The sequence below is a fragment of the Lactovum miscens genome, from assembly GCF_014202895.1.
Classification (GTDB): Bacteria; Bacillota; Bacilli; order Lactobacillales; family Streptococcaceae; genus Lactovum; species Lactovum miscens.
In genome coordinates, this window is record NZ_JACHHV010000004.1 from 1 (window position 1) to 57,671 (window position 57,671).

Below are 57,671 nucleotides of genomic sequence, written 5' to 3' on the forward strand. Positions count from 1 at the left end.
CAAGCTACTTTCGCGTTCTAAAATGCCCGCTTTATTTGTCAAAATCTCCGTTATCTGTGTTAAAATCGAGTCCATAAGAACCTTTCTAAGTTGTTGTCGCAAACTCAATTTTAAAGGTTCTTTTTCTTTTTGTCTTTTTTCTGAAATCAAAAAGCGATCACTCTTTCGAGCTACCGCCAATTATTTTACACTTATAGATTCAAGTCTTCAAATTTTTTGTTTATATGCGACTAATTTACAATTACAATTATTTGTTAGACTTTTATTTTTAGTTACCAGTCTAATTCATTGGATTCAGCTTTTCCACGCCCGGTCATTGAATCAAGAATGATTCTTTGCTCTAATTGTGCAACCATCCTCTTTGTGTTCTTCACAGCGTCAGGATTCACAGAAATGCTATCAACACCGCTTCGTACTAAGAATTCGCAGAAATCTGGGTAGACACTTGGTGCTTGACCACAGATTGAGACAGTCTTACCATCCCGATGAGCAACATCAATCAGATGACGAATAGAACGACGAACAGCTAGATTTCGTTCGTCATAAATATTTTGAACTGTATCATTATCGCGGTCACAGCCTAGGACGAGCATAGTCAAATCATTTGAACCGATTGAGTAACCATCAATAAATTGATTAAATTGGTCAGCCAAAATGATGTTAGAAGGAATCTCAGCCATTAACCAAATCTTGAAATCATTTCCTCTCTCAAGTCCCGCATTTTTCATAATGTGAGTAACTTTCTTTGCCTCGTCGACTGTACGACAGAATGGGATCATAATTTGAAGATTCTTAAAACCAAGGCCATTACGAACTTTTTTAACTGCTTCAAGTTCAAGCTTAAAGGCAGGTAGATATTTTGGATCATAATATCTTGAGGCGCCACGCCATCCAAGTAACGCTGATGGTTCAACTGGTTCATATTTTGAACCGCCAATTAAGTCACGATACTCGCTTGACTTGAAATCTGACAGACGAAGCACAACTTGGCGAGGGGCAAGGGCTTGACAGACTTTTCGGATTCCTTCCGCTAATTGGTCGACAACCATATCCGACCGCCCATCCTCAATCAAATGCAATGGATGCTCATGGATAAAGGTGGTCCAAATAAATTCTTCACGCATCAAACCAATTCCGTCTGCAGGTAGTGAGCTATATTTGTCTGCTAAATCTGGGTCTCCTAGATTCATGTAAATTTTAGTTGCAGTAGTAGGAAATACTTCAGGAACTTTTCCGAGAGTTGACTCTTCATTCTCTTTTTCTTTTATCAGGTCTTCAATAATACCGTCATAAACAATGCCATTTGTGGCATCTATCGTGATAATTTGACCATTTTTAATAGCCTTTGTTGCTTCATTATCAGAACGAGCCTCTGTACCAACAATACAAGGAATTCCCAATTCACGACTGACAATAGCTGCATGGCAAGTCATACCACCTGCGTTAGTAACAATGGCACGAGCCTTCTTCATTGCAGGTACCCAGTCAGGAGTAGTCATCAGAGTTACGAGAATCTCGCCCTCCTTGAACTGATCAATGTCTTTTGGATCAAAGATAATATGAGCTTTACCAGCAGCACGTCCAGGGCTGGCAGGGAGACCACGAACCACAACTTCACGTCTTGTAGTAGTAGCAGTGGCCATTTTTTCACGTTCCTCAGAGCCGGGCTTTGGTTGTTTTTTAATCTTGCGTGACCAGACCGTTTCAGGTCGGGCTTGTAGCATCCAAAGCTTGTTAGTTCTTTCATCTAGGGCGAATTCCGTGTCCATATAACAACCGTAATGCTGTTCGAGTTTCTTACAATAGTCAGCTAATTCAATAATTTGTTCATCCGTCAAAACTTTGGCTTTTGCCTCATCTTCTGGAATAGCTTCTTCAATACAATCTCCTCCTGGAAGACGGACCAAACGAACTTTTTTTCGGTTAACAGTTATATCAGCAATTGTCAAGGTATCTTTATTAACCAAATAATTATCCGGTGTAACCGTACCTTGCACCACATATTCACCTAATCCCCAAGCAGCTTCAATGTCAATTACTTTGTCATTTCCAGTAGATACGTTTATTGAGAACATTACACCAGAGGCTTTTGAAAAAACCATCATTTGGACAGTTGCTGATAAAGCCACCTTCATATGGTCATAGCCTTGCTTTGTACGATAGTAAGTTGCCCGATCAGTGAATAAGGAAGCATAACATTCTTTGACCTTCTGAACAACAATGTCTGCTCCTTTAACATTCAGATAAGTATCTTGTTGGCCTGCAAAAGATGCGTCAGGTAAATCTTCAGCAGTTGCAGATGACCTTACTGCTACGAAAGGTTCAGTTTCACCCACTTTTTCTGCTAAATTATTATAAGATTCCCTAATAATATTTGCCAAGTCTTCGGGCATCTCCTCGCTGACAATCATTTCACGAATTTTTGTTGCAATCCGATGAAGTTGTTCAGAATTTTCAACATCCGTTAAATCTTTGAGCTCCTTTGCAATTTTATCAACAAGACCAGTTTCCTCCATGAAATGTTGGTAGCCAGCAGCAGTGGTTGCAAAACCATAGGGAACGGGGATTCCCTCAATTGAAGTCATCTCCCCCAATGAAGATGACTTACCACCAACCAATGCAACATCTTCGCGCTTTAGTTCATCAAACCAAAGTACATATTTGTCTTCTCGAGCCATTTATATGACCCTCCTTTTATAATAAATTCTCCTTTAAAATAATATTGGAACCGTTTACATTTAACATATTCTAATCTTTTTTGAAAAAAATGTCAAAGTCACTTTTATCAAGAAAAAATATAAATATTACCTAAATATACATTGATCAATCACAAATAAACCTATAACAACGAGTTAGACTGAACCACGGTTAACACGCTACGATCATTGACAGTCATTAAATTTTAGAGTAAAATTAATGCAAAGCGACTTGGGATGGTGGAAGCCAAGAACAAATGGTATAAAAATTGTGAATAATCTTTTAAAGTGAAAAATAAGGTGGAACCGTGCTTTGCACCCTTTGTGTATGAGGGGAAAGTGTGGCTTTTTATTTTGATAAAAAACATTGACTTTCCCAAAAATTTTGAATGATTAAGGAGAACTAAATGATAAATCAGAAACTATCTTTTCAAGACATTATCTTAGCATTACAAGGCTTCTGGTCAAAGCAGGGAGCTAATCTCATGCAGGCCTATGACAATGAGGTTGGTGCGGGGACCATGTCTCCTTACACTTTCTTACGTTCAAATGGTCCTGAGCCATGGGGAGCAGCTTATGTGCAACCTTCGCGACGTCCTGCTGATGGCCGGTATGGCGATAACCCAAACCGCCTTTTCCAACATCACCAATTCCAAGTTGTATTGAAACCATCTCCTAAAAACATACAAGAACTTTATCTTCAAAGTTTGGCTGCACTTGGTATTTCTGCTTTGGAACACGATGTTCGCTTCGTTGAGGACAACTGGGAAAACCCATCCATGGGTTGCGCTGGTATTGGCTGGGAAGTTTGGATTGATGGGCAGGAATGCACACAGTTTACGTATTTCCAGCAAGTTGGTGGTATTGATGTTGATTCAGTAACTAGTGAAATCACTTATGGCTTGGAACGTATTGCGACTGTTGTTCAAGATGTAAATGATGTCTATGATCTTGAGTGGGGAAATGGAGTAGGTTATGGTGATATATTCAAAGAGCCAGAATTTGAACATTCAAAATTTGCATTTGAAGAATCTAATCAAGAATTATTGTTGCAACTCTTTGGAGAGTACGAAACTGAGGCTCTACGATTATTAGATAATGGTTTAGTTCATCCAGCCTACGATTATATTCTGAAATGCTCACACACTTTCAACTTGCTTGATGCACGCGGAGCTATTTCAGTGACAGATAGAGCTGGTTATATGCATCGTGTACGTACAATGGCTCGTAAGGTTGCTAGAACTTTTATTGAAGTACGTGCGAAACTAGGCTTCCCATTACTTAAAGATGAAGCTCTGCGTGAAAAATATCTTGGTGAGCAAGGAAAATATACAATTAAATCAGAAAAATAATTTTAAACCAAAAATGATCTGAATAAATAATCAATAATAGTATCTCATAAATTGTAAAGAGAAATTGTGTGTATTTAGGATAAAAATAGAGTAAATGAAAATGTACATATCTCTTGAATAATATATTTTTATTAGGTTTGAAAAGTGAGTTTTTTGGTTTATGAGACTTTGATTTCGCTATTTTAAAAATAGGAGTCCATTAATATCGTGTTGATGCTGATATGATTTTGTTATTGTCTTTTTGGAATTACCACTCTTTTAGTGAAATAGGACATGTGGCAGGTTGTAGTAGAAAATTAAGCTTTTGACGAGAACTGAGTATTAATTCATGATTACAAATGTGGCTGAACATTTGAATAGTGGGTGATAAAAATTTTTTAGATATTAAAAGAAAGTGGTATTGGATAAATGAGCAATTACTTATTGGAAATAGGACTGGAAGAAATGCCAGCTCACTTGGTAACACCAGCTGTTGAACAGCTGGCAGAGCGGGTGTCAAATTTTCTTACAGAAAATCAAGTGAATTTCAAAAGAATTTTAAAATTTTCGACACCTCGTCGTTTGGCTATTCTAGTTGAAGGTATCGCGGATAAATCTGAATCCAAAGATGAAGAAGTTAAAGGACCATCGGCGAAAATAGCTAAAGATGTTGAAGGAAGTTGGACTAAAGCTATCCAAGGTTTTTCTCATGGACAAGGAATGATACCTGAGGATCTTATATTAAAGGGAGATTATTATTTTGCTGAAAGACATATTGAAGGAATAGCCACCTCAGAAATTCTGACTCGAATCGGCGATGAAGTAATTAAAAAGATGACGTTCTCGACTTATATGAAATGGGGGAATAATGATTTCCTATTTGTACGTCCAATTCAATGGTTGGTATCGTTATTGGATGCAGCAGTTGTGCCTTTTGAAATTTTGGATGTTAGAGCCAGTCGAGTGTCTCATGGTCACCGATTCTTGGCAAATCATTCAATAGAGCTAGTAGATGCCAAATTCTATGAAAAGGCTTTGCAAGATAATTTTGTCATTGTATATGCACCAGCTCGTAAGCTGGTTGTTGTGCAACAAATTATGAATTTAGTGGAGAAACACAATTGGACAGTTGAACTTCATAGTGACTTACTTGAAGAAGTAAATAACTTGGTTGAGTGGCCAACTGCCTTTGTTGGTAGCTTTGATGAAAAATATCTTGAAGTTCCTGCAGAAGTTCTGGTAACATCAATGCGAGATAATCAGCGCTACTTTGAAGTTTATGACTCAGATAATCATTTAGTAGCAAACTTCATATCAATTCGTAATGGTAACAGCGAGTTTATCGAAAATGTAATTGCTGGGAATGAAAAAGTCCTTGTGGCTCGTTTAGAAGATGCCAAGTTTTTCTGGGAAGAAGACAAAAAGCTCAAGTTAGATGACCTAGTTGCTAAATTATCAGCTATTACCTTCCATGCAAAGATTGGTTCATTGTCAGAGCACATGGCTCGAACTAAATTATTGACAGAAAAATTGGGAGAGATTGCTAATTTGACTGCTGCTGAGAAGAAGGATGTGGCTCGTGCTGCTGATATCTATAAGTTTGACTTAACTACAGGTATGGTCAATGAATTTGATGAATTGCAAGGTGTGATGGGCGAGAAATATGCCTTACTGGCGGGTGAGACAGCTAATGTAGCAGCCGCTGTGCGTGAACATTATTTGCCAACATCCTCTGACGGTTTGTTACCAGCTACTAAAGTAGGTGCTGTCCTTGCGGTTGCAGACAAATTAGATTCACTTATTAGCTTCTTTGCTGTAGGATTAATTCCATCAGGATCAAATGATCCATACGCTCTACGTCGAGCAACTGCTGGTGTGATTCGCATTATTGAATCACAAGGTTGGGATTTCGATTTAACGGACTTTATAAAAGATACAAAGCTTATTGGCTTTGTTAAAGGCCGTATTGCTAAGCAATTGGAAAATGAAGTTAGAACAGATATTATTGATGCGGTACTCGCTGTTGAAAAACTTAATGTTCTACAAATCATGGTTAATGCTCGTATAATTGACAAACATAAGACGTATGATCTATTCAAACCGGCAATGGAAGCTGTCACACGTGTAATCAATATAGTAAAAAAAGAAAATTTTGCAGCTGAAATTAATACTAATCTCTTCGATAGCGCTGCAGAAAAGCAACTTTATGATTTCTTAGAAACGACCAATGATGAATGGGATAATTTATCAGCAGAGATCCGTTTCCGTACTATTATTCATGCCTTTACTCCGATGATCACAGCGTTCTTTGATGAAGTCATGGTAATGGTAGAGGATGCAACTGTAAAAAATAACCGTTTAGCCTTACTTAATGGCTTGACAAGATTAACAAGCACAATGGCCGATTTTAGCCTAATTTTGACAAAATAAGGAGATCATCATAATGGTAACCTCAGAACAAGTTGCTCGAATCAATGAATTAGCTCGCAAGAAAAAAGATGAAAGCCTGACAAAAGAAGAACTGACTGAACAACAGAATCTTCATAAAATTTATATTGATAGTATCAGAAGAAACATCCAGACACAATTTGGAGATCCGAAGAATAACCATTTATAAGCAAAAGTTGGTTAAAATCCATATAGAAATGAATATTAGAATGTTATAATTAGCTAATAAATAGAAAAACGGAGAAAGTTAATGTTTGATTATACTGATCAACTCGCTGTCAACACAATTCGTACCCTTTCAATGGATGCTATTCAAAAAGCCAATTCTGGTCACCCTGGACTTCCAATGGGTGCTGCTCCTATGGCTTATACTCTCTGGAGTAAGTTTTTAAATGTAAACCCTTTATCTGGTCGCAAATGGTCTGATCGTGACCGATTTGTTTTGTCTGCTGGACATGGGTCGGCCATGCTTTATAGCCTTTTACATCTTGCAGGTTATCAAGTTTCAATTGAGGACCTGAAGAACTTCCGCCAATGGGGTTCAAAGACACCTGGGCACCCAGAAGTTGGCCATACGGATGGGGTTGAAGCTACGACCGGGCCACTTGGTCAAGGTATTGCTAATGCTGTAGGTTTTGCCATGGCAGAAGCTCACTTAGCTGCTCAGTACAATCGCCCTGGCTTTGATATCGTAGATCACTATACTTATGCGATTAACGGTGATGGTGACTTAATGGAGGGTGTTTCTCAAGAAGCTGCATCTCTCGCTGGCAAATTGAAGCTTGAGAAGTTAATCTTGCTTTATGATTCTAATAACATCTCTCTTGATGGCAAGCTTGAACAATCCTTTATTGATGATGTGAAATTACGTTTTGAGTCCTATGGGTGGAACTATATCCTTGTTAAGGATGGCAATGATATGGATGAAATTTCAACCGCAATTGATCGTGCGAAGAAGTCGAAGGGTAAACCTACAATCATTGAGGTTAAGACAACCATTGGTTATGGTGCTGAAAAGGAAGGTACTAATGCTGTTCACGGTGCCCCATTAGGTGTTGAAGGTGTGAAATTTGCGAAAGCAAGTTATGGATGGAATTTTCCAGAGTTTACAGTTCCTGAAGAAGTGGCGCAACGTTTCCGTCAAACCCTAGTGGCACGTGGTGAATCAATGGAACAAGTTTGGCGTCATACTTTTGAAAACTACACTGAAAAATATCCAGAGCTCGCAGAGCAATACAAGCTCGCTTTTGCTAATGATACACCTGAACTTGAATTGACAAAACATGAACTTGGTTCGTCTAAAGCCTCTCGTGTGTCTTCACAAGAAGCCATCCAGGAACTTTCAGCGCAGATGCCTAATTTCTGGGGAGGATCAGCAGATTTGTCAGCTTCAAATAATACCATGGTAAAAACTGAATCCGATTTTATGCCGGAAAACTACGGAGGTCGCAACATTTGGTTTGGTGTCCGTGAGCATGCCATGGGTGCAATCATGAATGGTATTGCTCTCCACGGTGGAACACGCGTCTATGGTGGAACTTTCTTCGTCTTCAGCAACTATATGTTGCCTGCTGTTCGTATGGCAGCCTTGCAGAAGCTTCCAGTAACTTATGTTTGGACACATGACTCTATTGCTGTCGGTGAAGATGGTCCAACTCATGAACCAGTTGAACAGTTGGCAAGTGTCCGTTCAATACCAAACATTGATGTGATTCGCCCAGCCGATGGTAATGAGGTAGTTGCCGCTTGGCGACATGCAATAAAATCGACAGATCGTCCAACCGCCCTTGTTTTAACTCGTCAAAACTTGCCAGTACTTGAAGGAACAGCTCAATTAGCTGAGGAAGGGATAGATCGTGGGGCTTACATTCTTTCACCTGAAAAGGGCCAGTTGACGGGCATTATTATTGCGACTGGATCAGAAGTGGCCTTAGCAATTGAAGCTCAGAAGAAAATTGGTACTGGCGTTCGCGTTGTGTCTATGCCTTCAATGAATCGCTTTGATGAACAAGACTCGGCTTACCGCGAAAAAGTCCTTCCAATGCGTATTCGTCGTCGCTTAGCAGTTGAGGCTGGCACTAGTTTTGGCTGGGGTAAGTATGTTGGCCTAGATGGTTCTACCGTAACTGTTAATAAGTGGGGAGCTTCAGCACCAGTAAGTAAAATTTTTCCAGAATATGGTTTTACTGTGGATAACGTCGTGACCCAATATAAAAAGTTAAACTGATAATTATAAAACTAATTATAAAACGGTCGATCGGCCGTTTTTCTTCTATACTAATCTCAAATCTCAATAACTCTTAACAAAGAAATGGCAACACAATAAAGGCTAGAACATATAGCATAATAATTTATCTATGTGTAAAAGTACAAAATAGAATATACAAAATGAACTTTGGGTCCATATTTTTTAGTGTTAACCAATTCAGAAAGGAAAGATAGAATTCAAGTTAATCTTGATAAGATTATATCTAGGCTAGCAGGCGGCGGGAAGCCTTCAAAGTTAAATGGACCATACGGATATTTTGTATCAATAATAAGAAATAATCCAGATGCATCTGGAATCAATGGTAGAATTTGTAGTGTTTTGTAGTATGTTGAGGAAATCAGTTACTTAACTAATAAAATATGTCATCAGTCAAAATGGTTGATGAATTGGATTTTATTCAAAATTATGGTATAATTCATCTACGAGCCGATATTGTGTTCTAGTCTTGCCAATTAGCTTTTAGCTAAATGACTAGTTCTTTGGTGGGACTTCTGGGCTGTTGAGTCAGCCGCGAAGGATTCGTGAGAAGTTGCTAGATTGTTGTGAACCTCTCTAGCACAACGAAAGTTGCCCAATCTTAAAAGCTGCGAAAGCAGTTTTTTTTCATCCTCTCTAATGAAAATTGAAATTTCAAAAAAATTTAGTTATTTTTGGTTTACGAAAGTTATATGTTGAAAAAAACATCTTGAAAATGAAAAATTATATAAATATCTACCATTTTGACAGCCAAGAACTTCTTAAAAAGAGGTTAGATGTTTCAAACAGATATTAATGAAACGTTTCATAAAATATCAAAAATTTATTGAAATATGGTTATGATTTTTGGATGAATGGAATGTATTAAAATTATTATTATCATTGTTTATTCCCTGCTATTTATTAGTGTATTTTTGTTTAAAGTTTTTTTACCGTCAAGTACGTTGTGGAACTTCAATCTAAATGAACTAAAAAATATGCTACAAATGTTAAATTCACGCAGCCACCTTGGTCTGTGTGTTTATAGTTGGGGGAAAAAGCTGAAACGGTTGGAGTTAAAAGCTTTAATGACTTCAATTATTGGCTTTTTTGGAAATCTGTCTTTGAAAATTTTCTTGAAACATGGTAGAATCTAAATAGTATTTTGCGGGTTATGATTAAATTTAAGCGGGCCGTGATTTGCCCAGCTTTATTGTCTAAAGAATTAAAGGAAGAATAGGAAAAATATGTCTAAAATTAAAATTATCCCAATTGGCGGTGTACGCGAGTTTGGGAAAAATATGTATCTGGTCGAAGTGGATCAGACAATTTTTGTGCTAGATTGTGGGTTAAAGTATCCAGAAAGTGAAATGCTTGGTGTAGACTGTGTAATTCCTGATTTGAGCTACTTGGTTGAGAATGCAAAACGCATTGCGGGAGTCTTCCTGACACATGGTCATGCAGATTCAATTGGTGCTTTACCTTATTTATTGTCAGAAATTGATGTCCCAGTTTTTGGTTCTGAATTAACAGTAGAATTGGCCAAAATCAATACAAAGAACTATGAAGGCTCAAAAAAGTTTGACGACTTCCATATAGTCAGTGAATCAACTGAAATTGATTTCGGTGAGGCTATTATTTCATTCTTCTCCACTACTCATACCATTCCAGAGAGTCTTGGTGTGGTAGTAAGCGCGAAAGAGGGAGGAAATGTTGTTTATACGGGGGACTTCCGCTTTGATCCTGCTGTTTCTGAAGGCTACAGGACCAATATGAGCCGTTTGGCTGAAATTGGACAAAAGGGTGTGTTAGCATTATTATCAGCATCAGCAAACTCAATGTCTACTGTTCAAAATGCTAGTGAGGCTGAGATTTACGACAAGATTTTTGATGTGATTGATGATTGGGAAGGTCGAGTCATTATAGCTTGTAATTCAGGTAATATTGGTCGGGTTCAACAAGTTGTTGATGCATCAATTGCTCTTGGCCGCCATGTTGCCTTTACAGGTAAAGATATGGAGCAAATTGTTGATACAGCTACACGTTTGAAAAAACTCCGAATTGACAATCGTAAAATGATGATTCAAGCAGGAGAAATTAAGAAGTATCCAGATAATGAACTTGTCATCATTGAAACTGGGCGTATGGGGGAGCCCCTTAATGCACTTGAATTGATGGCAACAAATAAGCACCGTTTTGTAAAAATACACGAAGGGGATATGATCTATTCAGTCACAAGTCCATCGGTTGCTTTTGAGACACAAGTTGCCCGCACTGAAGATTCAATATATCGGGCCGGCGGTATTTTTAAGGCACTTAGTTCAGATTTACGCGTGTCTGGTCATGCCAATGCACGTGATTTGCAATTTATGCTGGATCTATTGAGACCAAAGAATTTAATTCCTGTTCAGGGAGAGTATCGTGAACTTAAAGCTCACGCTAATCTTGCTATGGAAATGGGAATTCCAGCAAATCGTATTTTCGTTGCAAAGCGTGGCGAAGTTGTCAGCTTCAAAGGTGAAAAGATGGAGCCAGATGGGACTGTGCCAGCTGAGAACGTTATGATTGATGGGGCAGGTATTGGGGATATTGGATCTGTTGTCTTGCGTGATCGCAAAGTATTGTCTGAAGAAGGTATTTTCATAGCTGTCTTGACAATTGATCGTCAAAAGAAGGTAATTGTAAGTAAAGCCATGGTTCACACTCGTGGGTTCGTCTTTGTCAAAACCTCTAGAGACTTGATGAAAGAAGCAGCAAATCTAGCAAATGAAGCAACTGATAAATATTTGGCGGGCAATGATTTTGATTGGGCTGACTTGAAAGGATCTGTCCGCGATGCACTTGGAAAGTTCCTTTATGATCAGACAAAGCGCAAGCCTTCTGTTCTTCCAATTATTATGGAAGCTCGCTCAAATAAAAAATAAGATTTTATAGGCATTTTCCAACAGGAAGTGCTTTTTTTATTTAGAGTGAATTATACTATTCTCAAAAGATAAACTGTCTTACCTATTAACAAGTTGTATTTTAATTTGATTTGAAGGCCCATTGTAAAACGGATAAATAGTTTCAGAATATCATAAAAGTTATAGTCAGCACTTAAAAAATTGACCATAGTGGAAGTTGATTTTTTACTAGAAAAGAATTTATTGAGGAATTTATCCAAAATAACTTTGATCTAATATGAAGATTAACACCCTTTTAAATGGAAACAAAGGGAAATTAATTTTGAAAATCTTATGAAGTTACAACTTTTCAAACCTGCCAATTCTTTAGAATGTGCTATACAAACTCGTTATTAATTAAAAATGAAAGAAAATGAAAATACCTCAAAACGCTTTCATTTATTGTCTGAAAATGTACGATATGTTTTGACTTTACGAGTAAAATGGAGTAATATGAAAAAGTAAAAATATAACAACATTGTGTTGTAAAGAAAGAGGAACTATTAATGACTGGAAATATTGCCATTATTGCCATTGCCATTGCAGCAGCAGCTGCTGCGCTTGGTGATGGTATCATCGTCCAAAGCTTTTTGAGTGCGTCTGCACGCCAACCTGAAATGGAAGCACGCCTTTTCTCCCGTATGATCATTGGTATCGCTTTTGTTGAAGCGACATTCTTCATCGCCCTTGCTATGTCCTTTGTTATCAAATAATAAGTCTTTAACACATAGAAAGGAGGAGTGAGCATGGAATCAACTTGGACATTCAACTTAGGTCCAATTGCTTTTGACGGTACAATCACTACGATGACTCTTCTCGCCGTGCTAATCATCTTTCTTTTGGTATTCTGGGCAAGTCGCAAGATGACGATTGTTCCTAAAGGTAAGCAAAATGTACTTGAATTTGTTGTAGATTTCGTCAATGGAATTATTAAGGATCAATTAGGAGCGTCTGAAAGTCAGAGGTATTCATTATTTGCCTTTAGCCTTTTTTCATTTATTTTAATTTCAAATGAAATTGGCTTGTTGACCAAAATAGATGTCCACGATGTTGCTTTATGGAAATCTCCAACAGCAAATCCAATTGTGACATTAACGCTCGCAGGAACTGTTATTGTCTTATCAAATTTGTTAGGTGCAAAGAAATTTGGTGTAATCAAATACTTCAAGAATTCTTTCTTGAAGCCGCCTGCTTTCATCTTACCTTTGAATTTACTAGAAGAATTCACAAATACACTTTCACTTGGTCTCCGGCTTTACGGAAACATATTTGCTGGTGAGATCATGCTAGGATTAATTGCCTCATTGGTAAGTAACAGTCCGGCACTTTATCCACTGTCAATTCTTTTGGAAGTTATTTGGATTGGGTTCTCATTTTTCATAGGTGCTGTGCAGGCTTACGTCTTTACATTGTTGTCCAGCATATACCTCAGCCATAAAGTAGTGGCTGAACATTGAGAAAGGAGTAGAAATTATGATATTAGCTGAAACTGCTCCAAACACTATTCTTGGAAATATAATTGTAGTTTCTGGTGCGTTTATATTACTCATTGTTTTATTGAGATTATTTGCCTGGAAACAAATTACTGGTGTTTTTGAAGCTCGTGCCAAAAAGATAACAGACGATATTAGTGCTGCAGAAGATGCCCAAAAAGAAGCCAGTGAATTGGTCAATCAAAGACAAGAAGAACTCTCTCACACCCGTGAAGAAGCATCTGAAATCGTTGAGACTGCCCGAATTACAGCTGCTCAGACACGTCAAAGTTTGCTTGAGCAGGCCATGACAGATGTTACAAAGCAAAAACAGCGTGCTACAGATGATATTGCTAATCAACGTATTGCAGCAATGAATACAGTTCGTGGTGAAGTCGCAGCAATTTCTGTACAAATAGCTGAGACTTTGATTGGAAAATCACTTGATACTAAAGGTCAATCAGAATTAATTGATAGCTATTTGAATAAGTTTGGAGAATGATATGGCAGAGTCATTGATTACCAAAAAATATGCAAAAGCTTTGCTTGATGTTGCCCGTATACATCAACAAATTGAGGAACTTTCAATGGAAGTACTTGAACTTGAGAAATCCCTTGAACAAAGTCATGCAGTACCATTTTTAACTGATCCTATAGTACCTGAGAAAGAAAAATCTGAATTGATAAATAAAGTTGCAGAAAAAGCGTCAATTTATTTATCAAATTTTCTTAAGACAATTGCTGAAAATGGGCGTTATGCTATATTGTATGACAGCCTGTTTTCCTTCAGAAAACTTGCCAACAAAGAATTAGGGCATGATGAAGTTGAAGTTATTACAACCGTGACTATATCAGAAACCCAAAAGCAAAGAATGATTAAACTCGTCAAAGCTGAATTTAACTTGAATGCAGTGACTTTGATTAATCATGTGAATGAAAAAATTCTTGGTGGATTTATCATTCAAAATAAAACTAAAGTACTTGATGCTTCAGTAAAGTCACAATTGGCGAAAATTGCCAATGAATTATAAAAAAAGCAAAGCCTTCGGGCAAAAGCTATTCGAAAGGAGCTAATTAAATTGGCAATTACTGCAAATGAAATCAGCTCGCTGATTAAACAACAAATTGAAAATTTCACACCAAATTTCGAAGTTGCTGAAACAGGTATTGTAACTTATGTCGGTGATGGTATTGCCCGTGCCTATGGCCTTGAGAATGTAATGAGTGGTGAACTTGTAGAATTCTCAAATGGTGCATTCGGTATGGCGCAAAACCTTGACTCTACAGACGTAGGTATCATTATCTTGGGTGACTTTTTGTCAATACGTGAAGGTGACATTGTAAAGCGTACCGGTAAAATCATGGAAGTGCCAGTTGGTGAAGCTATGATTGGTCGTGTCGTCAATCCACTAGGCATACCTGTTGATGGTTTGGGTGATATAAAGACTGATAAAACACGTCCAGTTGAGTTTAAAGCACCTGGAGTAATGCAACGTAAATCAGTCACAGAACCATTGCAAACTGGTATTAAAGCCATTGATGCCTTGGTTCCAATTGGTCGTGGTCAGCGTGAATTGATCATCGGTGACCGTCAAACCGGTAAAACATCTATTGCAATTGATACAATCTTGAATCAAAAAGGTCAAGATATGATTTGTATTTATGTTGCAATTGGTCAAAAGGAATCAACAGTTCGCACACAGGTTGAAACACTTCGTGCTTTTGGAGCACTTGATTATACGATCGTTGTAACAGCTTCTGCTTCACAACCTTCACCACTCTTGTACATTGCACCTTATTCTGGCGCAGCGATGGGAGAAGAGTTCATGTACAATGGCAAACATGTCTTGGTCGTTTACGATGATTTGTCAAAACAGGCTGTAGCTTATCGTGAACTTTCTCTGTTGCTCCGTCGTCCACCAGGTCGTGAAGCCTTCCCTGGTGATGTTTTTTACTTACATTCACGTCTTCTTGAGCGTGCAGCTAAATTGTCTGATGAATTAGGTGGTGGTTCAATGACTGCACTTCCATTCATTGAAACACAAGCTGGAGATATTTCTGCATATATAGCGACGAATGTTATCTCAATCACTGATGGGCAGATTTTCCTTGAAAACGATCTATTCTACTCTGGTGTTCGTCCTGCCATTGATGCGGGGCTCTCAGTCTCACGTGTAGGTGGTGCCGCACAAATTAAAGCTATGAAGAAAGTTGCGGGGACCTTGCGTCTTGACCTTGCGTCATTTCGTGAGCTTGAAGCCTTTACTCAGTTTGGTTCAGATTTGGATGCAGCCACTCGAGCAAAATTGGAACGTGGAAAACGTACTGTTGAAGTCTTGAAACAACCTCTTCACAAACCCTTGGGTGTTGAAAAGCAAGTTGTCATTCTTTATGCATTGACACATGGGTTTCTTGATGATGTTCCAGTAGCTGAAATTCTTGATTTTGAAAGCCAACTCTTCGATTTCATCAGTATTCATCATAACGTCTTGTTTGATACGATTATTCAAACTAAAGATTTGCCAGATACTGATGCACTAGAAGCAGCCATTACTGACTTTAAGAAATCTACAAATTATTCGAATAAAGAGGATTAAGCTATGGCTGGATCTCTGAACGAAATAAAAACTAAGATTGCTTCAACTAAGAAAACAAGTCAAATCACAGGTGCCATGCAATTGGTTTCAGCAGCAAAACTACAGAAGTCTGAAAAGATTGCTAAAAGTTATCAGGTTTATGCTGAAAAGATCCACCAAGTAACTCTCGATTTAGTGACAAATGGTGAAAATTCTTCAACCAATCCATTGCTTATGGTGCGCCCTGTCAAAAAGATAGGTTATCTGGTGATTACATCAGATCGAGGCTTAGTTGGTGGATATAATACAAATATTTTGAAATCTGTGATTGCTGAGCTTAAGGCACACAGCGCAAAGAATGAAGAATATGCTGTTCTTGCTTTGGGTGGAATGGGTGCGGATTTCTTCAAATCCCGCGGAATTAAATTGTCTTATGAAATGCGAGGCATTTCTGAAGATTTGTCATTCTCACAAGTCAATGAAATAGTGACTGAGGCAATTCGTCTCTTTTCTGAAGAAGAATTTGATGAACTCTATGTTTGCTATAATCACCATATTAATTCAATGACAAGTTCTGTTAGGATGGAAAAGATGCTACCAATGACTATTGATGCGGAAAAAACAAATCCTAACGAGACAAGACTTAATATTGACTTTGATCTTGAGCCTAGCCGAGAGGAGATTCTTGAAGGACTCTTGCCTCAATATGCTGAGTCAATGATTTATGGCGCAATTGTTGATGCCAAAACAGCTGAACATGCCGCAGGCATGTCTGCAATGAGTACAGCAACTGATAATGCTCATAATGTCATTAATGACTTGACTATTGCCTATAATCGTGCACGTCAGGCTTCAATTACTCAGGAAATTACAGAAATAGTTGCTGGGGCAGCTGCACTCTAATGAAGGAAAAGCTGCATGATCCTAGAACTTTTCATGCAAAACATTTTTTAATTCTTAATCAGCCTTGATTTGAAATAAAATATGTTTGAAAAATTTATTGAAATTCTGTATTTGCAGAAAATAAGAACAGGAGGAAAACATTGAGTTCTGGTAAAATTACTCAGGTTATTGGTCCCGTCGTTGACGTGGAGTTTGGTATAGATGCTATATTGCCTGAGATTAACAATGCCTTGATTGTCTATAAAGATGTCAATGGTGTTAAGACAAAAATTACTCTTGAAGTCGCTCTGGAACTTGGTGATGGTGCCGTTCGTACTATTGCCATGGAATCAACTGACGGCTTGGTGCGTGGACTCGAAGTCCTCGATACAGGTAAAGCAATTAGCGTTCCAGTTGGTCGCGAAACGCTTGGTCGTGTATTTAATGTCCTTGGAGATACAATTGATGGTGGTGAAGATTTTCCAGTTGATGCTGATCGTAGCCCTATCCATAAACTTGCTCCAACTTTTGATGAGCTATCAACGGCCAACGAAGTCCTTGTAACTGGCATTAAAGTTGTGGATCTACTTGCTCCTTATATAAAAGGAGGAAAGGTTGGACTTTTCGGTGGTGCCGGTGTTGGTAAAACTGTTTTGATTCAAGAATTGATTCACAACATTGCTCAGGAACATGGGGGTATCTCAGTATTTACTGGTGTTGGTGAACGTACTCGGGAAGGAAATGACCTTTACTTCGAAATGAAGGAATCTGGCGTTTTGGAAAAAACTGCTATGGTCTTTGGTCAGATGAATGAGCCACCTGGTGCACGTATGCGTGTTGCCTTGACAGGATTGACAATTGCTGAATACTTCCGTGATCAGGAAGGACAAGATGTTTTACTCTTCATTGATAATATTTTCCGATTTACTCAAGCTGGTTCAGAAGTTTCTGCTCTTTTGGGACGTATGCCATCAGCCGTTGGTTATCAACCTACCTTGGCAACAGAAATGGGTCAATTGCAAGAACGTATAACTTCTACCAAGAAGGGGTCCGTTACATCTATCCAGGCCATTTATGTTCCAGCAGATGACTACACGGATCCAGCTCCTGCAACAGCCTTTGCTCATTTGGATTCAACAACCAACCTTGAACGACGCTTGACACAAATGGGTATTTACCCTGCAGTTGACCCTCTAGCTTCATCTTCACGTGCTTTGACTCCTGAAATTGTTGGTAAAACGCATTATGAGGTCGCAGTGGAAGTTCAACGTGTTCTTCAACGTTATAAGGAATTGCAAGATATTATTGCGATTCTTGGTATGGATGAATTATCAGATGATGAGAAACAATTGGTAGGACGTGCCCGTCGTATCCAATTCTTCCTCTCGCAAAATTTCCATGTGGCTGAGCAGTTTACTGGTCTACCAGGGTCTTATGTGCCTATTGAAAAGACTGTACAGGATTTTAAGGACATTCTTGAAGGTAAGTATGATGATATTCCAGAGGGTGCCTTCTTAAGCTGTGGTCCGATTGAAGACGTACTTAAGAAAGCAAAGAATATGGGTTATTAAGATGGCAGAAGCAAATGAAATGGCAGTTCAGGTTATAACACCTGATGGCATTGCTTATGATCACCGTGGAACTTATGTGAGTGTTCGTACAGTTTATGGCGATCTAGGTGTTTTGCCAAATATGATTTCAACCATTGCTCGCCTAGCGGTTGACGAAGTAAAAGTTCGCCGACGTGGAGATAAAAATAATCATGTTGATTATGTTGCAGTGAATGGTGGAATTATTGAAGTCAACAATAATATTGTGACAATCATTGCCGATTCTGCCGAACGCGATCGAAATATTGATGTGTCTCGTGCAGAACGTGCTAAGATCATTGCTGAACGTGAAATTCAAGAAGCAGAAGAAAAGCATCAAGTAGATGCACATCGTCGTGCTGAGGTTGCCCTTCGTCGAGCAATCAATCGTTTGAATGTTTCAAAACATATCTAAAATAAATAATCAAAAAAGGAGAGCCTTAAGACCTCTCCTTTTTTGATTTGAATAAACTTAGAAATTAGGCACTTAAAACAAGTTCTGTGTTTCTAAAGTCAAAGATTTGAACATTCTGCGCGATAACACTGTTATCAGAGATAAATTCAACAAGACCATTCGACAGAGGACGTAACTTCATGTTTTCATCAAGATACATTTTCCCCCAATCCTTGAAATAAATTGTCCCAATATTTGATTCAATTTGACCATCAAATATTTCAGGCACCTCATCTACTAAGACAAGACGAAAACGAGTGATTCCGCAACAATCAGTGCTGACAGCTTCACGTGATAGTGTGTGATCAAAATCTAAAATATATTTTGCCGTTTCAAAGTTGTTAAACCTCTTTAAGAGGCCTTCTTCAATTTTTATTTTCATACGCTAATATTAACACTTCAGTAGACCTATGATAAAAGATGTGCTCCAATGTGAATTTGTTTACAATTTAAATTTATTAGGCTATAATTGTTGAGTAATTATTAATAAATTAGGAGTAAACATGACAAATAAGATAATTGTCGTTGGAGCTGGTTTTGCCGGTTTCAAAGCGATAAAAATATTGTCGAAAACGTTGAAGACAGAAGCTGAAATCACGTTGATTGATCGCCATAGCTATCATACTATGATGACTCAATTACATGAAGTTGCAGCTGGTCGTGTACCATTTACAAATGCACAATATGATCTTGGTCGTTTGATTGGCAAGAAGAAAAATGTTCATATCGTCACTGCTGAAGTAACGAGTGTGGATAAGAAAGCTAAAATCGTAAAGACTTCAAATGGCGATTTCGAATATGATTATATTATTGTAGCTATGGGTGCTGAGCCTGCTGACTTTGGTGTACCAGGCGTCAAAGAACATTCTTTTACACTTTGGTCAATTGAAGACGCAATGAAGATCAAGCGCCACCTTGAAGAAATAGTTCAGCGGGCTTCAACAGAACTTGATGATGAGAAACGTAAAGCTATGCTTACCTTCTCGGTAGCTGGCTCTGGATTCACAGGTATCGAAATGGCCGGTGAGTTGATTGAATGGCGTGATGTAACAGCTAAAGCTTGGAAAATTGATCCTAAAGAGTTCACATTAAATGTCATCGAAATGATGCCAACAATTATGAATGTTCTTGATCGTAAGCAAGCTGACAAAGGTAAAGCTTACATGGAGAAGCATGGTGTAAACTTTTTATTGAACCATGGTATCACAGAAGTTGGACCTGATTTTGTACGCGTTAATGTAGGTGGGCGCGACGATGAGAAAGTTTCGAAGATTATTCCAACTTACACACTTATTTGGACAACAGGCGTTCAAGGAAACACCCAAGCTTCAATGTTTGAACTCAAAGAAACTCAACGCGGCCACCGCCTTCAGGCCAATGAGTATATGGAAGCAGTTGGCTTTGAAGGTCAAGGTATCTATGTTGCTGGTGATGTTTCGGGCTTCATTGGAGCAGATGGTCGTCCTCAACCCCAAATCGTTGAAGGAGCAGAGCAAACAGCTGCAACAGCAGCAGCAAACGTAATTGCTGAAATCAGAGGTACTGAGAAGAAGAAGTTTGAATTCAGCATGTCTGGTACAATGGTATCAATCGGTGGACGATATGGTGTTGCCTTCCTTTTCGGTAAAGTCCGTTTATCAGGCTTCTTCGCAATGTTTATGAAGAATTTTATTTACATTCTTTATGCTCTTCAGGCTGGTTCACTTTGGTATTTCTTTACTTATTTGAAGAATGAATTCTTCCACACGCCTGATGGACGTAATCTTGGTCGTGGACATTTCTCACGTCTTGGAAATGTACTTTGGAGCTTCCCGCTTCGTCTTTTCTATGGTCTACTTTGGTTACTTGATGCGTTTCCAAAATTATTTGGAAATGCTGACCAATCATGGATGGGTGACACTGTTAAGATTTCTACTTTTGTTAAAGGACAATCAGCAACAGGCTGGCTTGTAAAACCAGTTGCGAAAGTAGCTAAAGTTGCTTCAGATGCAGCAGCAGGAGCTTCGACAACTGCCTCATCTGCTGCTTACTCTTCATCAAGTGCTGCAGATGCAGCAGCTGGTGCTTCAACTACAACTTCATCAAGTACAGCAGAAGCAGTTGTTCATCATACAAATGCCCTAGTTTCTTGGTGGAACAGCATCTTCAGTACAAATATTGATGCGAGTGGTGTCAAGCATGTTTGGAGTCTGAATTATGAATATGGGACTATACCTAAACCTACAACGTCGGGTGTCCCAAGCTGGATGGTTCCTATAATGAAGCTCTTTGTTCCTAATTATGAAACGGCTTTACTCTTGCAAAAGGTGATGTCAATCGTCGAATTGATACTTGCTTTGGGTATTATCTTTGGTGCCTTCACTTGGATTGCTTCTGCAGCAACTGCGGTCTTAACACTCATGTTTGCAACAACTGGTATGTTGACTTGGGTTTCTATCTGGTATGTTTTCGTTGCACTGGCGTTGATGAATGGCTCAGGTCGTGCACTTGGTCTTGATAAGTGGATTCAACCATGGTTCCAGAAACATTTCTTCCATTGGTGGTACCGTAAACCTCAATCAATGTATAAATAATAAAATGAATAACGTTCTCAATGTGGACGTTATTTTTTGTATAAGATTAAGTTCTTCAAGGTATGTGGTAAAATTATTAAATTAGAGTTGTAGAATGAACTCTAATTTTTGAACTTTTGAATTACATCTACTTTTTTTAGTTAGAAAGAAGAGCCTTTTTGAATAATTTTATCTCTCGTCGTATTTTTCTTGGACTTCATTTAATCATTGGCTTACTCGCTGATTTGATTTTTATTCCAGTATTAAATATGAACCCAATCAGTTCATCTTTTAAGTCAAACTATAGCTCAGCTTTACTAAACTCAGCTCTAATTTTGTTGACTTTCTTTAGCTTGTCAATTTATTTGTTTATTGTTCTCTTTTTCCACTATCAGCTTAAATACCTAATGTTGCTGTTAGTACCCTTTGTAGGAGGGATAGTATTCTCAGCTCTAGCTTTTGTTAATGCGAATAAAGCAGAAGCTGCTGATTTTAAGATGAATGCTAAATTATGGGCGTTCTTTTCACTACTAGGGCTCTTTGCTCTTGACCAAAGTTCGGCTTCAATTTTTACCCTCTGGGCTTTCAAAGAGAAGTTAACAATTTGGCAGATAATGATAGACTTGGCTTTCTTGTCAGCAACTATTTTCTATTTTATTTACTGGGGAAGGAATCGTGGGATTACCAAATGGTCTATAAAAAATCTATTGGCTTCAAAATGGATGATTCTACTTGGCCTAATTTTGATGATTGTTTGGTCCCTTGTTTATCCAGCTATTTTAAGTATTTTCAATCTAAACATTCCAATAGGTGATAATCAAGCGTTAATCAATAGTGCAGCAGCAAATACGCCTAGTTGGCTAATGTGGCTTCATCTGGCTATTGGTGCTCCGGTCATGGAAGAGACAATTTTTCGGGCTGGAATTTACGAATTGCTCTTTGATAAACAGCCAATAATTGCATTTTTCACTTCAGCTATTAGCTTTGCAGCCCTTCACATGTTAAATGGGTCTTTGCTTGATTGGAGAGTTTGGGGCATTTATTTAGGCATGGGTTTCATTCTGTCAGGGGTTTATTATAAAACGCGTAAGATAGAATCAACTGTAAGCCTTCACTTTCTATGGAATGGAGTCTGGTCCTATTTATCGTTCTTTATAGGATAACTTTTAAAAATTGTATGGTAAAAATAATGTGGCTAAGTTTAATACTTATAAAGTAGTTTCAAAACTGGTCATAAATGTTTTTCTTTCCTTTTTGTCTGTGCTGGAACTTTAATATTTTTTTTCATGGATTGATTTTGAAATTATGTACATTTTTTAGCATTTTCGCAATGGATTTTGGATTATTATTGACTGGATCTACGTTAAAAAAGTTTGAAAGCAGATGCTTCATTTTCAAAAACATTTTTGGCTCAAAAACAAACATAAAGGTAATATCTTTTGATCTCATTTGGACTTTTATTTCTGATTTTCTTTGTGTAATCTTATTTAGTATTGCTAAAGCATTCATTTTCTGGTACTTTTCAATTGCCAAAGATTACCCTGAAAGTTTCGTTTTTTTATCATTCAGACCATATTTCTTGGTTGACAATTTTTAACTGTAAAGGGTAAGTCACTGTAATCTTGAAGTTAAATGCTGTGTTTAAACTGCTGAAAACTGATCAAATAATGGAGAGAGCTTAAAAACTTCTTAAAATAGGTATTTAGCCCGAGAGTGTGATCTGTTTTTTTGTGTTAAAATTAACAAAATGAAAGGTTAAAGGAATAGAGCATCGATGACAGAAGTAAATAATTTCCAGACTGAAAGTCAAGAAGGGAAAGACCAAGTTCCAATTCTTGAACTCAAGAAAATTGAAAAGTCTTATTTTCTTGGTAAAGAGGAATTCCCAGTCCTCAAAGGAATTGACTTAGAGGTCAAGCGAGGAGAATTTGTAAGCTTACTTGGTGAATCAGGTGGTGGTAAGTCCACACTGATGAATATTATTGGTGGACTTGATCGTGAATATCAAGGCCAAGTAATCATAGAAGGAAACGCACAAAAATCTAAAAAAGAGAAAGATATGGATGCTTATCGTCGTGATACGATTGGGTTCATTTTTCAATCTTTTAACCTCGTAAGTTATCTATCAGTTCTTGATAATGTTCTGGTTTCACTTAAAATGACTAACCTCTCTGATAAAGAACAGACTAGCCGGGCACTTGATCTGATTAAACAGGTTGGTCTTTATGAGCACCGCAAGAAAAAACCTTCTCAACTTTCAGGCGGTCAAAAACAAAGGGTTGCGATTGCTCGTGCACTCGCTTCAGATCCGGATATTATTTTAGCTGACGAACCGACAGGCGCTCTTGACTCAGTCAATACTGAGGAAGTTTTAGAAATTCTCGAAAGTATTGCACGCTCTGGTAAGACAGTTTTTGTCGTTACTCACTCACAAGAAGTGGCTGAACACGGAACACGTATTATCCATCTTGAAGATGGTCGAATTCTTAATGATACTCGCTTGAAAGATGCTTATCCTATACCTAACCTTGATAAGGAATTTAAGCCAAAAGCTTTGACTTTTCTTGATACTTTTAAGACTTCATTTAAGCATTTTATTAATGCTTGGAAAATTAATTTGTTGATTGCTATTGGTTCCGCTATTGGCTTGGCTTCTGTAATGTTTTTCTTGGGATTGGGAGCTGGTGCAACAAATTATATGAACAACATGGTAAAGAGTTTGGCTAATCCAAATGTCTTCTTAGCCGTGCGCCGTAGTCCTGACAATCAGATGAAAAACAATAACCCCGCCTTTTCACAAGCTTTGCAGGATGTAGGGAGAGACTCATCAAGTTATTACATGACAAGTGACTATACGAGTAAGCTCAATGCAGTAGGTAATGTTAAGTCAGTGACTCCGATCTACGTAGTAATGACACCTACCTCTTTAAAATTTGAAAATCAATCTGCTAAAACTAATTCTTTGATGAGCTGGTCTTCTTTGCTTCAAGAATCTTCTTTGGATATCGGGAAAAAGCCTGGTAAAAATGAAATTGTTCTTTTGGAGTCAGATGTACAAAAGATTAACCCAACGGCCTATAATAATAAAGATTGGAAGTCTATGCTTGGTAAATCTATTGATGTGACCCTCACATTGATATCAAGTAATGGTCCAATTCAAGTAACAGTTCCAATGAAAGTCTCTGGCGTTATGGGAGGTGCTGCTTCTATTGCAGGTACAATGACCTCTTTTGATACTTTGAAGAGTATTTATAAGGCAAATGGTGTCTCCACTCAAACTGCATTTTCTATCGTAACGATTAATGAAATCAAAAATGTTAAGAAGGCGACGACTGATATTCAGACGATGAAAGTGAATGGCAAGCTTGTTTTTGCTACAGAAGGAGCAGGCTCTGTCCTAGATTCAATTAGCCAGATCACATCAATTGTCTCGTATGTCTTGGCAGCTATTGCGGGCATCTCATTGATTGTAAGTATCTTCATGATTATCGTCACGACTTATATGTCTGTTGCAGCTCGTACCAAGGAAATTGGTATCTTACGTGCTATGGGTGGGCGTCGAAAAGATGTTTCTCGCTTGTTCACAGCTGAAAGCTTTATTTTAGGAATTTTCTCAGCTATTATTGCGATTGTGGTCGCAGTGGCAGGACAAATTATTATTAATTCTGCCTTGCATAGCTTAGTTGGTGGAAACATTGTAGCTATCTCACCAGCTATGATTCTTCTTGCAGTTGTAATAGCCCTAATTATTGCATACTTAGCAAGTCTAGCACCAGCTGCCCGAGCAGCTCGTTTGAACACGATTGAGTCATTAGCTTCAGAATAATTTTTAAACAAAATTGAGTAATCAAAAATCCCGAATTTTAATTTATTCGGGATTTTATCTTTTTTAGATATAATATTAACACCCATAATTATAGTTATGGGTGTTAATTATTTAAAGTGATAAAATTATTTAAATTTTTTCTCTGGTAAGATAGCAACTTTTGAAAGAATATAAATAAAAACTGCAAATCCAGCTGAAGCTATAGCTGCATAAAATACGCTATCATTTACACTTAAAAGCTTAGCACCAATGAATGCAACGACTTGCCCAATGGTCAACGCCCAGAATAATGTTACTATAAATTTCATACAATACCTTTTTCTTTTCTCTAAAATCAAGTATAATACTTCTAAAGGAAAAATTCAAGCAGACACATGACCTTCGCACAGTTAAATACTAAGACTGAATACAGTTTTTTTGAATCAGTTCTGAAATTGGAAGAATATCTTGATCGAGCTCTCGAGCTGGGCTATAAGACGCTTGGTATTTGTGACCAAGATAATCTTTTTGCTGCGTTCCGATTTGTAAAGTTGGCTCAGAGCAAAGGTATACAGCCAGTAGTATCATTTCGTAGCAATTTAATTATTGAAGAACAAACGGTAGAAACTATCTTTGTTGCCCTTAATACAGAGGGGTATCATAATCTTCTTCGAATTTCTACTCGTTTGAATTATAATAGTTATGATATTTTTGATTTGCTAGACGGTGTAGCTATTATTCTTAACAGTTTTGATTTTGATAGCTCAAAAAAATTTACTTGTCCAGTTTACTTTTATTCGGAAATATTAACCGAGCTTAGGTCAGACCAGGTTAATCAATTTATTGCTTTTCCGAGTGTAAAGTATCTGGCTTCAGAGGATGCAGAAGTTTTACAAGTTTTACAATCCATCAAGGCTGGAGAAAGGATTGATGGCACTGCAAAGACGGACTTTTTGCATCGACCCGAAGTCTATGAAAAATTTTACCAAGAAAAATTTCCGATAGCTTTGGATAATCTGAATCAGTTAGTTGAGAATATCCATTACGATCTAGCAGAAAAGCTTGAGCTGCCAAGGTTTGATCAAAGTCGTTTAGCTGTAGAAAATCTTCAAGAAGAAGCGATATCCGGTTTAAAGAAACGGGTGAATCTGACTTCAGAATATGAAGAACGTCTAAAAGATGAGTTATCAATTATTCATCAAATGGGTTTTGATGATTATTTTCTGATTGTAGCTGACTTACTTCGTTATGCGGCTAAAAACAATATTTATTGTGGGATGGGGCGTGGTTCTTCGGCTGGTTCATTAGTTGCTTACTCACTCGGAATCACTCACCTTGATCCAATAGAAAACAACTTTCTCTTTGAGCGATTTTTGAATCCGGAGCGCATTGCCATGCCCGATATTGATATTGATATTCCGGATGAAAAGCGTCAAGAACTTTTAACCTATATGCAACGCCGTTATGGAACTGAACATGTTGCTCAGGTTCTGACTTTCTCGACTTTTGGCAAACGTCAAGCTCTTCGCGATGTTGGAAAAGCTTTTGGAATGAATGAGATGGAGCTAAGTCAGATGACAAGTTCAATCTACAATCCAAGAGGAAATCTGACTGAAGAGTTTAAAAATAATCAACGATTTAAGGCTGAAATTCTTCGATCAGAATTACTTCAACAAGTCTTCAATTTTGCTCAGAAAATTGAAGGTTTACCTCGTCAGACTTCTTTGCATGCTTCTGCCATTGTGCTGTCAGAAGAGCCACTGTATCGTTATGTAGCCCTAAAGCCGTCAGACGGGCTTGCAGTAGCTCAATATGAAGCTGTCGACATTGAGTCGATTGGTCTACTCAAAATAGATTTTTTGGGACTGAATTACCTTTCATTGATTGATAAGGTACGCGAACGGGTAAAGCAGCAACACAGTGTAGATATTGATCCCTTAAGTATCAATTTGCAGGACGATGAAACCCTTGCTTTATTTAGAGCAGGTAATACGGAGGGAATTTTCCAATTCTGGAGGAGTTCTGCACGTCGATTGCTTAAACAACTAGAACCAACAAAATTTGAAGATGTGGCTAATGCACGTGCTATCAGAAATCCAGGGGCGTCTGATTTCATTCCACAGTTTATAGCACGGCGCCAAAGCAAAGAAAAAGTCCAAGCAGTTGACCCAGTTCTGACTGAAATCCTTGCTCCAACATTTGGAATTATGATTTATCAAGAACAAGTTATGCAGGTGACTCAAAAGTATGCTGGTTTTAGCCTAGGTCAAGCTGATATTCTTCGACGAAATATTTCAAAACGTAAATCAGCTGAAGAATTTGAAAAAATGCGAGAGCTCTTTGTATCTGGAGCTACATCACTTGGTCATAAAGCTGAAAAAGCTTCCGAAATATATGATCTGATTGTTAAGTTTGCAGGTTTTGGTTTTAATCGTTCCCACGCCTATGTTTATGCGGCTTTAGCATTCCAACTAGCTTATTTTAAGGCACATTTTCCTGATGAATTTTACGAAGTTTACCTAGAAAATTATGATCGTAAACGCGTTTTGGTTGATCTGAAAGAGAATCATTATCAGTTTGCAAAAATTGATATTAATAAATCACCTTACCATGATAAAGTGAGTCAAGGAGTTGTTTATTTAGGATTGACACATGTAAAGGGTCTACCTCGCGATTTGGCCTATTGGCTGATTGAAAATCGTCCCTTTGAAGACTTGTCGGAGCTTATTCGCCATCTTCCTAGTCAGTGGCAACAAGCTACTTTAATTCGGCCCTTAATTGAAGTTGGAGCTTTTGACTCCAAAGATCCCAACCGTGGAAAACTTTTGGCTAACCTTACAAATCTTATCAATTACAGCTCAATCTTTCAACTTGACTTGTTTGCAACGGATCAATTGAGTTTTTCATATCGAGAAGCTGAAGATCTCAGTCTTGTTGATAAGTATGAAATTGAGCGAGAAAGGCTAGATGTAGCTCTTTCTTCTCATCCAATTACAGAGTGGTTGGAGAGACTAGAAGGTCTAGTTACACCACTAAATCAACTTAACAATAATAAAGTTGCAACAATTTTGGTTGAGATTACAAGCGTAAGAACTTCAAATGATCGTAACGGCAAACAAATGGCTTTTGTTGAGACAACGGATACTGTTTCAAATATTACAACTGTATTTTTTGCTGATAATTATTTGACAAATCGTCGTTTTATTGAGAGAGGGAAAATTGTCTTAATAAAGGGTAGAGCCGAATTGAGGAATGATGAAATGCAAGTTAAAGCTTCCATTGTCATTCCTGTTGAAGAAACAAATCGGAAATTATGGATTTCAAATGCTGATAATAATAAGAATTCAAATATTGCGGATATTCTTCGCAATAATCCGGGTCCATGTCAAGTTGTTTTCCATAATGAAGAGACTAAAACAACTCTTCAAACAAGATTTTACGTTGAAGACTCAGAACGTCTATTGAATAAATTATCTTCTCTGGATATTAAGGTTATTTATCGTTAGGTTTATAATATAATTGCTTTACAGTTCATATTTCAGGTGTGAAATTTCAAAATTATTATTAGCTAATTCTCTCTATGAAACGACTTATTATGTCTATAATTTGCTATAATATCTCATAAGAAAATATCTTTCGTAATCCTGATAAAAGAAACGAGAAAAGAATGTCAATAAAAGTAGTTACAGATTCTACAATTTCAATTTCACCAAACTTAATTAAAGAACTGGAAATTACAATTGTGCCATTAAGTTTTATGATTGATGGTGTTATATATACAGATGGTGAAATGTCTTTATTAGAGTATCTGGATCGCTCAGAGAACTCTTCCAAACTTCCTAAAACAAGCCAACCACCTGTAGGTGTTTTCGATGCACTCTATAATGAATTATCAGAAGATGGAAGCTCAATCATTTCTATTCATCTTTCTCAGACTTTATCAGGAACTGTCGAGGCGGCTAGACAAGGAGCAATGATCTCTGGGAAAGATGTGACCGTAATTGATTCAACTTTTACGGATCAGGGACTTGCTTTTCAAGTTGTTGAAGCAGCGCGTTTGGCTAAATTAGGTGCTACAAAAGAAGAAGTGCTTGAGGCAATTAATCATATTCAAGAAAACACTGAATTGTACTGTGGTGTTGCAACTTTGGACAATTTAATCAAAGGAGGTCGAATTGGTCGAGTGACCGGCTTAATTGGTGGGCTTCTTGATATGCATTTGGTTTTGCAGATGAAAGATTCTAATCTTTTACCTTTTAAAAAGGGACGTGGCAGTAAGACATTTAAGAAATTTATAGAAGAACTTTCGAACAATTTGGCAGAGTCAACTCGTAAAATTAAGGAAATTGGAATCTCTCATGCTGAAGCTCTCCCTTTGGCTCAGAGTATCTGTGCTGCTCTTCAAAAATTTGTTGAGAAGCCAATTACTATTTTAGAAACAAATACGGTAATAGCTACACATACAGGGCGTGGGGCTTTTGCGGTAATGATAAACTATGAATGAAAAATAAGAATTGCAAGTACTAGCTTGCAATTCTTATTTTTCATTCATGTTTACACGATCAAAGTTTGTTTATATAAGGTTGTTGAAATTGAGCAGGGAAGATTTAAAATTGCCCAGGTGCTCAACATCTCCTCAGAAAAAAATAAGCTACTCATCAATACTAAAATTACTGACCTATAGATTTGATCTTATTCAAGTTCAAAATCTTGTGGAAACTATGGCGAAGGTTATTACAACTTAATATTAAATAAAGGAGCGCGAGTGAACTTGGGAGTATCGTGCGATTCATCAGGACCGAGGCCATAATTCAAGTCAAAACATTCTCAATGAAGCACAACAATAACTTCCAAAAATATTTATATCCCCTAAAGAACTGACCGAGAATCAAAGGGATCTCGCTCGCTAAAGATAAGAAATCTCTGGTATTCGAGAATAAATTTGATGTCAAGTCTGCTTAGTTGGTGAGGATTTCGTTATATTAGTGCCAAGAGTGTTTAAAAAAACTTAAAATACAGACATCTCATCAGGAAGTTATGCCCTTGAAATAATGTAGAAATAAAGCCAAAATTTTAGCTGAACAAAAGTGAAATATAAAATACGTTTTAAGGCTTGTCCTGACAGTATTTAGAGAATATTTTTAAAAAAGTAAAGATTTTCCTTATATTTTGGATTTTTTTATTCTAAAAGGTTCAAATATGGCTTAAAATCAAGGAATAAGAAAGTTTTAGCTTGACCCGAAATTCTAAATGTGCTATTCTATTAATGCCTAAAGGTAACAAAAACATATTGGAGGATTTATCAATGGCAAACAAACAAGATATCGTCGCAGCAGTTGCAAAATCAGCTGGTCTTACTAAAAAAGATGCTGAAAAGGCAGTTAACGCATTTACAGATGCTGTTAAAGCTGAACTTAAAAAAGGTGGAAAAGTTCAATTGATCGGCTTCGGTACTTTTGAAACTCGCCAACGTGCAGCTCGTGAAGGCCGTAACCCACAAACTGGTAAAGCTCTTAAGATTCCTGCAACAACTGTACCTGCCTTCAAAGCTGGTAAAGCCCTCAAGGATGTTGTTAAATAATTATTAATCAATCTTTGAAGTAAAAAGATCGCCGTGGGTGATCTTTTTACTTTTGGAGAAGAAACAAAACCGAAGCTTTTGGTTATATTTTGATTCAAAGCATGTTATAATTAAGGATACGGAACTATTATTGAAATATCAAGTGCTGTGTTTATCAAAATTCAGAAAAGAGTAATATGCCACAAGATAAGATTGTTGTGAGAGGGGCGAGAGTCCACAATTTAAAAAATATTGATGTTACAATTCCTCGTGATAAATTAGTGGTTGTAACAGGCCTTTCTGGCTCAGGAAAGTCTTCACTAGCTTTTGATACCTTATATGCGGAAGGACAGCGTCGTTATGTAGAATCTTTGTCAGCCTATGCACGTCAATTTCTAGGAAATGTTGATAAGCCAGATGTAGATAGTATTGATGGACTTTCTCCTGCAATTTCAATTGACCAAAAGACTACTTCAAAAAATCCCCGCTCAACAGTTGGCACCGTCACAGAAATTAATGACTATATCCGACTGCTGTATGCTCGTATTGGTGTGCCCTTTTGTATTAATGGTCATGGACCCATTTCAGCCCAATCGGTAGAAGAAATAGTAAATCGAATTTTAGAGTTACCATTTGGTCAGCGCTTACAAATTCTAGCACCAGTAATTCGAGGAAAGAAAGGTCGTCACGAAAGAACACTTGAACAAATTCAGCGGGAAGGTTATGTACGTGTAAGGATTGATGGAGAAATAGTTGATGTTTCTGAAGTTGATTCACTTGATAAAAATAAAAAGCATGACATTGATATTGTAATTGACCGAATCGTTGTCAAACAAGATGTTCGAAGTAGGCTCTTTGATTCTGTTGAAGCTGCTTTACATCAATCAGAAGGTTATGTCAAAATAGATACCATGGATGGAAAAGAATTACTCTTTAGTGAATTTTATGCCTGTCCAGTTTGTGGCTTTACTGTACCTGAGTTAGAGCCTCGTCTTTTCTCTTTCAATGCTCCTTTTGGTGCGTGCGCTGACTGTGACGGACTTGGAGTCAAGATGGAAGTGGATATTGATTTGGTAGTCCCTGATGAGACAAAAACTTTACGTCAAGGGGCTCTTGCACCATGGAACCCGATTTCAAGTAATTATTATCCAACAATGTTGGAGCAAGCCATGACTCAATTTGAGGTCGATATGGATACCCCTTGGAATGAGTTACCGGAAAAGGACCAGAAATTAGCACTTTATGGAACAGTAGATGAAAAAAAATTCCATTTCCACTATATCAATGACTTTGGCGGAATACGCGATATTGATATTCCTTTTGAAGGGGTGATTAGTAACATTAATCGCCGTTTTCATGAGTCAACTTCAGACTTTACACGTGAAGTAATGAAAGGTTACATGACTGAATTACCTTGTAACACTTGTCATGGGTATCGCTTGAATGATCAGGCCCTTTCAGTTCTGGTTAATAATACACATATTGGAAAACTTTCAGAGTTAGCGATCGGGAATGCTCTTGAATGGCTAAGCAAACTTAAACTATCAGATAAGGATGAAACCATTGCACGGCCAATTGTTAAAGAAGTACGTGATCGCCTGACTTTTTTGAAAAATGTTGGTCTAGATTACTTAACTCTCTCTCGTGCCTCTGCGACGTTATCAGGAGGGGAGTCACAACGCATTCGCCTAGCTACTCAAATTGGTTCAAATCTCTCGGGTGTGCTCTATATTTTAGATGAACCTTCTATTGGTCTTCACCAGAGAGACAATGACCGCTTAATTGAATCTCTTCAAAAGATGAGAGACCTTGGAAATACTCTGATTGTTGTTGAACATGATGAAGATACTATGATGGCTGCTGACTGGTTAATAGATGTGGGACCAGGAGCAGGCGATTTGGGAGGAGAAATCGTTGCATCTGGTACACCAGGGGAGGTAGCAGAGAATATAAATTCTATTACGGGACAATATTTGTCTGGTAAGAAGTCAATACCAGTTCCAAAGATACGTCGTAAGATAGATCCTAAACATGAGGTCAAGATTATAGGGGCAAATGAAAACAATCTTCAAAATATTGATGCTGAATTTCCTCTGGGTCTGATGACTGTCGTCACAGGTGTATCTGGATCTGGAAAATCAACTTTGGTCAACTCAATTCTTAAACGTGCTCTTGCTCAGAAGTTAAATCACAACTCAGAAAAACCTGGTAAGTATAAATCAATTACAGGTTACAAAGATATAGAACGTTTAATTGATATTGACCAATCACCAATTGGACGGACCCCTCGTTCCAATCCAGCTACTTATACTTCCACTTTTGATGATATTCGAGATGTTTTTGCCAATACAAATGAAGCAAAAGTGCGTGGATACAAGAAAGGACGGTTCTCTTTTAATGTAAAGGGGGGACGCTGTGAGGCATGTTCAGGGGATGGTATTATCCGAATTGAGATGAATTTTCTTCCAGATGTTTATGTACCTTGTGAAGTTTGTCATGGGAGACGCTATAACTCTGAGACTCTAGAAGTTCATTACAAGGGAAAAAATATTTCTGAAGTTCTCGACATGCGTGTATCTGAAGCTTTGGAATTCTTCCAAAATATACCTAAGATTGCTCGTAAACTTCAAACTATTGTAGATGTTGGCCTTGGTTATGTCACTTTAGGTCAACCAGCAACAACACTTTCTGGTGGTGAAGCTCAGCGCATGAAACTTGCCTCAGAGTTGCAGAAGCGTTCTACAGGCAAATCTTTCTATATTCTTGATGAGCCGACGACAGGTTTACACACTGATGATATCGCGACTCTTTTGACAGTTCTTAATCGTCTGGTTGAACAAGGCAATACAATCGTCGTTATTGAACATAATCTTGATGTCATTAAAACAGCTGATTATCTTATCGATCTTGGTCCTGAAGGAGGGGCTGGTGGTGGAACTATTCTTGCTACTGGAACACCTGAAGAAGTTGCTCAAATTGAAAAGTCATACACAGGACAGTACCTGAAATACAAATTAAAATAGAAATTGAGGAATCTCGCATCGCGAGATTTTTTGATAAAATTAACGTATGAGACTTCAAAAGATAAAAGAAAAAATGAAACAAAGTAACCTTGAAGGTTTAGTTATCACGGATATGAAAAATATTTTTTATTTAACGGGATTTTCAGGAACGGCAGGAACAGTTTTCTTGACAAAGGATGAAGACTATTTCATGACAGACGACCGTTATATTGACTTTGCGAAATCTGTAGTTGGCAACATGAATGTGTTTTCCACTCGAAGTGCTTTTTCAGAGATTGCCAAGCTAGCCAAAAATATTGATCGGATTGGGTTCGAAGATAATTTGGATTTTGCAACTTATCAGAATTTTTCAAGTTTGATAAGTCAGAAATTGATACCGACTCATGAATTTTTCATGGAATTTCGGCAGATTAAAGATTTGTCTGAAATTAAAGTAATCAGAAAAGCTTGTGAAATCACTGATCTGGCCTTTGAAGCGGTCCTAAAATTTATTGAGCCGGGAAAGTCAGAAATTGAAGTGGCAAATTTTTTAGATTTTAAGATGCGTGAATTAGGTGCATCAGGGACATCCTTCGAAACAATAGTTGCTTCAGGTGTACGTTCTAGCCTCCCTCACGGCGTTGCAAGTCACAAGTTAATTGAAAATGGAGAGGCTATTACCATGGACTTTGGTTGCTACTACAATTTTTATGCTAGTGACATGACACGGACAGTTTTCTTAGGTAAGCCTAATTCTGAGATGAAAGAAATTTACGAGGTAGTTAGGTTGGCTAATCAAGCTCTCATTGATCAATCTAAAGCAACCCTATCTTTTGCCGATTTTGATAGAATTCCTCGAAATATTATTGAATTAGCAGGTTTTGGCGATAATTTCAACCATGGCATTGGTCACGGATTTGGCTTAGATATCCACGAGGTACCCTATTTTAGTCAAAAAATGACAGATCAATATTTACAAAAAAATATGATTGTTACTGATGAACCAGGTATTTACCTTTCGGGCTTTGGAGGTGTTCGTATTGAGGATGATGTTTTAATATTGGAAAATGGTTGTGAAGTTCTTACAAAATCTCCTAAAGAGCTGATTGTCATATAATTAAAGCATTAAGCAAAATTGAAATACAATCTGATTTGTGATAAAATGAGTCGTTAGATACACAACTCGCTTCGTTGTAACTCCTTAGCAGGATTTGCAAGCGTCATAACTAATAGAATAATATAATTTGGAGACAATAATTAAATGGTAGCAGCACACGAACTCAAAGCTGGAATGACATTCTTGAATGGTGATAAACTTCTTCGCGTAGTAGAGGCATCTCATCACAAACCTGGTAAAGGTAATACAATCATGCGAATGAAGTTACGCGATGTGCGCACGGGTTCAGTTTTTGATGATACTTATCGTCCAGATGATAAATATGATCAAGCAGTAATTGATACTGTTGGTGTTCAATACCTCTACCAAATGGATGGTACAGCCTTCTTCATGAATAATGAAACTTTTGACCAATACGAAATTCCTGTTGAAGTTGTTAAAGATGAATTACTCTATGTGCTTGAAAACACAGATGTTAAGATCCAATTTTTTGGCGAAGAAGTGATTGGTATTCAACTACCAACAACAGTTGTCTTGACAGTAACAGATACTCAGCCTTCAATAAAAGGGGCAACAGTTACTGGCTCAGGAAAACCTGCAACTATGGAAACTGGACTTGTTGTTAATGTGCCAGACTTTGTTGAAATTGGTACAAAACTTGAAATCAATACACAAACAGGTGACTACCTAAAGCGTGCACAATAAGAATATAGCCTTACGCTAATCTTATTGATTAACTGAATAAAATTTAGATCAAAGGAATTAACATGGCTGAATTAGAAAATCTTGGTGAGGTTGTCATTGCACCAGAAGTACTTGAAGTGATAATTGGTGTTTCTGCCTCGAAGGTAGATGGTGTTTATTCATTACGTAATAAACGAACTTTTGAAACACTTGGAAAAAAAGCTGAGGGCAAAGGTGTTTACATCAAAGCTGAGGATGAATCAATCTCAGTTGATATTTACATTTTTGTAACTGAAGGTGATCGTGTTCCTGAAGTTGCCCAAAATATTCAAAGAGAAGTAAAGGAACGTGTTCTTGGGTTGACTGAAGTTGTAATTGATAATGTGAACGTTCATATTATGGGCATAATTCCAGCGGATACTAAGAAGCCAGATTTTGCAGATTTGTTTAAGGAAGGATTTTTCGATGCCAACTAAGTTGACTCAACACGAGTTAAGAAAAATTGCCATCCAGTTTCTTTATTCATATTCTGTTCGCCCAGATCAGGCAGAAGATGAACTATCTAAATTTATTTTGGAAGATAAATTTCTTTCGGAGAATAATAAAAAGTATTTAGATGCTATGATTGATGGAGTGCGCACCAACCAGAATGAGTTGGATGCTGAAATTTCAAAATATTTGATAAGCACGTGGTCTATGGATCGATTGACATCAATTGATCGGGCCATACTTGAATTGGCAAGCTATGAAATAATTTATAGTGACTTGCCACCTGTGATTGCTGTTAATGAGGCCGTTAATTTGACGAAAGATTTTTCAGATGAAGCTGCTTCCAAATTAGTTAATGGAATTTTGACACACCTTATACCAAAAGACGAAAAATGAAACAATTTTCGTCTTTTTTCATTTTTCTTCCACACATTCAATCATAGAAATTGTTATAATATGATTATGAAATCGTTTACAAAATAGAATCAGGAAGAAATCTTATGGCAAAAAAATTTGTGCTTAAGGCGAATGGAATAAAACCTTACCATACAGGTTTGGCCATTCCAATATTTTCTTTACGAAGTAAAAAGTCTTTTGGTATCGGGCAATTTAGCGATCTAAAAATACTAGCAGACTTCGTTTACAGTTCAGGAATGGATGTTATACAAATCCTTCCGATTAACGATACAACAATTTTTATGGACTGGAGGGATTCATCTCCGTATCGTGCGAATTCAGTTTTTGCTCTGCATCCTATCTATCTTGACTTTACAGACTACCTTGATAAGTTTAAAAAATCTGAATTGAAAAAAATTCTTGATGAAGCTAAAGAGTTGAATCAGCTTCCACAAGTTGACTATGAGAGAGTCTCTAATTTCAAATGGAGACTCGCCAAGAAAGTCTATTCAAATTACTCTAAAACAATTTTTGAAAATTTGTCTTTCAAGAATTTCTATCAATCTAGAAAATTCTGGATCGAGCCTTATGCGTGCTTCTGCTATTTCCGAGATAATTACCACACAGCAGACTTTAGACTTTGGAAACAAAACAAATATCACGAGGGCCTTTTTGAAGAACTTTCATCGGATCCTGAAATCTTTGAAGACCTTAAGCTTCATATCATGATTCAATATTTACTCCATAAACAATTGAAAGAAGCTGTTGACTATTGCCATAAGTTAGGGATTGCTGTAAAGGGTGATGTCTCAGTTGGAATTGATCGGAAGTCAGTTGATGCGTGGACATTGCCAGAACTCTTCAAGTTGGATAAACAAGCAGGAGCTCCGCCTGATATTTTCTCGTCTTCTGGACAAAATTGGGAGTATCCAACTTATAACTGGAAAGAGATGTCAAAAGATGGTTATTCGTGGTGGAAAGCTCGTATGAGGAGTATGGCAGACTATTTTGACATCTATCGGCTTGATCACATTCTTGGCTTTTTTAGGATTTGGGAAAATCCAGAAAATTCAGTTCGAGCCTTATTAGGGCATTTTTCACCAGCCTTAGCAATGACCGCTGAAGAGATAGAATCATATGGAATTCCTCTACGTTATTGGGGAGTAGAACGTTTTATTCGTCCTTTTATTAAAGATTGGGTGATTGATGAAATCTTTGGTCGAGATCAACGCGATGAAGTCATTCAGCGGTTCTTAAAATACACGGGTTTCGGTAATTATGAGTTCAAAGAAGAATTTGGCGATGAACGAAAAGTAAAAATGGCCAAAGGGTTAGAAGATTACGAACGTGAAGGACTCTATCGACTTCATGAAAATGTTATATTTATTCCTGATCATGAAAATCCTAAACTTTATCACCCCAGAATTAATTTGATGGATACAATCTCTTACCGTGAGTTTGGTGATGCTTTTAAGCAACAATTGGAAATTATCCACAACAATTATTTCTATGGTAGAAATTATGCTTATTGGCAAGAAAAAGCTGAAGAAATTTTACCTGTTATCAAAGATGCATCAGAAATGCTGGCTTGTGGTGAAGATTTGGGAATGGTACCAGATAATGTTCCAAGTGTCATGTGGCAGTTGAAAATCCTTCGCCTGATTATTGAACGAATGCCAACTGATAGTAACTTCATCACAGATTTGAAATGGACACCTTACTTATCTGTTGTGACGACCTCAAGTCATGACATAACTCCACTCAGCCTTTGGTGGCAAGAAGATAAAAACCTCATACAACGCTATTACAATGAGGTAATGGGATTGGAAGGGATGGCACCTAAAGAGGCTAACCCAAGTATCATACGAGAGATTCTCAAAAGAAACTTAAATACTAAGGCTATGTTGGCAATATTCCCAATTCAAGATTGGCTGGATACACAAGATGATCTAAGAAATCCTAATGCCAGTCTAACCCGAATTAATAATCCAGCATATAGCTATTATTATTGGAGATACAGATTGCATCTTGACCTTGAGGATTTAGTGGATAATCAGGGCTTTGAAAATTTCTTGTCTGATTTTATCAAAAATTCAAAACGCTCAACGGTTGGGCTAACCGAGTGATTCTTGACTAGTTTTATTAAAAATTGTGGTAATAAAGGAGAATATTATGGCAAATGACGAAATGCTTGCTTTAATCCTGGCAGGCGGTCAAGGCACTCGCCTTGGAAAACTTACAAAAGATATTGCAAAACCTGCAGTGCCATTCGGTGGGCGTTATAGAATTATTGACTTTGCCTTATCAAACTGTGCAAATTCAAATATTCATAATGTAGGTGTTATCACTCAATACCAACCCCTTGAGTTAAATACTCATATCGGTAATGGTGCACCATGGGGACTTGATGGAATTAATTCAGGGGTCACTATTCTACAACCTTATGGTTCACAAGAGGGATCAAAATGGTTTGAGGGTACTTCACACGCCATTTATCAGAACATTGATTACATTGACAAGATGAATCCAGAATATGTTTTGATTCTTTCGGGTGATCATATTTATAAAATGGATTATGAAGCAATGCTAGAAGAACATAAAGCAAAAGAAGCTTCATTGACAGTGTCCGTTATGGAAGTTCCAATCAAAGAGGCTTCACGCTTTGGTATCATGAATACTGATGACAATGGCCGTATCATTGAATTTGAAGAAAAACCAATGGAGCCAAAATCAAATTTGGCATCAATGGGTATTTATATTTTTACTTGGAAACGTCTTCGCGAAGTTTTGACAACGAATCGATCAAAAGGAGTCTCCGTTGAAGACTTTGGGCAAAATATCATCCCACAATACATTGAGTCGGGTGAAAATGTATTTGTTTATCGTTTCAAAGGATATTGGAAAGATGTTGGTACTATTGACAGCCTTCATGAAGCCAATATGGAATTCTTAACACCCGGTAACGAACTGAATATCTACGATCGTAACTGGCGTATCTTTAGCCGGAACAACATTTCAACCCCTCACTTTGTTACCAGTAAGGCACATGTGCATAATGCAATGATTGGTGACGGTTGTTATGTTGATGGAACGGTTATTCATTCTATAATTTCTCAGAATGTCGAAATTCATGAAGATTCGATTGTGGAAGATAGTTTTGTCATGTCTCACGCTTCAATTGGAAAAAATGTAATGATCAAATATGCTATTGTTGGTGAGGGAGCAAAGATTGCCAATAATGTATCCATCATAGGTACCCCAGATGAGATTGCGGTCATTGGGCACGGTGAAATTGTTGGAGAGGAGAATGACCTATAATGAAAAATTTTAATAAAATGTGTGCTATCTTATCAAATGTGACAACTTATGACAGATTATCACCTTTGACAGATGAACGTCCTATTGCTACTTTACCTTTTGACTGTAAATATCGTCTAATTGACTTTCCTCTCTCGTCTCTTTCAAATGCAAATGTTAGGGATGTCTTAATGTTTTTCAATGAAGGTGAGACACGATCTGTATTTGACCATATTGGATCCGGTAAAGAGTGGGGGCTTGACTCACTGGCTTCACACATGTTTGTCTATATTCAACAGGACTTTGAAAGAAAAAAGGATAAGGGTCTTCCTTATTTCAATGAACAGATTGATTTCTTGAAGAAATCAGGCGCACCTTATACAGTTTTGATTGGGTCTAAAATCATTGCTAATGTAGATTTACAGGCTGTATTAAAGATTCATCAAAGTTCAGATAAGCATATCACAACCGTTTATAAGAAGATGCCTGCTACGGAGTTTGAGCCATATGATACCGTCGTTCACTTTGATGAAAATAACCGTGCTTACGGGGTACATATGCAACAGATTAAAAAGGAGGGCGCCGTTCAAGAGTTTGAAAATTTAGCACTCAATACTTTCATAGTTGATACAGATTGGCTAATTACCTTTATTGAAGAAATGCAAAAAAACGGTGAGTATTCATCAATTTCTCGTCTTCTTCGCAACCACTTATGGGATGCTGACACCAATACTTACGAATATACTGGATATGTTAGCAATATCTTAAGTGTGAAGTCTTATTATGAGGCAAACATGGCAATGCTTGATTCGACAAATTTCACCAGTTTACTTTATGGTGCTAATCCAATCTATACGAAAATCAAGAATGAAGTGCCAACTTTCTTTGCTGAAAATTCATGGGCGCATCGCTCTCAATTTGGTTCAGGGTGCGTAATTGAAGGCGTTGTGATTGATTCTTTAGTTAGTCGTGGCTCTTTCATTGAAACAGATGCCACTGTTGACAAGTCACTGATTTTTACTAATGCGCGTGTGAAATCGGGTGCGCAAATCAAGTATGCTATTCTTGATAAAGGAGTAGTAGTAGAGGCAATAAAGATTGAAGGAACTCCGGATAACCCTATTGTTATTAAAAAAGGTACTCATGTTACCGAAGATATTATTCAGAATTAAATACTTTCTCTGCCAGCTATTGTTATTTTTGTTTGGTAGAAAACTATAAATTCTGTCAGTTATGTTTATTATTTCTGACAGAATTTTACTTATAAATAAAGGTATCTAAAAAATCATTCACATATTATTAGTAATTAAGATGATATAATCAAATTGTGTAAATCTTGCTAGGTAGCTTTTGTTTGACTAACTTTACTATGAGGAGGATGTTTATGAAAATCCTATTTGCTTCAAGTGAGTGTGCTCCCTTCTTTAAGACAGGTGGTCTTGGAGATGTTACGGGTGCACTGCCAAAAGAACTAGCCAAAAAAGGAGAAGAAGTCCAAGTTGTCCTTCCACTCTTTTCTGGTATTAAAAATGAATATCGTCAGCAGCTTAAATTTGAATTTTTTGACTTTGTAGATGTTGGATGGCGTCGTCAGTTTGTTGGAGTTAACACCCTAGTCAAAGATGGCGTGAAATATATTTTCTTAGAAAATGAACAATACTTTGGTCGTGATAATTTATATGGCTACATTGATGATGGAGAGCGTTTTGCGTGGTTCCAATTGGCAATTTGCCAACTTCTTGAACGTTTTGATTGGATTCCAGACTTGGTTCATGTAAATGACTTTCACACAGCGATGATTCCTTTTCTATTGAAAGAAAAATATAACTGGATTGAAGCTTATCGTAAAATCAAAACAGTTTTGACGATTCACAACATTGAATTTCAGGGTGCCATGGATCCCAGTGCATTAGCTCTCTTTAATGTTAGTAAAAACCGCTTTGACGAAGGAGTACTTGAGCACAATAATGCATTAAATTTTTTAAAAACAGGTATCCTTTATGCAGATCGCATAACCACAGTGTCGCCAAGCTATGCAGAGGAAATTAAAACTTCAGAGTTTGGCTGTGGCCTTGATTCAATTCTTCGGTACGTTACAGATAAGGTGTCAGGTATTCTTAATGGTATTGATTATGATGTCTTTGACCCAGCCAAAGATCCGGCTTTAACGACACACTTTACAGCGAAAGATTTAAAGGGTAAGCAAGCGGCTAAGATTCATTTGCAAAGACGAATGAATCTGCCAGTGGATCCAGGTGTACCAATGATTGGTATGGTTTCTCGTTTAACAAATCAAAAAGGTTTTAACTTGGTTCTCTCTGAGATGGAGGAGATTCTCTCACAAGATGTCCAAATTGTATTAATTGGTACTGGAAACAGTGAATTGGAAAATGGCTTCCGTTATTATGCAGAAAAGTATCCAAATAACTTCCGAGCAAATATAGTCTTTGATTTGAATTTGGCTCAAGAGATCTATGCTGGATCGGATTTCTTCTTAATGCCTTCAGCCTTTGAGCCATGTGGACTCAGCCAAATGATTTCGATGCGTTATGGTACGTTACCAATCGTTCACGAAATTGGGGGATTGAAGGATACTGTAATACCTTATAATCCGATTACAAAAGATGGTACAGGCTTTGGCTTCATTGATTTCAATGGTAGGGTTTTGCTAGATTTAGTGTATCGTGCGATTGATCTTTATTGGAAAGATCCAGCAACTATTGAAAAGATGCGTCGGCATGCTATGTTAATCGATTTTTCTTGGAAAACAAAGGCAGATAACTACTTAGAACTTTATAAGTCAATTTGATTATAGAGTAGCTTGAGTTTTATTACTAATTGAATTAAATAATAGGAAAAGAAATTATGGAATTGACAAAGCAACAATTTACTGAGGATTTGAGAAAATCTCTCACTCAAAACTTTGCTAAAACAACAAAAAATGCCAATGACCAGGAAATTTATATGTCTCTTGCTCGTGTGATTAAGGGATATTATTCTAAAATTTGGCTTGAAGACAATGAGTACAAAGATAAGACAGCAGCCAAACAGACTTATTATTTCTCTATTGAATTTATGCCAGGAAGAATGTTGAAATCCAATCTTTTGAATCTTGGACTTTTGCAAACAGTACGCGATGCATTAGCTGATATAGGGTCAGATTTAGATAAAATTTCTGAAAACGAGCAAGACATGGCGATTGGCAATGGTGGGTTGGGCCGTTTGGCGAGTTGCTTTATGGATTCACTTGCCTCAACTGGACTTCCTGGTAACGGAAATGGTATTCGCTATAAATATGGGCTCTTCAAACAAAGAATTATTGATGGCTATCAGGTTGAACTCCCAGATGTTTGGTTGACTAACGGAAATCCATGGGAAGTTCGACGTTCGGACAAAGCTGTAGAAGTAAAGTTTGGTGGAAATGTTTGGATGGAAGAAATAGGACATGGTCGTTACACTCCACATTTTGAAAACCAAGAAACAATACTTGCTGTCCCATATGATACTGCTATGGTAGGTTATGAGAATAAAACCGTAAATAATCTTTGCCTCTGGCGTGCGGAATTACCTGAAGGAAGTGAGGTAATACATCCATCACTTGATTATATGCAAGATGTGGATACTTTATCTGCTGTCCTCTACCCAGATGATTCGAATTATTCTGGCCGTTTACTCCGCCTTAAGCAAGAATATTTCTTTGTTTCAGCTGGCTTACAACGTATTGTTAATCACTATTTGAACCTTGGGCTCCCACTTCCACGAATTCCTGAACATGTAGCAGTTCACATCAATGATACCCACCCGGCTCTTTGTATACCAGAATTTATGCGTATCCTTATTGATGAACACGAAATGAGCTGGGAATCAGCTTGGCAATTAACTGTTAAGACAATGTCATATACGAACCATACCATTATGGCTGAAGCTATGGAGAAGTGGTCAGAAGAAATGATGAAATCACTTCTTCCGAGAATTTATCAAATTATTGTTGAAATAGATAATCGCTTTGCTAAGGAATACATACCTAAGGTTGGACCTTCTCTCGTGCATAATACACGTATCGTTAAAGACGGTAAAGTACACATGGCTAATCTCTCAATCATCGGTTCACATTCAACAAATGGCGTTGCAAAGATTCACTCAGATTTGCTTAAAGATGTTGTGCTTCATGACTTTTATATTATCTTCCCAGAACGTTTTAACAATAAAACTAATGGTATTGCTGAGCGAAGATGGATTCAGATTGCCAATGAAGAATTATCTGGTCTAATAGATGAGACGATTGGCAAGTCATGGCGTAAAGATTTAAATGATCTGACAGTTTTGAAAGCCTTCCAAGATAATGACGAAATTCTTAACAAATTTGAAGCAGTAAAATTCCATGATAAAGAACGCTTAGCCAAGCTTATTCTTGAAAAGAATGGGATAACGGTTAATCCAAATGCAATCTTTGATGTTCAAGTAAAACGTCTCCACGCCTACAAACGTCAGCTTTTGAATCTTCTTCATATTATGAAGCTTTACTTTGATATAAAGGATGGAAATGCTGAAAACATGGTTCCTCGTGTTTTCATCTTCGGAGCAAAGGCAGCTCCTTCCTACCAATATGCCAAGGCTATCATCAAAGCTATTAATGAAGTTGCAAATATGATTAATAGCGATACAGATGTTGAGGATAAACTTAAGGTTGTTTTTCTTGAAAATTACAATGTTTCATTAGCTGAACAAATCATTCCTTCAGCGAATGTGGGGGAACAGATTTCACTTGCATCTACTGAAGCATCGGGAACTTCAAATATGAAATTTATGCTTAATGGTGCTCTAACAATCGGGACACTTGATGGCGCCAATATCGAGATTAAGGATGCTGTTGGGGATGAGAATATCTTTATATTCGGTATGAATAAGGATGATGTTCTTGAGTATTACACAAATGGTCGCTACCAATCTACTGAGATTTATAATTCAAATCCAATATTAAAGCGTATTCTTAATGCCTTTGTGGATGGCAGTATACCAAATATTGAGAATGAAGGTCGCGAGATCTTTGATTCAATGACCGTTTATAATGATGAATATTTTGTTCTCCGTGACTTCGATTCTTATGTTGAAACACAAAAACGCCTTGAAGATTACTATCGTGATCGTCATGCATGGAACAAATCTTGCTTGCTCAATATTGCAAATGCTGCGCGGTTTAGTTCTGATAGAACTGTTCGTGAATATGCTGAGCAGATCTGGCAAATTAATCCTAGATAACTTTATGAATAACATAATAGATGCATATTTATGCTGAAATAGAATTTTATGTTCCTTGTAGTATATTTATGTTTCGTGGTTAACAGGGAAGGTTTTTTTAGGTCCTATTTCAAAATAATTAAGCTTGAATTATTATATCCCTTTTTAAATGTCTTATAGCTGAAATACTTTTTCCAGCTTAGGACAAATGGGTAATTTCTGATTCATATTCTCCTCAAAATAATTTCAATTTTATTTAGCATTTTATCGTATATTTTCAAGAAAATAGCATTAAAAAATTCATTTTTATGAATCATTTATTGTGACTTAACTTTTTTAATGGTATTAACTTTTTTGATTTTTTCATATACATGTATATGTATAAAGCATCATTTAAAAAAATGAAGATAAGTTTGACCAACCCCAAGAAATTGAGCGAAAAGTCTTTAAACAATAAATAAATTACACGAAAGCTGGTATAATTAGACCACATGTATAGTTATAATCCTTGGAAAATATTCCATAAAGAACCTTTCGGTGCGGTTCGAAATAACCAGCTGATGAGAATTCGTTTTGTTGCGGATGGAGATGTTTCAGTAAAGATGGTGATTCACCGTGACTTCGGAACACCTCATGAGTTTGAAATGCTTAGAATTGATGAGCGGACTTTTGAAACTGTTGTAACTTTTGACCATGGGCACGCCCTCTACTTCTATCACTTTGAGATAGTTGAACAGTCAGACTGGGGAGGACGCCGACTCTATTATTCGTCGTCTTTGCTTGGTGGTGAAGGTTATCTGGTTGAAGATGCTGGCCTGATTCGCCCCTTTCAGGTTACTGTTTTTGATGGTGAAGATGAGACTCCAGACTGGTACAAAAACTCTATCTTTTATCAAATTTTCCCTGATCGTTTTTTTAATGGAAACTTAGATAGTCATATCAATGCACCAAAGGCAAATAGTTTTTTATATGCTCAAGAGAGTGATGACCCCTTCTATATTAAAGATATCAAAACGGGCGAAATTGCGCGCTGGGACTTTTATGGTGGAAACATCAAAGGAATTATTGCTAAAATTCCATATCTAAAAGAGCTTGGAGTTAATGCTCTTTATTTAAATCCAATATTTTTGTCAAAATCCAACCATAGGTATGATACGTTAGATTATATGCGTATTGATCCTGTGCTTGGGACTGAAGCTGATTTTCAAAAGTTAGTTGATAAGCTTCATGAAAATGGTATGCACATTATCCTTGATGGTGTCTTTAGTCATGTAGGTGATGATTCAGAGTATTTCAATCGTTTTGGTACTTTTGGTAAAGAGTTAGGAGCGGCTCAAAGTAAAGAGAGTCCTTATTATGAGTGGTTCAAATTTATAAACTGGCCAGAAGATTACAAAACTTGGTGGGGATTTAAAAATATGCCTGAGGTAGATAAAAATAGTCCAAGTTTTCAACAATTTATCTATGGAGGTAAGGAATCTGTACTGAGCAAATGGAATGAATTTGGAATAGATGGGTGGCGTATAGATGTTGCTGATGAGCTTCCTGATTCATTTATTCGTGGAATAAGAAAGAACCTAACTGACACAGATGGTCAGAAGGTTTTAATTGGTGAGGTCTGGGAAGATGCTTCAAACAAACTTGCATATAATCAACGACGTAACTATATTTTAGGTGAAGCCTTACAGGGTGTAATGAATTATCCTTTGCGCGATTTGATAATTAACTATGTACTTAGAAATATCTCAGCAGAGGAAGTTGCTAGCCAATTAATGACACTACGAGAGAACTATCCAAAGTCTATATTCTATGGGAATTTAAACAATATTGGAAGTCATGATACTGAGCGAATTCTCACGATGGTTGGAGAGAAGAGCATGGATATTGCAATTGGTATGATGTTTGTAATGCCAGGTGTTCCTACTATCTATTATGGGGATGAGGCGGGAATGACTGGTAACAAGGATCCTGAAAACCGTAAATTTTTTCCTTGGAATGATATTCATGAACCATTTTATACCTTGTACCACTATTGGGCACATGAACGTTTAGAAAATGAGGCACTCAAGACTGGTGATTTCAACGTTGGTTTCGTTGGTAACTGTTTAGCAATACTCCGTTGTAGTGAGCATTCATCATCTATTTATATTGCAAATCCAAATGAAAGCTCAGTCACAATTAACCCTGTAGATATAATTTTTTTAAGAGATCATAACTTATATGAAGATCTCTCTCTCATAGGAGTAATTGAAATAGCTTCCAAGTTCAGTTGTTTAAAAAGATTCTAATTTAAGAAAAATCCTTTGGCTACTCTGGAGCCAAGGGATTTTTCTTACGTTATTGAATGTCAGTTACCATTTCCGGAACTAGTACTAGTTCCATTTTGGCTACTAGAAGTATTGGAATTAGTAGAAGAGCCTTGTCCGTTGCTCGTCGTTGAAGAATTTAAACTAGAACTTGACGATGAAGAACTTGAAGAGCTTGAAGAACTTGATGAAGACGATGGAGGTGTTGCACCAGCTAAGTAAAGTTCTGAGCCATAACGATTTACACCGGAAGGCATTGTCCAGTCAGAGCTAGTTGCAGGGTTAGCATAGAAATAAGACATCATCGCAGTATAGACTTCACTTGGAACAAGAATATCTTGAACTGGATAAAGCTTGTCTGAATAACCAGTCCAGACTGCGATTGAGTAATCTTTAGTATAGCCCACAAAAGTTTCATCTGGAACTTCGTTAGTACTAGAAGCTTTTAGTTGTGCAATTTGTTCATCAGAATAATTTGAAGTACCAGTCTTACCTGCTTGATGAAGCCCTAGTTGACTCAGACGATTTGGTGGGAAGCTTGAGCCATTTGTACCATAAGGAATAACACCTTTTAACATATCTGTAATCATGTAAGCAGTTGTTTCTTTCATAACACGACTGGTAGAAGGAGTTAGGTCTTTAGAAACTCCATCTGAGTAGACAATTTTTGAAACATAATATGGCTTAGTGTAATACCCCCCATTTGCAAATGCTGCATAAGCAGCAGCTTGTTTCTCTGAACTTGTACCCCATTGGTTCCCGGATTTGTCTGCGCTGCTTGAGATCGCATTTGAGTAGTGCTCAGCTGGGTAGTTAATGCCAACTTTAGATAGAAAGGCTGATGAAGCATCAAGTCCAACCGTTGCAAGAGCTTTAACGGCAGGTATATTACGAGATTGCCAAAGGGCGACACGCATTGTGACATTGCCCATATATCGATTATCCCAGTCGTTGACAGCTACAGTAGGTTGGCCAGGTACAGCAGGATAATTATAGGGGCTATCATCAAAGACTTGCGCAGTTGATTTGAAGGTTCCGTTATCAATACCTGGTGCATAGTCTGTCATTGGCTTCATTGATGAACCCCAGTCGCGATCTGTATTGACGGCTGGATTATTTCCAAGTACTGAATCAGTTGATTGATTACGTCCACCAAGCTGGGCAATTACCGCTCCTGTTTTTGGATCAACGATTGTTGCAGCCACTTGCTGCCCATCAGGGTAGTTCACACCAGTACCATTGAAAACGTTATAAAGCTGATTTTGAGCATCTGAATTCATTGTTGTATAGATCTTCATTGGGGTGGTTGAAGGATCTTGATGAGTATCTGCTTGAACTTGTAGAAGAACTTGAGTGATAAAATTGTTATATTGTAAGGGAATGGAACTTGTTGTTGACAAGGGTTGAAGGCCATCAGTAATTGGTGTTTTTATGGCTGTTTCTTCAGCAGTCTTTGTGATCTTCCCATATTTGTACATTGCTTCTAAAACTAGATCCCGTCGCGTCTTCGCATAGCCTTGTGTCGCAGAATTATAAGGGTCATATTGAGCAGGAGCCTGAGGAATACCAGCTAATAGAGCTATTTGAGGTAAAGTTAACTGAGTCAAAGGCTTTCCGTAGAAGTTCTGGGCAGCAGTTTGCATACCATAATAGCTGTTGGACATATAAACTTTATTGACATAAAGTGTAAGAATTTCTGCCTTAGAAAGCTTTTTCTCTAATTCAATTGACATCCAAGCTTCTTGGGCCTTCCGCTTAATTGTACGGTCAGATGCGCTGGTTGTGAAGAATGAAAGTTTGATCAATTCTTGTGTGAGGGTTGATCCACCTTGAGTGGTGTCACTTGAAGCATTGTGTAAGACTGAACCTAAAATTCGAATTGGATCAACACCACGATGGTCAAAGAAACGGTGATCCTCTATAGAAGTAATAGCATCAACCAGAGTCATTGGAATTTGATCACTTGTTATATTTACACGTTTTTCGACACCAAGCTGAGCCATCACATTCCCATTTGAGTCATAAATAACAGTGTTATTTGGAGATTGTAATTGATTCATGTTGAGCTTTGGAGCAGTTGATGCATATGAAACAAAAAGAAGAGCTCCAAAAATAAATCCCACAATACCAAGTGTCAAAATTGGAATAAGTACCCATTTTATAATGCGTCCAACACGAAACTTTTTTTTGGGTCGGGAAGACTTGTTTTTGATTGTTTTATTCGCAAGAGATTTATTTGACACATTACGTTTCTCAGCTATTTAGACCACCACCTATCTGATTTCTTATAATTTCAATGTATGGAATTCGTGGAATTTGTTGATTGGGAAGAAGAAAACCATACTTTTGGATAAAATCAAGGGGCATAGATTTTAGTCCTTTATTTTCTTCATAAAATTCAACCATTTTTGAAGCAGGCAAATAATAAGTTTCAAGCCTACTAGAAAAATGAAGAAGAATGAAGGCAACGCCCTCTTGCTTGAGGACTGCTTTCATGTGTTCAATTTGATGATGGTGAAAATTTTTTAGAGGGAAGGATTGTTTTTGATTTGTCTCTTTTGCTTCGAAATCGATATATCTACCCTTATAAACCCCAGAGTAATCGGTTGTGGAGGCCTGTCTGAAATATGCTTCAGTAATCTTTGCGCGGCTTCGAGCAGGATAGTCAACATGCACGATTTGAATAGGGGTTGGTTTTTTATGAATCACAGCTATTTCTTGACTCAGATAATACTCGTTAGTCGCATTGATATCTTCTTCAAAACTCATCCCACGTTTTGCAAAATTTGTTGGCTTTTTAGGACAACTTGGGCTATAAGTCTTAAAAGACTTTGTTTTTTGACCATTTGGATAATTTATCATATTTTAGATTAAACCTTCATAATTATAACATAATTGCTAATAAATCATTGTGAATATAAGCGAGGCATACATTGAGGGGCTACACTCTTTTCAAATTGATAAAAAAAATCAGTCTTTGGGCTGATATTTTATTGACAAGCCTTTGTTAGAATAAGAATGTAAATAAAGAAGCCCTTTTGAGCAGGAGGGGTACTAAGGAGACAAAATAATGGCTGATAAAAAAGAAAGAATCTTGGACCTTATGCGTAAAGGTATTATTACAAATGATGAGGCAATTGAGCTGCTTGAAAAAGCAGATATAAGTTCTGAAGATATCAAGTCTGAGGAAAATAAAAATTTTGATAAAGAAGGTTTTGAAAGTCACAAGCAGGACACTGGTGAATCCATTAAGAACACCTTCAATCAGGCAGCTGATAAAATTGTTGAAGCTTTCAAAGGGCTCTCAAAAACAGTTGATGATAATGTTGATTTTTCAAATGGCTGGCCAAAAGTAAAAACTCAAGATAAAACTGTTGAATTTGATATTGCTGAAAGTTTTCACTCAGTTAGGCTTGATGTGAAGGCAGGAAAAGTTGTAATTTCTTCTGGAGATAATGCTCATATTAAGGTGGATTACAAAGTCTTTGGGCCAACAAGTGATTTTGAAGCTTACATTTCTGAAAATACCAAAGTTGAAGTTTTGGATGAAGTCTTGAATATTTTTGCAAATGGCCGAGTTGCCGCTGATGTCAATCTTTATCTTCCTAGAAAAGAATATGAAGAACTTAAGTTTGTGTTATTGAATGGAAAAGTAGATATTGATAATCTGACAGCTAAGGACATTGTTGTCTCAAGCAAGAATGGTGAACTACTTTTGAATAATACAACATCTGAAAAATTATCTCTTGATCTAATCAACGGAGATATAAAGTTTGATGGAAGCTTTGTCGAGGCATCAGCAGGATTAACGAATGGTTCAGTACGCATCACACAACGTGATCGCCGTGCAAAAAGTTTGAATGTCAAAAATATTAATGGAGATATTAAACTATCAGTTCCTGAAACACTTGCTTTGACAGGACGTGTAAAAACTGTTTTTGGTGGTTATAAGACTCGATTACGTCTTGACCAACCTTTTGAGTCAGGAAAAAATGGGGCTACAGTTGTGCGCAGTGGCTCAGACAATTTGACATTTGATATGGAAATTAAGTCAGGTACAATTTGGTTAAAGGATGGTGAATAAATCACATGAAGAAGAGGCTAACAAAATCAAATGACAACCGTTGGTTCTCAGGCGTTATTGGTGGTATTGGTGAATACTTTGGCTTAGATGATCAGATTATTAATATCATACGAATTATCTATATAGCCTTAGTAGTGATGGGGGTTGGCTCACCAATTCTCCTCTATATTGTACTCGCAGTAATTATGCCAAGGGATTACAGTGGTCAAAAAGATTACCAACGTTCGTCACATGAGAAAACTTGGGAAACTCACTCAAGTTACTATGAGCCAAGAGGACATCACTTTGGTTCAACAGGTCGAAAGATCAAAGAAGCAGAAGCTGTAAAGGATGAAAAAGACGACTGGTCAGACTTCTAAGTATATAACAAAAGGCGCTTGATAAAGTGCCTTTTGTTATAATACCTTTATCAAGAAATAAGCTATAATATATTTTATTTCGTACAATGCTCCCTTTTATTATTATAATCTTAAAAGGATTCAGATCAGATAGATTGTTTGATAAACTTGAATAACAAAATGGAACTATGAGGAAAAAGGTCTAAAAATGTATTTTTATATCCCAAAACAGGCATTAGGGTATACCTCTAAATGCCAATTTTTACTCTAAAACACAAAAGAATAACACGCTTCACTCTTGATATGTTAGAATTCTGTTATGATAAAGAATTATGGATTGAATAGTGAGCATAAGCTTGTAGTGGTAGAGGAATTTAGGGATTTTTCATTTGTTTTCCAGTCAAGCAGGGGAGAAATAGGTGTAATTTCAAAAAAATTTGATTTTCCTTTTGATTATTTGGGAGGGATACTTGATGATTATGAGAATGCTCGTTTCGAATCTGATAAAAATGGTAATACGCTCCTATTACTTCAATTTGCTGCATCAGTTGAAAACGGTGAAGTTCAAACTTTTCCTTTTGCTCTTGTTACTACGGCAGCAGATAAAGTTATTTTTTCTCTCAATCATGAAGTTCATCTAAATGATGAGGTAGTACAACGTTCTTATAATCCCAAAAAATTTAAACATGAAATCGCCCATCAGATTATTTCTGTAATGACAAAAGATTTTGCTAATTACTTAGCTAACTTTAAAAAACGTCGTGCAGTGATTGAAAAAAGCATTTCAAAATCAACTCAGAATGATCAACTTCTGGAGATGATTCGTATGCAAGCTAGTCTAGTTTATATTCAGGAGGCATTGGATAATAATCTTCAAGTTTTAAAAAAATATATTGATGTGTTGAAGGAACAAGGTGATGATGGTTTTGCCGAAAGTGTTTTTGACCTGTACATTGATACTGAACAGGCAAAAAAAGAGGCCCGTATGCAAGCGAGGCTGATTGAAAATTTACGTGATTTATTTTCAAACATTGTTGCTAATAATCTAAACATTGTGATGAAAATTATGACTTCAGCAACTTTTGTTCTTGGTATTCCAGCCGTAGTTTTTGGATTTTATGGAATTAATGTTCCAATTCCTGGTCAGAGTTTTTCTTGGATTGTTTGGATAATAATTGGTATGACTTTGATTGTTTGTGGAGTTGTTTCTTGGGTATTACGAAAAAAAGATATGATGTAAGCAGAAAATTTGTTTATAAAATATAGATATATTTATAAAAAAAAAGAGAAGCTTGGTTTTAGCTTCTCTCTTTTATTTTAATGCCAAATTGGTAATTGGATAATCATTTGTCCGACGGTCATTCCAATCATGATTACGAACATGATAATAACTACAACCTTTACAACTGTCATAAAGGGACTTTTTTTCTTTTTATACTTAGCCATATGTAGGGTATTATACACTATTTTCTTACTAATTCAAGATTAATTACGAACAATTAAAGCGTCGCAAGGTGCACGGCTAATAATATATTGAGCAACAGAACCAATGAAGATACGCTCAACATATGAGAGACCAGTTGCACCAAGCACAATAAGATCAGCTTCCTCTTCTTTTGGGAGTGTTTGCCCTATCATAACCTTTGGTGAACCAAATTCTACGCGTGTCTTAATTTTTGTCACACCAGCAACTTTAGCATCTTCGGCAAAATCGTTAATTAAGTTTTCCGCACCTCGTTGTGTGTCATCTGCTAAGACAGAGCTACCGTAAGAGGCAAGTGATTGATAGGCGCGTAAATCAATAACGTTTACAAGAATCAACTCTGCATCGTTACGCAAAGCGATAGCCACAGCCTTGTCAAAAGCTTTAGTAGATTCAACAGAGCCGTCAATACCGACTAGGATTTTATGATAATTGTCAATCATTTTGAAATACCTCCTACTTTCTTAACCTAATTTTAACACTAATACCTGAAAAGTACATTATTATTGTGCGACATAAATGTAAATTTTTCGAAAATATAGAAATATATGAAAGAAAATACTTGAAATAAATCGAAAAACTTTATGAAAACAAAAAAATATAAAAGTTGTGAGCTTTGATATTGAAATTGTAGGTTTTATCGTCTACACTAAGAGTAAGATGAAAGGAGAAAAAATGTTCGATTTCATTATCATTGGTAGTGGTCCTGGGGGGCTTGCGCTTGCTTATAAATTGAAAGCCCGAAATTACAAAGTAGCTGTGGTTGAAAAGGATAAATGGGGTGGTACTTGTCCAAATTACGGTTGTGATCCAACAAAAGTCATGATGGCAGTAGTTGAGGCCAAGCAACATGCAGACCAGCTTTTTGGTGAAGGCTTAAGTGGAGGCTTAAAAATTGATTGGGAATCTATGAGGCAACGTAAATTAGAAATCACAGACCCTTATGCCGAAAGAACATTTAATGGATTGATAAAATCAGGCATAGAATGTATTTATGGCAAGGCAAAGTTTACCAGTTCGGAAGAGCTTGTTGTAGACGGAAGGGTCTATTCGGCAAGGAAATACATTATTGCCACAGGTTCACGTGCTCGCCATCTAAGTATTGAAGGCGCAGAGTATTTGAACGACAGTAATCATTTTTTGAATCTTGAACATCTTCCCCAAAATATTACCTTTTTAGGGACTGGTCCCGTAGGGCTTGAATTGGCTCAGTTGGCCAAGGGAGCTGGGGCTCATGTGACTATTATTGCACAGTCCAATTTAAAGATCGCCCACTTTGACAAGGAGATTGGTGAAGCTTACTTGGAAAATTTGAAATCCCTTGGGATTGAATTTAAAAGTCAAATATTAATTAGTAAAGTTGAAAAAACTTCAAAAGGTTTAATTCTTACAGGAAACAATGGCTTTACACTGGAAACTGACTTCGTTGTAGAAGGAGTTGGCAGAGTTCCAAATATTGATTTGCTTAACCTCGATGTACTTGGAGTGGAGACAAGTTCTTCAGGGGTGATTGTTGACGAATTTTTGCAAAGTTCAAATCCTAATATCTATGCCCTAGGTGACGTGGTTGCCAAATCTGTTCCTCATTTGACACCAGTCTCCGAATTTGAAGGAAATTATTTAGGCGATAACTTAGAAATGGAAAATCCAAAAATGATTAATTATCCTGTGATTCCGTCAGTGGTTTATGGTTCTACCAAAATGGCAGAAGTCGGGATCTTAGAGGGAAAAAATATCAAAGTGAAGTTCTTTGACACAAGTTCTTGGTATAGTTATCGTCGAATTGCTGATCCTGTTGCAAAGGTAAAAGTAGCAATAAATGATCAAAAAGAACTAGTTGGTGCTTCGATTATTAGTAATGTGGCAGATGAACTTGTCAATCTCATTACGATCTTGATTCAAAAAAAGGTTTCTTTAGAACAGCTTGATCAGATGATTTTAGCTTATCCTACAATTGCTAGCGATCTGAATTATTTCTTTTGAAGTAATGACCAATAAAATTAGTCAAAATATTGGTAGATTTTTAAAACTATTAAAATACATAGATATCTCTTCAATAGATCCTTAAATTCCTTTCAAAACGTAGGCTGAAGAAATTCCGCTATAAAATTTTAAGATGATTGATTTATAGTATAACTTTAAGACTAGGTATTCAATTATAAAGTAGTTTACTTGAATACCTAAGTTAAGGTCATTTAAGCTTGTAAAAAGCAATGAAAAATTATACTTGGTTAATAGTTAATATATTCAAAAAAGGAAGTAAAAATTGCAATCATATTTTTATAGATACCTCTGCGACACCAATAATTCCAGACATTACTGGAATTATTAAAAGTAAGAATATAGTAATCAACAAAGAAATCATGGAATTAACTAAGCTTCCAAAGCATTTTGTGATCTTAGAAGCAGATGCCGTTGGATTAGGATTCTATCAGCAGTTAGTAAGCAGATTTACATTAATCAGCAATTCAGATAGACTTCTGGAGCAAGAAGACGATGGTATTTCGTTGGCGGATATATCAAAGTTAACAAGGCTCATAAGCCATTGCTGAAAAGATTTGAGCAATAAAGGATATTGAGGCGGAGATCAATTTTATTACTTGTCTACTGATGATTTTAATATTTTGAAAAACCAATTTTATGGCGATAGAAGTCATAAACTCAGTGATCGTCTCTTCCCTATGGTATAGTATCTTTATTGAATCTACTTTATCAAGAATTAGTTTAAATAAAAAACAAGCTAAATCGCTAGAAATTACATATAATTTATTTAAAGTGAAAGCAGAAGAAATTGTAAAAGCTAGAATTACCAATGAAGACGGAGTCTTATAAGTTTTAACTGATCCAAATGGTAGTAAAATTCTGGGCTATACTTTATCATGAAGATTCACATAAGGTTATCAATCTCATATTTTTAGCAACGAAGGCACACATGCCATATAACTTTTTGAGAAAACAAATATATAACCATCCAACTATGAGTGAGGACCATAATACCTTACTTGCGCAGCCCATTAACAGTAAGGAGTAAAAGTGATAGAATTCAAAAATGTTTCAAAGGCATACGCACAGAAGAAAATTCTTGATCATGCTAATTTTAAGATTGAAAGTCGGGACTTTTTTGTTTTAGTTGGTCCAAGTGGCTCTGGCAAAACAACAACGCTCAAAATGATCAATCAGCTCATTAGTCAGACGGAAGGACAAATCTTAATTGATGGTCAAGATACTAAGACGGTTGACTTACGTCAACTTCGTCTCTCAATCGGGTATGTCCTCCAACAGATTGCCCTTTTCCCTAATCTCACAGTAGCAGAAAATATTGAATTAATTCCGGAAATGAAGGGCTGGGACAAGAAAAAACGCCAAGCTCGCAGCCGTGAACTAATGGAATTGGTTGGTCTAGATCCAGAAGTTTATGCTCAGCGAATTCCCATTGAATTATCAGGCGGTGAGCAACAACGTGTAGGAATTTTGCGGGCTATTGCTTCAGAACCTAATATTGTACTAATGGATGAACCCTTTTCAGCGCTTGATCCAATTTCCCGTCGTCAACTTCAGATATTTATCAAAGATTTGCAAAAAAAATTACAGTTAACGATTGTCTTTGTGACGCATGATCTAAATGAAGCCTTGCTTCTAGCTGATTGTGTTGCGATTATGAATGATGGTCTCATTCAGCAGATTGATAAGCCGAGCGAAATTTTCCATCATCCGGCCAATAAATTTGTAGCACATTTTTTCCAAGAATATCATCAAGATTTAAGCCAATCACAAGTATCAGATTTACACCTAACCGAACAAACTTCAGATTATTCATTGAAAGAAGTTTCGGCTGATCTTTCAATTTCAGATTTGATCAATGAGTTAGCACAGGAAAAAGTGATCCGCTTTGGAAATTATATAATCACATCTGATGATATCGTTAGATTTTTAGCAGGAGCTAGTGCAGTATGAACCAATTAATTTCAACTTTTCAGCGTCAGCAAGGGCAATTCTGGCAAGCTCTTTTGCAACATATTCAGATTTCTTTAATCTCAATCTTTATTGCGATTCTGATTGCGATTCCCTTGGCTTTACTTCTGCGTCGTTATCCTAAAATTGCTGAAGTAATTTTACAAATTACTGGGATTTTACAAACGATTCCAAGTTTGGCACTACTGGGCTTACTCATTCCCTTTATCGGTATTGGGAGCCTCCCTGCTATTGTTGCTTTAGTTGTTTATGCTATCTTTCCGATTCTTCAAACAACATATACTGGGCTCAATCAGATAGATCCGTCGCTGACCGAAGCTGCCACAGCGTTTGGTATGACGCGTCGTGAGCGATTAATGAAATTTGAACTGGCTTTAGCCATGCCGTTTATAATGGCAGGTATCCGTACTGCCACAGTTATGGTTATTGGTACAGCCACTCTAGCTGCTTTGATTGGTGCAGGTGGTTTAGGTAATTTCATTCTCCTCGGCATTAACTCTAACGATGTCAATTTAATCTTGATTGGTGCCATTTCGTCAGCCCTTCTTGCGGTGATTTTCTCAGCTGCCTTAAAATTCTTGGAAAGAGCAAAAATTCGTTTTATTATCATTTCCTTCTTTCTGGGACTAGTCTTACTTGGAGGTTCTTATTATCAGCCTCAAACGACCAAGCATCCTCAAATTACCATAGGTGGTAAACTTGGTGCAGAACCTTCTATCCTTATAAATATGTAC

General features: G+C 37.1%; 45 protein-coding genes (1 of these 45 running past the window's edge). 37 read left to right on the forward strand and 8 right to left on the reverse strand.

Going from position 1 to position 57,671, the window contains the following annotated elements; translation table 11 throughout:
- Positions 1–272: 272 nt before the first annotated feature.
- A complete protein-coding gene (ppsA, locus tag HNQ37_RS01670; protein ID WP_183538696.1) occupies positions 273–2,678 on the reverse strand; it encodes a phosphoenolpyruvate synthase in 2,406 nt (801 codons plus the stop codon).
- Between the two features lie 425 nt (positions 2,679–3,103).
- On the opposite strand from ppsA, the gene glyQ reads away from it, so the two are divergent.
- From glyQ to HNQ37_RS01735, 13 genes are all read left to right on the forward strand, one after another.
- A complete protein-coding gene (gene glyQ, locus HNQ37_RS01675) occupies positions 3,104–4,048 on the forward strand; it encodes a glycine--tRNA ligase subunit alpha (protein WP_183538697.1) in 945 nt (314 codons plus the stop codon).
- A 408-nt stretch (positions 4,049–4,456) separates the two neighbouring features.
- Complete coding sequence (gene glyS / locus HNQ37_RS01680) at positions 4,457–6,457, forward strand: glycine--tRNA ligase subunit beta (RefSeq protein WP_183538699.1); 2,001 nt, start codon at positions 4,457–4,459, stop codon at positions 6,455–6,457.
- Positions 6,458–6,470: 13 nt separating this feature from the next.
- Positions 6,471–6,644 carry a DUF896 domain-containing protein gene (locus tag HNQ37_RS01685; RefSeq protein WP_183538701.1) on the forward strand — a complete coding sequence of 58 codons (174 nt, stop codon included), beginning with the start codon at positions 6,471–6,473 and terminating at the stop codon, positions 6,642–6,644.
- 81 nt (positions 6,645–6,725) lie between these two features.
- Positions 6,726–8,702 (forward strand): transketolase, encoded by a 1,977-nt coding sequence (gene tkt, locus HNQ37_RS01690; protein WP_183538703.1) that lies wholly within the window; start codon positions 6,726–6,728, stop codon positions 8,700–8,702.
- Positions 8,703–9,946: 1,244 nt separating this feature from the next.
- Positions 9,947–11,623, forward strand: coding sequence for a ribonuclease J (locus tag HNQ37_RS01695; RefSeq protein ID WP_183538705.1), 1,677 nt, complete (start codon positions 9,947–9,949; stop codon positions 11,621–11,623).
- A gap of 524 nt (positions 11,624–12,147) precedes the next feature.
- Positions 12,148–12,354 (forward strand): ATP synthase F0 subunit C, encoded by a 207-nt coding sequence (gene atpE / locus HNQ37_RS01700; protein ID WP_183538707.1) that lies wholly within the window; start codon positions 12,148–12,150, stop codon positions 12,352–12,354.
- A gap of 33 nt (positions 12,355–12,387) precedes the next feature.
- Positions 12,388–13,098, forward strand: coding sequence for a F0F1 ATP synthase subunit A (gene atpB, locus HNQ37_RS01705; protein WP_183538709.1), 711 nt, complete (start codon positions 12,388–12,390; stop codon positions 13,096–13,098).
- A 16-nt stretch (positions 13,099–13,114) separates the two neighbouring features.
- Positions 13,115–13,615 (forward strand): F0F1 ATP synthase subunit B, encoded by a 501-nt coding sequence (atpF, locus tag HNQ37_RS01710; RefSeq protein WP_183538711.1) that lies wholly within the window; start codon positions 13,115–13,117, stop codon positions 13,613–13,615.
- Position 13,616: 1 nt separating this feature from the next.
- Complete coding sequence (locus HNQ37_RS01715; RefSeq protein WP_183538713.1) at positions 13,617–14,144, forward strand: F0F1 ATP synthase subunit delta; 528 nt, start codon at positions 13,617–13,619, stop codon at positions 14,142–14,144.
- A 48-nt stretch (positions 14,145–14,192) separates the two neighbouring features.
- Entirely contained in the window at positions 14,193–15,710 is a 1,518-nt protein-coding gene (atpA, locus tag HNQ37_RS01720; RefSeq protein ID WP_183538714.1) for a F0F1 ATP synthase subunit alpha, read from the forward strand.
- 3 nt (positions 15,711–15,713) lie between these two features.
- Positions 15,714–16,592: a F0F1 ATP synthase subunit gamma gene (locus HNQ37_RS01725; RefSeq protein ID WP_183538716.1), complete on the forward strand. Its 879-nt coding sequence runs from the start codon at positions 15,714–15,716 to the stop codon at positions 16,590–16,592.
- Positions 16,593–16,732: 140 nt separating this feature from the next.
- Positions 16,733–18,142: a F0F1 ATP synthase subunit beta gene (gene atpD / locus HNQ37_RS01730; protein ID WP_183538718.1), complete on the forward strand. Its 1,410-nt coding sequence runs from the start codon at positions 16,733–16,735 to the stop codon at positions 18,140–18,142.
- Between the two features lies 1 nt (position 18,143).
- Positions 18,144–18,575 (forward strand): F0F1 ATP synthase subunit epsilon, encoded by a 432-nt coding sequence (locus HNQ37_RS01735; RefSeq protein ID WP_183538720.1) that lies wholly within the window; start codon positions 18,144–18,146, stop codon positions 18,573–18,575.
- Between the two features lie 64 nt (positions 18,576–18,639).
- On the opposite strand, the gene HNQ37_RS01740 is transcribed toward HNQ37_RS01735, so the two are convergent.
- Entirely contained in the window at positions 18,640–18,996 is a 357-nt protein-coding gene (locus HNQ37_RS01740) for an iron-sulfur cluster biosynthesis family protein (RefSeq protein ID WP_183538722.1), read from the reverse strand.
- A gap of 121 nt (positions 18,997–19,117) precedes the next feature.
- Here HNQ37_RS01740 and HNQ37_RS01745 point away from each other — a divergent pair, with 121 nt between their 5' ends.
- Together HNQ37_RS01745 and HNQ37_RS01750 are read left to right on the forward strand one after the other, a co-directional pair.
- Positions 19,118–21,187: an NAD(P)/FAD-dependent oxidoreductase gene (locus tag HNQ37_RS01745; RefSeq protein WP_183538724.1), complete on the forward strand. Its 2,070-nt coding sequence runs from the start codon at positions 19,118–19,120 to the stop codon at positions 21,185–21,187.
- Positions 21,188–21,345: 158 nt separating this feature from the next.
- Positions 21,346–22,329, forward strand: coding sequence for a CPBP family intramembrane glutamic endopeptidase (locus tag HNQ37_RS01750; protein WP_183538726.1), 984 nt, complete (start codon positions 21,346–21,348; stop codon positions 22,327–22,329).
- Positions 22,330–22,450: 121 nt separating this feature from the next.
- On the opposite strand, the gene HNQ37_RS01755 is transcribed toward HNQ37_RS01750, so the two are convergent.
- Complete coding sequence (locus tag HNQ37_RS01755; protein ID WP_183538728.1) at positions 22,451–22,699, reverse strand: hypothetical protein; 249 nt, start codon at positions 22,697–22,699, stop codon at positions 22,451–22,453.
- A 241-nt stretch (positions 22,700–22,940) separates the two neighbouring features.
- Between HNQ37_RS01755 and HNQ37_RS01760 the strand changes: the two genes are divergently transcribed.
- Positions 22,941–24,992 (forward strand): ATP-binding cassette domain-containing protein, encoded by a 2,052-nt coding sequence (locus tag HNQ37_RS01760; RefSeq protein WP_183538730.1) that lies wholly within the window; start codon positions 22,941–22,943, stop codon positions 24,990–24,992.
- Between the two features lie 125 nt (positions 24,993–25,117).
- Here the strand turns inward: HNQ37_RS01760 and HNQ37_RS01765 are convergent, their stop codons facing one another.
- Positions 25,118–25,300 carry a DUF2929 family protein gene (locus HNQ37_RS01765; RefSeq protein WP_183538731.1) on the reverse strand — a complete coding sequence of 61 codons (183 nt, stop codon included), beginning with the start codon at positions 25,298–25,300 and terminating at the stop codon, positions 25,118–25,120.
- A 66-nt stretch (positions 25,301–25,366) separates the two neighbouring features.
- Between HNQ37_RS01765 and dnaE the strand changes: the two genes are divergently transcribed.
- The 14 genes from dnaE (at position 25,367) to HNQ37_RS01835 (ending at position 47,042) form a co-directional block, all read left to right on the forward strand.
- Positions 25,367–28,477 (forward strand): DNA polymerase III subunit alpha, encoded by a 3,111-nt coding sequence (gene dnaE, locus HNQ37_RS01770; RefSeq protein WP_183538733.1) that lies wholly within the window; start codon positions 25,367–25,369, stop codon positions 28,475–28,477.
- Between the two features lie 161 nt (positions 28,478–28,638).
- Complete coding sequence (locus HNQ37_RS01775) at positions 28,639–29,475, forward strand: DegV family protein (RefSeq protein WP_183538735.1); 837 nt, start codon at positions 28,639–28,641, stop codon at positions 29,473–29,475.
- An 801-nt stretch (positions 29,476–30,276) separates the two neighbouring features.
- Complete coding sequence (locus HNQ37_RS01780) at positions 30,277–30,552, forward strand: HU family DNA-binding protein (RefSeq protein ID WP_183538737.1); 276 nt, start codon at positions 30,277–30,279, stop codon at positions 30,550–30,552.
- Positions 30,553–30,728: 176 nt separating this feature from the next.
- A complete protein-coding gene (uvrA, locus tag HNQ37_RS01785) occupies positions 30,729–33,554 on the forward strand; it encodes an excinuclease ABC subunit UvrA (RefSeq protein ID WP_183538739.1) in 2,826 nt (941 codons plus the stop codon).
- A 46-nt stretch (positions 33,555–33,600) separates the two neighbouring features.
- Positions 33,601–34,650, forward strand: a complete 1,050-nt coding sequence (locus HNQ37_RS01790) for a M24 family metallopeptidase (RefSeq protein WP_183538741.1) — start codon at positions 33,601–33,603, stop codon at positions 34,648–34,650.
- A 144-nt stretch (positions 34,651–34,794) separates the two neighbouring features.
- Positions 34,795–35,355: an elongation factor P gene (gene efp / locus HNQ37_RS01795; RefSeq protein ID WP_183538743.1), complete on the forward strand. Its 561-nt coding sequence runs from the start codon at positions 34,795–34,797 to the stop codon at positions 35,353–35,355.
- A 62-nt stretch (positions 35,356–35,417) separates the two neighbouring features.
- On the forward strand, positions 35,418–35,810 hold the full coding sequence (locus HNQ37_RS01800) for an Asp23/Gls24 family envelope stress response protein (protein ID WP_183538745.1): 393 nt from the start codon (positions 35,418–35,420) through the stop codon (positions 35,808–35,810).
- A complete protein-coding gene (nusB, locus tag HNQ37_RS01805; protein ID WP_183538747.1) occupies positions 35,800–36,219 on the forward strand; it encodes a transcription antitermination factor NusB in 420 nt (139 codons plus the stop codon). Before HNQ37_RS01800 ends, nusB begins: the two co-directional genes overlap by 11 nt.
- 104 nt (positions 36,220–36,323) lie before the next feature.
- Positions 36,324–38,345, forward strand: coding sequence for a 4-alpha-glucanotransferase (locus HNQ37_RS01810; protein WP_183538749.1), 2,022 nt, complete (start codon positions 36,324–36,326; stop codon positions 38,343–38,345).
- 46 nt (positions 38,346–38,391) lie between these two features.
- Positions 38,392–39,537, forward strand: coding sequence for a glucose-1-phosphate adenylyltransferase (locus HNQ37_RS01815; protein WP_183538751.1), 1,146 nt, complete (start codon positions 38,392–38,394; stop codon positions 39,535–39,537).
- A complete protein-coding gene (gene glgD, locus HNQ37_RS01820) occupies positions 39,537–40,688 on the forward strand; it encodes a glucose-1-phosphate adenylyltransferase subunit GlgD (protein WP_183538753.1) in 1,152 nt (383 codons plus the stop codon). Before HNQ37_RS01815 ends, glgD begins: the two co-directional genes overlap by 1 nt.
- Positions 40,689–40,900: 212 nt before the next feature.
- Positions 40,901–42,325: a glycogen synthase GlgA gene (gene glgA / locus HNQ37_RS01825; protein ID WP_183538755.1), complete on the forward strand. Its 1,425-nt coding sequence runs from the start codon at positions 40,901–40,903 to the stop codon at positions 42,323–42,325.
- A 56-nt stretch (positions 42,326–42,381) separates the two neighbouring features.
- Positions 42,382–44,775, forward strand: coding sequence for a glycogen/starch/alpha-glucan phosphorylase (locus HNQ37_RS01830; RefSeq protein WP_183538757.1), 2,394 nt, complete (start codon positions 42,382–42,384; stop codon positions 44,773–44,775).
- 470 nt (positions 44,776–45,245) lie between these two features.
- Positions 45,246–47,042, forward strand: a complete 1,797-nt coding sequence (locus tag HNQ37_RS01835) for a glycoside hydrolase family 13 protein (RefSeq protein WP_183538759.1) — start codon at positions 45,246–45,248, stop codon at positions 47,040–47,042.
- A 59-nt stretch (positions 47,043–47,101) separates the two neighbouring features.
- Here HNQ37_RS01835 and HNQ37_RS01840 read toward each other — a convergent pair whose 3' ends face one another.
- Both HNQ37_RS01840 and recU read right to left on the reverse strand, forming a co-directional pair.
- A complete protein-coding gene (locus tag HNQ37_RS01840; RefSeq protein WP_343066563.1) occupies positions 47,102–49,303 on the reverse strand; it encodes a transglycosylase domain-containing protein in 2,202 nt (733 codons plus the stop codon).
- A gap of 10 nt (positions 49,304–49,313) precedes the next feature.
- Positions 49,314–49,922, reverse strand: coding sequence for a Holliday junction resolvase RecU (gene recU, locus HNQ37_RS01845; protein WP_183538761.1), 609 nt, complete (start codon positions 49,920–49,922; stop codon positions 49,314–49,316).
- Positions 49,923–50,130: 208 nt separating this feature from the next.
- On the opposite strand from recU, the gene HNQ37_RS01850 reads away from it, so the two are divergent.
- The 3 genes from HNQ37_RS01850 (at position 50,131) to HNQ37_RS01860 (ending at position 52,722) form a co-directional block, all read left to right on the forward strand.
- A complete protein-coding gene (locus HNQ37_RS01850) occupies positions 50,131–51,144 on the forward strand; it encodes a DUF4097 family beta strand repeat-containing protein (protein ID WP_183538763.1) in 1,014 nt (337 codons plus the stop codon).
- Between the two features lie 5 nt (positions 51,145–51,149).
- On the forward strand, positions 51,150–51,503 hold the full coding sequence (locus tag HNQ37_RS01855) for a PspC domain-containing protein (protein WP_183538765.1): 354 nt from the start codon (positions 51,150–51,152) through the stop codon (positions 51,501–51,503).
- 298 nt (positions 51,504–51,801) lie between these two features.
- Positions 51,802–52,722 (forward strand): magnesium transporter CorA family protein, encoded by a 921-nt coding sequence (locus HNQ37_RS01860; protein WP_183538766.1) that lies wholly within the window; start codon positions 51,802–51,804, stop codon positions 52,720–52,722.
- Positions 52,723–52,799: 77 nt separating this feature from the next.
- On the opposite strand, the gene HNQ37_RS01865 is transcribed toward HNQ37_RS01860, so the two are convergent.
- Both HNQ37_RS01865 and HNQ37_RS01870 read right to left on the reverse strand, forming a co-directional pair.
- Complete coding sequence (locus HNQ37_RS01865; RefSeq protein ID WP_183538768.1) at positions 52,800–52,928, reverse strand: DUF4044 domain-containing protein; 129 nt, start codon at positions 52,926–52,928, stop codon at positions 52,800–52,802.
- Positions 52,929–52,967: 39 nt separating this feature from the next.
- Positions 52,968–53,408 carry a universal stress protein gene (locus tag HNQ37_RS01870; protein WP_183538770.1) on the reverse strand — a complete coding sequence of 147 codons (441 nt, stop codon included), beginning with the start codon at positions 53,406–53,408 and terminating at the stop codon, positions 52,968–52,970.
- Positions 53,409–53,640: 232 nt separating this feature from the next.
- Between HNQ37_RS01870 and HNQ37_RS01875 the strand changes: the two genes are divergently transcribed.
- From HNQ37_RS01875 to HNQ37_RS01890, 4 genes are all read left to right on the forward strand, one after another.
- On the forward strand, positions 53,641–54,948 hold the full coding sequence (locus HNQ37_RS01875) for a dihydrolipoyl dehydrogenase family protein (RefSeq protein WP_183538772.1): 1,308 nt from the start codon (positions 53,641–53,643) through the stop codon (positions 54,946–54,948).
- Positions 54,949–55,178: 230 nt separating this feature from the next.
- A complete protein-coding gene (locus HNQ37_RS01880; RefSeq protein WP_183538774.1) occupies positions 55,179–55,517 on the forward strand; it encodes a hypothetical protein in 339 nt (112 codons plus the stop codon).
- Positions 55,518–55,998: 481 nt separating this feature from the next.
- Complete coding sequence (locus HNQ37_RS01885; protein WP_183538776.1) at positions 55,999–56,919, forward strand: ATP-binding cassette domain-containing protein; 921 nt, start codon at positions 55,999–56,001, stop codon at positions 56,917–56,919.
- Positions 56,916–57,671, forward strand: the 5' portion of a protein-coding gene (locus HNQ37_RS01890; protein WP_183538778.1) for an ABC transporter permease/substrate-binding protein. Its footprint extends 747 nt past the window's final position; only the first 756 of its 1,503 coding nucleotides appear in the window; it begins with the start codon at positions 56,916–56,918; the stop codon falls past the right edge of the window. Before HNQ37_RS01885 ends, HNQ37_RS01890 begins: the two co-directional genes overlap by 4 nt.

Bases quoted from the DNA above. Each gene is read 5' to 3' on its own strand.
- ppsA (WP_183538696.1), bottom strand. From the start codon at position 2,678: ATGGCTCGAGAAGACAAATATGTACTTTGGTTTGATGAACTAAAGCGC.
- glyQ (WP_183538697.1), top strand. From the start codon at position 3,104: ATGATAAATCAGAAACTATCTTTTCAAGACATTATCTTAGCATTACAA.
- glyS (WP_183538699.1), top strand. From the start codon at position 4,457: ATGAGCAATTACTTATTGGAAATAGGACTGGAAGAAATGCCAGCTCAC.
- HNQ37_RS01685 (WP_183538701.1), top strand. From the start codon at position 6,471: ATGGTAACCTCAGAACAAGTTGCTCGAATCAATGAATTAGCTCGCAAG.
- tkt (WP_183538703.1), top strand. From the start codon at position 6,726: ATGTTTGATTATACTGATCAACTCGCTGTCAACACAATTCGTACCCTT.
- HNQ37_RS01695 (WP_183538705.1), top strand. From the start codon at position 9,947: ATGTCTAAAATTAAAATTATCCCAATTGGCGGTGTACGCGAGTTTGGG.
- atpE (WP_183538707.1), top strand. From the start codon at position 12,148: ATGACTGGAAATATTGCCATTATTGCCATTGCCATTGCAGCAGCAGCT.
- atpB (WP_183538709.1), top strand. From the start codon at position 12,388: ATGGAATCAACTTGGACATTCAACTTAGGTCCAATTGCTTTTGACGGT.
- atpF (WP_183538711.1), top strand. From the start codon at position 13,115: ATGATATTAGCTGAAACTGCTCCAAACACTATTCTTGGAAATATAATT.
- HNQ37_RS01715 (WP_183538713.1), top strand. From the start codon at position 13,617: ATGGCAGAGTCATTGATTACCAAAAAATATGCAAAAGCTTTGCTTGAT.
- HNQ37_RS01725 (WP_183538716.1), top strand. From the start codon at position 15,714: ATGGCTGGATCTCTGAACGAAATAAAAACTAAGATTGCTTCAACTAAG.
- HNQ37_RS01735 (WP_183538720.1), top strand. From the start codon at position 18,144: ATGGCAGAAGCAAATGAAATGGCAGTTCAGGTTATAACACCTGATGGC.
- HNQ37_RS01740 (WP_183538722.1), bottom strand. From the start codon at position 18,996: ATGAAAATAAAAATTGAAGAAGGCCTCTTAAAGAGGTTTAACAACTTT.
- HNQ37_RS01745 (WP_183538724.1), top strand. From the start codon at position 19,118: ATGACAAATAAGATAATTGTCGTTGGAGCTGGTTTTGCCGGTTTCAAA.
- HNQ37_RS01760 (WP_183538730.1), top strand. From the start codon at position 22,941: ATGACAGAAGTAAATAATTTCCAGACTGAAAGTCAAGAAGGGAAAGAC.
- HNQ37_RS01765 (WP_183538731.1), bottom strand. From the start codon at position 25,300: ATGAAATTTATAGTAACATTATTCTGGGCGTTGACCATTGGGCAAGTC.
- dnaE (WP_183538733.1), top strand. From the start codon at position 25,367: ATGACCTTCGCACAGTTAAATACTAAGACTGAATACAGTTTTTTTGAA.
- HNQ37_RS01775 (WP_183538735.1), top strand. From the start codon at position 28,639: ATGTCAATAAAAGTAGTTACAGATTCTACAATTTCAATTTCACCAAAC.
- HNQ37_RS01780 (WP_183538737.1), top strand. From the start codon at position 30,277: ATGGCAAACAAACAAGATATCGTCGCAGCAGTTGCAAAATCAGCTGGT.
- uvrA (WP_183538739.1), top strand. From the start codon at position 30,729: ATGCCACAAGATAAGATTGTTGTGAGAGGGGCGAGAGTCCACAATTTA.
- HNQ37_RS01790 (WP_183538741.1), top strand. From the start codon at position 33,601: ATGAGACTTCAAAAGATAAAAGAAAAAATGAAACAAAGTAACCTTGAA.
- efp (WP_183538743.1), top strand. From the start codon at position 34,795: ATGGTAGCAGCACACGAACTCAAAGCTGGAATGACATTCTTGAATGGT.
- HNQ37_RS01800 (WP_183538745.1), top strand. From the start codon at position 35,418: ATGGCTGAATTAGAAAATCTTGGTGAGGTTGTCATTGCACCAGAAGTA.
- nusB (WP_183538747.1), top strand. From the start codon at position 35,800: ATGCCAACTAAGTTGACTCAACACGAGTTAAGAAAAATTGCCATCCAG.
- HNQ37_RS01810 (WP_183538749.1), top strand. From the start codon at position 36,324: ATGGCAAAAAAATTTGTGCTTAAGGCGAATGGAATAAAACCTTACCAT.
- HNQ37_RS01815 (WP_183538751.1), top strand. From the start codon at position 38,392: ATGGCAAATGACGAAATGCTTGCTTTAATCCTGGCAGGCGGTCAAGGC.
- glgD (WP_183538753.1), top strand. From the start codon at position 39,537: ATGAAAAATTTTAATAAAATGTGTGCTATCTTATCAAATGTGACAACT.
- glgA (WP_183538755.1), top strand. From the start codon at position 40,901: ATGAAAATCCTATTTGCTTCAAGTGAGTGTGCTCCCTTCTTTAAGACA.
- HNQ37_RS01830 (WP_183538757.1), top strand. From the start codon at position 42,382: ATGGAATTGACAAAGCAACAATTTACTGAGGATTTGAGAAAATCTCTC.
- HNQ37_RS01835 (WP_183538759.1), top strand. From the start codon at position 45,246: ATGTATAGTTATAATCCTTGGAAAATATTCCATAAAGAACCTTTCGGT.
- recU (WP_183538761.1), bottom strand. From the start codon at position 49,922: ATGATAAATTATCCAAATGGTCAAAAAACAAAGTCTTTTAAGACTTAT.
- HNQ37_RS01850 (WP_183538763.1), top strand. From the start codon at position 50,131: ATGGCTGATAAAAAAGAAAGAATCTTGGACCTTATGCGTAAAGGTATT.
- HNQ37_RS01855 (WP_183538765.1), top strand. From the start codon at position 51,150: ATGAAGAAGAGGCTAACAAAATCAAATGACAACCGTTGGTTCTCAGGC.
- HNQ37_RS01860 (WP_183538766.1), top strand. From the start codon at position 51,802: ATGATAAAGAATTATGGATTGAATAGTGAGCATAAGCTTGTAGTGGTA.
- HNQ37_RS01865 (WP_183538768.1), bottom strand. From the start codon at position 52,928: ATGGCTAAGTATAAAAAGAAAAAAAGTCCCTTTATGACAGTTGTAAAG.
- HNQ37_RS01870 (WP_183538770.1), bottom strand. From the start codon at position 53,408: ATGATTGACAATTATCATAAAATCCTAGTCGGTATTGACGGCTCTGTT.
- HNQ37_RS01875 (WP_183538772.1), top strand. From the start codon at position 53,641: ATGTTCGATTTCATTATCATTGGTAGTGGTCCTGGGGGGCTTGCGCTT.
- HNQ37_RS01880 (WP_183538774.1), top strand. From the start codon at position 55,179: ATGAAAAATTATACTTGGTTAATAGTTAATATATTCAAAAAAGGAAGT.